46 protein-coding genes and 1 pseudogene are annotated in these 56,882 nt (G+C 45.2%); 30 read left to right on the forward strand and 17 right to left on the reverse strand.

The annotated features are described in order from the left end of the window. The 4 genes and pseudogenes from QUA24_RS11485 to QUA24_RS11500 form a co-directional block, all read right to left on the reverse strand. Positions 1–3,839: choice-of-anchor Y domain-containing protein (locus QUA24_RS11485; RefSeq protein ID WP_333229705.1), on the reverse strand; the 3,839-nt coding region annotated here is incomplete at its 3' end. A gap of 336 nt (positions 3,840–4,175) precedes the next feature. Then, positions 4,176–7,451, reverse strand: coding sequence for a tetratricopeptide repeat protein (locus tag QUA24_RS11490; protein ID WP_333229708.1), 3,276 nt, complete (start codon positions 7,449–7,451; stop codon positions 4,176–4,178). Between the two features lie 42 nt (positions 7,452–7,493). Further along, a complete protein-coding gene (locus QUA24_RS11495; RefSeq protein WP_333229710.1) occupies positions 7,494–7,763 on the reverse strand; it encodes a hypothetical protein in 270 nt (89 codons plus the stop codon). An 18-nt stretch (positions 7,764–7,781) separates the two neighbouring features. Further along, positions 7,782–7,865: pseudogene (locus QUA24_RS11500) on the reverse strand (hypothetical protein); the annotation flags it as partial. Positions 7,866–7,983: 118 nt separating this feature from the next. On the opposite strand from QUA24_RS11500, the gene QUA24_RS11505 reads away from it, so the two are divergent. Continuing rightward, a complete protein-coding gene (locus QUA24_RS11505) occupies positions 7,984–8,328 on the forward strand; it encodes a hypothetical protein (RefSeq protein ID WP_333229712.1) in 345 nt (114 codons plus the stop codon). A gap of 87 nt (positions 8,329–8,415) precedes the next feature. Here QUA24_RS11505 and QUA24_RS11510 read toward each other — a convergent pair whose 3' ends face one another. Continuing rightward, positions 8,416–8,631, reverse strand: coding sequence for a hypothetical protein (locus tag QUA24_RS11510; RefSeq protein WP_333229714.1), 216 nt, complete (start codon positions 8,629–8,631; stop codon positions 8,416–8,418). A 39-nt stretch (positions 8,632–8,670) separates the two neighbouring features. Here QUA24_RS11510 and rpiA point away from each other — a divergent pair, with 39 nt between their 5' ends. The 3 genes from rpiA (at position 8,671) to QUA24_RS11525 (ending at position 11,887) form a co-directional block, all read left to right on the forward strand. Beyond that, positions 8,671–9,387, forward strand: a complete 717-nt coding sequence (gene rpiA / locus QUA24_RS11515; protein WP_333229716.1) for a ribose-5-phosphate isomerase RpiA — start codon at positions 8,671–8,673, stop codon at positions 9,385–9,387. Between the two features lie 346 nt (positions 9,388–9,733). Then, on the forward strand, positions 9,734–10,918 hold the full coding sequence (locus QUA24_RS11520) for an aldo/keto reductase (RefSeq protein ID WP_445242607.1): 1,185 nt from the start codon (positions 9,734–9,736) through the stop codon (positions 10,916–10,918). Positions 10,919–11,131: 213 nt separating this feature from the next. After that, positions 11,132–11,887 (forward strand): Fe-Mn family superoxide dismutase, encoded by a 756-nt coding sequence (locus QUA24_RS11525; protein ID WP_333229718.1) that lies wholly within the window; start codon positions 11,132–11,134, stop codon positions 11,885–11,887. Between the two features lie 66 nt (positions 11,888–11,953). Here QUA24_RS11525 and rsmG read toward each other — a convergent pair whose 3' ends face one another. Further along, positions 11,954–12,697: a 16S rRNA (guanine(527)-N(7))-methyltransferase RsmG gene (gene rsmG, locus QUA24_RS11530; RefSeq protein WP_333229721.1), complete on the reverse strand. Its 744-nt coding sequence runs from the start codon at positions 12,695–12,697 to the stop codon at positions 11,954–11,956. A 125-nt stretch (positions 12,698–12,822) separates the two neighbouring features. Further along, positions 12,823–13,494, reverse strand: coding sequence for an energy-coupling factor ABC transporter ATP-binding protein (locus QUA24_RS11535; RefSeq protein ID WP_333159808.1), 672 nt, complete (start codon positions 13,492–13,494; stop codon positions 12,823–12,825). A gap of 429 nt (positions 13,495–13,923) precedes the next feature. Here QUA24_RS11535 and QUA24_RS11540 point away from each other — a divergent pair, with 429 nt between their 5' ends. The 3 genes from QUA24_RS11540 to QUA24_RS11550 all read left to right on the forward strand — a co-directional run bounded on the left by QUA24_RS11540 (position 13,924) and on the right by QUA24_RS11550 (position 16,131). Then, positions 13,924–14,958, forward strand: a complete 1,035-nt coding sequence (locus tag QUA24_RS11540; RefSeq protein WP_333229723.1) for a Sll0314/Alr1548 family TPR repeat-containing protein — start codon at positions 13,924–13,926, stop codon at positions 14,956–14,958. Positions 14,959–14,973: 15 nt separating this feature from the next. Further along, entirely contained in the window at positions 14,974–15,426 is a 453-nt protein-coding gene (locus QUA24_RS11545; RefSeq protein ID WP_333038358.1) for a DUF3531 family protein, read from the forward strand. 273 nt (positions 15,427–15,699) lie between these two features. Further along, entirely contained in the window at positions 15,700–16,131 is a 432-nt protein-coding gene (locus tag QUA24_RS11550; RefSeq protein ID WP_333229725.1) for an NUDIX domain-containing protein, read from the forward strand. Positions 16,132–16,286: 155 nt separating this feature from the next. On the opposite strand, the gene QUA24_RS11555 is transcribed toward QUA24_RS11550, so the two are convergent. Further along, the gene (locus QUA24_RS11555) at positions 16,287–16,652 is read right to left on the reverse strand and encodes a phage holin family protein (RefSeq protein WP_333030414.1); all 366 of its coding nucleotides are present in this window, start codon (positions 16,650–16,652) and stop codon (positions 16,287–16,289) included. A gap of 21 nt (positions 16,653–16,673) precedes the next feature. Continuing rightward, on the reverse strand, positions 16,674–17,765 hold the full coding sequence (gene ychF, locus QUA24_RS11560; protein ID WP_333159815.1) for a redox-regulated ATPase YchF: 1,092 nt from the start codon (positions 17,763–17,765) through the stop codon (positions 16,674–16,676). 121 nt (positions 17,766–17,886) lie between these two features. Here ychF and QUA24_RS11565 point away from each other — a divergent pair, with 121 nt between their 5' ends. Continuing rightward, positions 17,887–18,243 carry a hypothetical protein gene (locus QUA24_RS11565; protein ID WP_333229728.1) on the forward strand — a complete coding sequence of 119 codons (357 nt, stop codon included), beginning with the start codon at positions 17,887–17,889 and terminating at the stop codon, positions 18,241–18,243. Positions 18,244–18,375: 132 nt separating this feature from the next. Here the strand turns inward: QUA24_RS11565 and QUA24_RS11570 are convergent, their stop codons facing one another. Further along, positions 18,376–18,624, reverse strand: coding sequence for a gamma-aminobutyric acid A receptor, epsilon-like protein (locus tag QUA24_RS11570; RefSeq protein ID WP_333229730.1), 249 nt, complete (start codon positions 18,622–18,624; stop codon positions 18,376–18,378). A 504-nt stretch (positions 18,625–19,128) separates the two neighbouring features. Between QUA24_RS11570 and QUA24_RS11575 the strand changes: the two genes are divergently transcribed. The 10 genes from QUA24_RS11575 to QUA24_RS11620 all read left to right on the forward strand — a co-directional run bounded on the left by QUA24_RS11575 (position 19,129) and on the right by QUA24_RS11620 (position 35,093). Beyond that, a complete protein-coding gene (locus tag QUA24_RS11575) occupies positions 19,129–20,022 on the forward strand; it encodes a C39 family peptidase (protein ID WP_333229732.1) in 894 nt (297 codons plus the stop codon). Positions 20,023–20,112: 90 nt separating this feature from the next. Next, complete coding sequence (locus tag QUA24_RS11580; RefSeq protein WP_333229734.1) at positions 20,113–23,727, forward strand: caspase family protein; 3,615 nt, start codon at positions 20,113–20,115, stop codon at positions 23,725–23,727. A gap of 65 nt (positions 23,728–23,792) precedes the next feature. Beyond that, positions 23,793–24,578 carry a hypothetical protein gene (locus QUA24_RS11585; protein WP_333229736.1) on the forward strand — a complete coding sequence of 262 codons (786 nt, stop codon included), beginning with the start codon at positions 23,793–23,795 and terminating at the stop codon, positions 24,576–24,578. A gap of 28 nt (positions 24,579–24,606) precedes the next feature. Then, complete coding sequence (locus tag QUA24_RS11590; RefSeq protein ID WP_333229738.1) at positions 24,607–29,004, forward strand: nSTAND1 domain-containing NTPase; 4,398 nt, start codon at positions 24,607–24,609, stop codon at positions 29,002–29,004. A gap of 260 nt (positions 29,005–29,264) precedes the next feature. Next, positions 29,265–30,005 (forward strand): basic secretory protein-like protein, encoded by a 741-nt coding sequence (locus QUA24_RS11595; protein WP_333229740.1) that lies wholly within the window; start codon positions 29,265–29,267, stop codon positions 30,003–30,005. Positions 30,006–30,857: 852 nt separating this feature from the next. Continuing rightward, a complete protein-coding gene (locus tag QUA24_RS11600) occupies positions 30,858–31,061 on the forward strand; it encodes a hypothetical protein (protein WP_333229742.1) in 204 nt (67 codons plus the stop codon). Next, the gene (locus QUA24_RS11605) at positions 31,058–31,360 is read left to right on the forward strand and encodes a hypothetical protein (RefSeq protein ID WP_333229744.1); all 303 of its coding nucleotides are present in this window, start codon (positions 31,058–31,060) and stop codon (positions 31,358–31,360) included. The genes QUA24_RS11600 and QUA24_RS11605 overlap by 4 nt, the downstream gene beginning before the upstream one ends. A gap of 292 nt (positions 31,361–31,652) precedes the next feature. Next, positions 31,653–33,212, forward strand: a complete 1,560-nt coding sequence (locus QUA24_RS11610) for an aminotransferase class I/II-fold pyridoxal phosphate-dependent enzyme (protein ID WP_333229746.1) — start codon at positions 31,653–31,655, stop codon at positions 33,210–33,212. Between the two features lie 99 nt (positions 33,213–33,311). Then, on the forward strand, positions 33,312–33,905 hold the full coding sequence (gene cbiT / locus QUA24_RS11615; protein WP_333211772.1) for a precorrin-6Y C5,15-methyltransferase subunit CbiT: 594 nt from the start codon (positions 33,312–33,314) through the stop codon (positions 33,903–33,905). Positions 33,906–34,175: 270 nt separating this feature from the next. Next, positions 34,176–35,093 carry a phosphatidate cytidylyltransferase gene (locus tag QUA24_RS11620; RefSeq protein ID WP_333229748.1) on the forward strand — a complete coding sequence of 306 codons (918 nt, stop codon included), beginning with the start codon at positions 34,176–34,178 and terminating at the stop codon, positions 35,091–35,093. Between the two features lie 141 nt (positions 35,094–35,234). On the opposite strand, the gene QUA24_RS11625 is transcribed toward QUA24_RS11620, so the two are convergent. Further along, positions 35,235–36,026 (reverse strand): DUF2993 domain-containing protein, encoded by a 792-nt coding sequence (locus QUA24_RS11625; protein WP_333229750.1) that lies wholly within the window; start codon positions 36,024–36,026, stop codon positions 35,235–35,237. Positions 36,027–36,644: 618 nt separating this feature from the next. Here QUA24_RS11625 and QUA24_RS11630 point away from each other — a divergent pair. Beyond that, positions 36,645–37,439: a pseudouridine synthase gene (locus QUA24_RS11630; protein WP_333229753.1), complete on the forward strand. Its 795-nt coding sequence runs from the start codon at positions 36,645–36,647 to the stop codon at positions 37,437–37,439. Next, positions 37,436–38,317 carry a RodZ domain-containing protein gene (locus tag QUA24_RS11635; RefSeq protein WP_333229755.1) on the forward strand — a complete coding sequence of 294 codons (882 nt, stop codon included), beginning with the start codon at positions 37,436–37,438 and terminating at the stop codon, positions 38,315–38,317. Before QUA24_RS11630 ends, QUA24_RS11635 begins: the two co-directional genes overlap by 4 nt. Before the next feature lie 134 nt (positions 38,318–38,451). Here the strand turns inward: QUA24_RS11635 and malQ are convergent, their stop codons facing one another. The 4 genes from malQ to QUA24_RS11655 all read right to left on the reverse strand — a co-directional run bounded on the left by malQ (position 38,452) and on the right by QUA24_RS11655 (position 43,344). Continuing rightward, positions 38,452–39,960: a 4-alpha-glucanotransferase gene (gene malQ, locus QUA24_RS11640; RefSeq protein ID WP_333229757.1), complete on the reverse strand. Its 1,509-nt coding sequence runs from the start codon at positions 39,958–39,960 to the stop codon at positions 38,452–38,454. Between the two features lie 462 nt (positions 39,961–40,422). Next, positions 40,423–40,548 (reverse strand): photosystem II protein Y, encoded by a 126-nt coding sequence (locus QUA24_RS11645; protein WP_333105443.1) that lies wholly within the window; start codon positions 40,546–40,548, stop codon positions 40,423–40,425. Between the two features lie 175 nt (positions 40,549–40,723). Further along, a complete protein-coding gene (locus QUA24_RS11650; protein ID WP_333229759.1) occupies positions 40,724–41,482 on the reverse strand; it encodes a MinD/ParA family protein in 759 nt (252 codons plus the stop codon). A gap of 71 nt (positions 41,483–41,553) precedes the next feature. Next, the gene (locus QUA24_RS11655; RefSeq protein ID WP_333229761.1) at positions 41,554–43,344 is read right to left on the reverse strand and encodes a CHASE2 domain-containing protein; all 1,791 of its coding nucleotides are present in this window, start codon (positions 43,342–43,344) and stop codon (positions 41,554–41,556) included. 336 nt (positions 43,345–43,680) lie between these two features. Between QUA24_RS11655 and QUA24_RS11660 the strand changes: the two genes are divergently transcribed. The 5 genes from QUA24_RS11660 (at position 43,681) to QUA24_RS11680 (ending at position 48,306) form a co-directional block, all read left to right on the forward strand. After that, positions 43,681–44,421, forward strand: a complete 741-nt coding sequence (locus QUA24_RS11660; protein WP_333229763.1) for a DUF928 domain-containing protein — start codon at positions 43,681–43,683, stop codon at positions 44,419–44,421. Between the two features lie 142 nt (positions 44,422–44,563). Continuing rightward, complete coding sequence (locus QUA24_RS11665; RefSeq protein WP_333229765.1) at positions 44,564–45,298, forward strand: DUF928 domain-containing protein; 735 nt, start codon at positions 44,564–44,566, stop codon at positions 45,296–45,298. Between the two features lie 230 nt (positions 45,299–45,528). Beyond that, the gene (locus QUA24_RS11670) at positions 45,529–46,323 is read left to right on the forward strand and encodes an HAD family hydrolase (RefSeq protein WP_333229768.1); all 795 of its coding nucleotides are present in this window, start codon (positions 45,529–45,531) and stop codon (positions 46,321–46,323) included. Between the two features lie 410 nt (positions 46,324–46,733). After that, on the forward strand, positions 46,734–47,951 hold the full coding sequence (locus tag QUA24_RS11675) for a DNA double-strand break repair nuclease NurA (protein ID WP_333229770.1): 1,218 nt from the start codon (positions 46,734–46,736) through the stop codon (positions 47,949–47,951). 136 nt (positions 47,952–48,087) lie between these two features. After that, positions 48,088–48,306, forward strand: coding sequence for a hypothetical protein (locus QUA24_RS11680; protein WP_172184703.1), 219 nt, complete (start codon positions 48,088–48,090; stop codon positions 48,304–48,306). A gap of 175 nt (positions 48,307–48,481) precedes the next feature. Here the strand turns inward: QUA24_RS11680 and QUA24_RS11685 are convergent, their stop codons facing one another. After that, positions 48,482–50,533 carry an ABC transporter ATP-binding protein gene (locus tag QUA24_RS11685; protein ID WP_333229772.1) on the reverse strand — a complete coding sequence of 684 codons (2,052 nt, stop codon included), beginning with the start codon at positions 50,531–50,533 and terminating at the stop codon, positions 48,482–48,484. A 210-nt stretch (positions 50,534–50,743) separates the two neighbouring features. Between QUA24_RS11685 and QUA24_RS11690 the strand changes: the two genes are divergently transcribed. After that, positions 50,744–51,181, forward strand: a complete 438-nt coding sequence (locus QUA24_RS11690; protein WP_333229775.1) for a GNAT family N-acetyltransferase — start codon at positions 50,744–50,746, stop codon at positions 51,179–51,181. A 154-nt stretch (positions 51,182–51,335) separates the two neighbouring features. Here the strand turns inward: QUA24_RS11690 and QUA24_RS11695 are convergent, their stop codons facing one another. Next, complete coding sequence (locus QUA24_RS11695; RefSeq protein ID WP_333229777.1) at positions 51,336–52,658, reverse strand: tetratricopeptide repeat protein; 1,323 nt, start codon at positions 52,656–52,658, stop codon at positions 51,336–51,338. A 33-nt stretch (positions 52,659–52,691) separates the two neighbouring features. Here QUA24_RS11695 and QUA24_RS11700 point away from each other — a divergent pair, with 33 nt between their 5' ends. The 4 genes from QUA24_RS11700 (at position 52,692) to hisC (ending at position 56,762) form a co-directional block, all read left to right on the forward strand. After that, on the forward strand, positions 52,692–53,972 hold the full coding sequence (locus tag QUA24_RS11700) for an esterase-like activity of phytase family protein (protein WP_333229779.1): 1,281 nt from the start codon (positions 52,692–52,694) through the stop codon (positions 53,970–53,972). Positions 53,973–54,077: 105 nt separating this feature from the next. Continuing rightward, positions 54,078–54,932: an alpha/beta hydrolase gene (locus QUA24_RS11705; RefSeq protein ID WP_333229781.1), complete on the forward strand. Its 855-nt coding sequence runs from the start codon at positions 54,078–54,080 to the stop codon at positions 54,930–54,932. Then, complete coding sequence (locus tag QUA24_RS11710; RefSeq protein WP_333229783.1) at positions 54,929–55,642, forward strand: glycerophosphodiester phosphodiesterase family protein; 714 nt, start codon at positions 54,929–54,931, stop codon at positions 55,640–55,642. The genes QUA24_RS11705 and QUA24_RS11710 overlap by 4 nt, the downstream gene beginning before the upstream one ends. A gap of 73 nt (positions 55,643–55,715) precedes the next feature. After that, positions 55,716–56,762: a histidinol-phosphate transaminase gene (hisC, locus tag QUA24_RS11715; RefSeq protein WP_333229785.1), complete on the forward strand. Its 1,047-nt coding sequence runs from the start codon at positions 55,716–55,718 to the stop codon at positions 56,760–56,762. The last annotated feature ends 120 nt before the right edge of the window (positions 56,763–56,882 follow it).

Below are 56,882 nucleotides of genomic sequence, written 5' to 3' on the forward strand. Positions count from 1 at the left end.
GTTGGAGTCGGAGTTTCCGTCGGAGTGGGCGTCGGAGTTTCCGTTGGAGTCGGGGTTTCAGTTGGAGTTGGAGTCGGGGTTTCAGTTGGAGTTGGAGTCGGGGTTTCAGTTGGAGTTGGAGTCGGAGTTTCCGTCGGAGTGGGCGTCGGAGTTTCCGTTGGAGTCGGGGTTTCAGTTGGAGTTGGAGTCGGAGTTTCCGTCGGAGTTGGTGTTCCCGTTGGAGTCGGAGTCGGAGTTGGTGTTCCCGTTGGAGTCGGAGTCGGAGTTGGTGTTCCCGTTGGAGTCGGAGTCGGCATTTCCGTTGGAGTCGGAGTCGGCGTTTCCGTTGGAGTCGGAGTTCCCGTCGGAGTTGGAGTCGGAGTCGGAGTTCCCGTTGGAGTCGGAGTCGGAGTTCCCGTCGGAGTCGGAGTCGGGGTTCCCGTCGGAGTCGGAGTCGGGGTTCCCGTCGGAGTGGGCGTCGGAGTTTCCGTTAGAGTCGGAGTCGGAGTTCCCGTCGGGGTGGGCGTCGGGGTTCCCGTTGGAGTGGGCGTTGGAGTGGGCGTTGGAGTGGGCGTCGGGGTTGGAGTTGGCGTTGGAGTTGGCGTCGGAGTTGGCGTTGGAGTTGGCGTTGGAGTTGGCGCGGTAATATTAACGCTGAAAGTTCCTAAACTCGTAGCAGCTACAGGATTCCCAGCAGTATCTTTAACTTGATTACCTTGCAGATTAATACTGTAAGTTGGATTATTATCTGCAATATCCCAACTTCCCCCAGGCGGAGTAAATGAATAAGTAGCTGTCCGCGTCAAGCCATTAGTATTAGTATCAACACTGACAAAGTTAACAGGAATACCACCGCCCGACCAATTGATTAAAAAGTCAGAACTGTCTAGAGTTGTAATATCGATCGCACTATTATCGTTAAAAGTAACAGTAAAAGCTTGAGTGGTTCCCCCCGCCACCGTAATATCGGCAATAGTCGTCGGGCTGACAGTGGGCGCAATGCCATCAATTACTATTGCCTTATTTTGGCCCAACGAATTAGTTGCACCCGGATTCGGCAAAGTCAAGACAGCATCAGCATTAGTCAAATTCTTAATAGTACCGCCGTTGAGAGATAAGGCAGTTGTCGAGGTATAGTCTAAGTCGATACTGCTATTGCCGGCTGTTACTGTGTAATTAAATGTCAGAGTATTGCTGCCGCTGCCGCTGGCATAATTAATGACAGTACCTGTACCGCCTGTGGCTAAGGTAAGCTGTGGCGTACCTGCAACAGTAACTGGTTGACTGAATGTGACGGTAATGGGAATTGTTGCACCGATCGCGTAGGTTCCATCTGCCTGAGTTGATGTGATATTAGTAATAACAGGTAATGGACTAACTGTAATGCTGGCTGTTTCGCTGGCTGTACTAAAAGGACTAGAAACCCCATTAGTTTCTAAGTCCCCTGTCACATCTGCCGTGTCGCCGTTAGTGCCAGTGATTCTATCCCAAGCATTGAAAGTAATGCCGTTAGTAACTGTTCCGGTGTAGTTGCTATTGGGAACAAAACGGAGGCGAGTTGTCGCGTCTGCTGCTAACAAACGGGCAGTTGTAGCCGTAGGAACAGTAGTAATATTGTTCCAATTTGTGCCGTCTATCGTATACTGCCAACTGCCGTTTGTAGTATCTAAATTGGTGAGGGCGATGCCTCTCGGACGCAGGGAAATGGAGTCGTTGGGGTCGGTGATGCTGCTGCCGATAATAGCAGAAATTAATGTACCGCTATTGTTGGTTTCGTTGACGTTAATCGCTGTTAAATTAGGCGTGCCCGAGTTGTCTAAAACAGGGGAATTGTTGACTAGGACGCTGACTTGTGCTGCTGAGGTACTGTAACCGTCGGTAGTTGTGTAGGAGAATGTGTCGAGGCCGTTGAAAGTGGGGTTAGGAGTGTAGACAATGCTGCGTTTGGGGTCGATCGCGATCGCATTGACTGTATCATTCGCATTCGGGTTGAAAGTAGCATCTGCTGTACCGTCGCTGCTGTTCAACCGGGCAATATAATTGCGCGGCTGCCCGCCGATATTGGTGAATAAGCCCCCTACTACTGGGTTGTTATTAGCATCGATCGCGATCGCCCTGACATTACTATTGGCAGCGGGGTTAAAATTAGCATCGGCTGTACCGTTGTTATTCAACCGGGCAATATAATTGCGGGGCTGCCCGCCGATATTGGTGAAATCGCCGCCTACTACTGTGCTGTTAGTTCCAAGAGCGATCGCCCAGACATTACTATTGGCAGTGGAGTTAAAAGTAGCATCTGCGGTGCCGTCGCTGTTATTCAACCGGGCAATATAATTGCGGGGCTGCCCGCCGATATTGGTGAAATTGCCACCTACTACTGTGCTGTTGGCATCAAGCGCGATCGCCCAGACATTACTATTGGCAGCGGGGTTAAAAGTACCATCTACAGTGCCGTCGCTGCTGTTCAACCGGGCAATATAGTTGCGCGGCTGCACGCCGATATTGGTGAATAGTCCCCCTAATACTGTGCTGTTAGCATCAAGCGCGATCGCATAGACACTATTATCAACAGCGGGGTTAAAAGTAGGATCTGCTGTACCGTTGCTGCTGTTCAACCGGGCAATATAGTTGCGCGGCTGTCCGCCGATATTGGTGAAATCGCCCCCTACTATCGGGTTGTTGTTAGCATCGATCGCGATCGCCCTTACAGCAGCATCCGCGTTGGCGTCGAAAGTGGCATCTGCCGTGCCGTCGCTGCTGTTCAACCGGGCAATATAGTTGCGCGGCTGCCCGCCGATATTGTTAAAAAATCCTCCTACTACTGGGTTGCCGTTGGCATCGATCGCGATCGCCCTGACAACATTATTCGCATTAGGGTTGAAAGTAGGATCTGCCGTACCGTCGCTGCCGTACAACCGGGCAAGATAATTGCGCTGCTGCCCGCCGATATTCGTGAAATTTCCTCCTGCATAAATCCAGTCGTCAACAGTAACAGTGCCGCCTGTTGGTTGAGTAACACTCTGCACTCTCAGTGCCTTTGTGCCGCCCGTATCGTTGTTCAGGACTTGAATTTTAATATTAGGAGTACCGACGGTTGTTACCGCATTGTCTGGAGTAGCAACAGGCAAGTCATTAACAGCTATCCTGCCCAAACGAAATGTAGCGCTTCCCTGATCGGTATTGTCGCCCAAAAATAGGAAACTCGGCAATCTGTAGGGATTGAAAGGTAAAGTAGGTGAACTTTGATTGGGGTCAAACAGGATTTCACGCAGCAGCCCTGTTAGGATTGGAGTGGCAGAATTATTTGCAAAAAGTTGGTAAGTAGTGCCTTGTACTTTCAGGACATAATTGTTATTAGCAGCGGTATTAAAATTAACTGTTTCAGACTCTTGAAAATTTGCTGACTGACCGAATATTCTGCCATTTTTAAAACCCAATTCTAAACCGTTCAAGCCGTCGCTGCTAATAGCTGTGACACTAAAACCCGCGCGGTTTGGGTTGCTAGTTTCTGTGGGAATTGCTGCATTAAAAGATATCGTATAACCAGCCGTGCGGTCTAGAGTGGCGGTGGTGAAAGGCGACAATATCGCTGGAGTCTGATTCGGAAGCAGCGAGGTTGGATTGTAATTGGTGTAACCCGCGTAGCCAGCAGGGCTATTGGGAGGGTAGATGGTGGCAGTATTGATGCCCGTTCTGTTTGGCGTAAACGCACCCGCAGCCAGAGAAGGAACAAAAGGTAGAGTTGTCGAAGGTAAGGGTATCTGTCCGTAAGCAAGGGAAGTGCCGCTGGACGTGCCTATACCGCGGGGCGTTCCGGCTGGAAGGTTGGTAATCGCGTCGTAGAGGGTAATGTTGGGCATGATGTATCTAAAGGTAGATGACTTGGCTGAGTTTTAGAAGCCAAGCCTAACAAATTTACTGATCCGTGTCAGCGTTTTTGTACCTGCTGTCAAAATAATTACGCAATCTTTAACTTTGGCGGAATTCTCACACCACTAAAAAAACGATCGCCCTAACTGGCATAAAGTTAGTGCGATCGCGGTACTATGAATCAGCTATTTATCTATCAGACTCGGCGCGGAATTTTTACGCATTTCCACCAAGATTGTTACAAGACTTCACAGAAAGAGGGGAAGAGTAAGAGATGCGGAAATTTTTGCTTCTAATAACAACTGACTAATGACAACTGATAACAGTCAACAGTCAACTGACAAAAGTTTTTGAAACACCTCATACATATCCTCAGCCAACTTTTTAGGATTCCACAAAGGTGCGAGATGTTCTGGCTGTTTAGATTTTATTAAATGCTCTTTCACCGCATTTCTGAAACCAGCATCGCGGCCAAACTTAACTCCCCACTGCGTATATTCCTCCCAACTCCACGCTGCACCAACATCAATATTTGCACTTTTGAGAAAAGCGTAACCCATGCGCGAAAGATATTGGTCGCCGGAGCGAGTTACCACGGGCAAATTCGCCCACAAAGCCTCTAAATTGTGAGTCCCGCCGTTGTAAGGATAGGAATCTAAAAGCACGTCGGCTACATAATAAATAGCGCGGTGTTCTTCTTCACTTCTAGTTTGCCCTATAAACTTAATCCGACCAAAATCTACTCCCTGAATTTCGCATTCTTGGCGGTAAGTGCTGTGAATAACATCGGGGTCGCCTTGACCTTTGCGGATTAACACACTCTCTGGTACTTCCTTAAGGATTGTAACTTGAGCTCGTACCATTTCTGGATTGGTTTTTCTCCCTGGCGCAACGCACAGATAAGTCATTTGATCTAAGCCAATTCCGAGAGCATTTCTAATCGCCTCTCGATTCACAGGAATGCTTTGCAGTGCGCCGATTGCTACCGAACCTGCAGGCAGTCTTACTAACTTTTCTAAGTAATTTTTTTCAACACCAGGGGGGTGAGTGTGTTCGTCGCACAGAAAGTAGTGATTATCTGAAATGTAGGGTGCGTCGAATCCCAGCCAAGAAACGCAAATCCCCGCAGGATATTGATACAGCACTTCCACATTTGTGGGCACTGTCATCGAGTCTAAGTCTATCAAAACATCCAAGTTGTCTTGCGCTACTTCAGCGAAGATTTCACCGCCATCAGCAAAGCCGTTTGGATATTTTTTAGGCCAGTAAAACTTGCCCGCCATGTCTTCAAACCGCTGCGTAACTTCATCTCGGTGGAGTTTCCCGGTGACGTAAAGGTGAACGTGGGGGGTGATGTGGCTTAATTCGCGTATTAAAGCTTCGCTGCACCAGCCTACTGAGTGGCGGCGGAAGTGTTTGGAAAGGAAGCCTATTTTTAAAGGACGCTGTTCTTTTGTTTGGTAATTTGCTAGGTTGATTCTGTTAATCTCCTGGCGCTTAGGGACGGCTTTTTGGTAGTATTCTTTGGCAATTAGTCTGTAGAAGCTGGCATTCTTTTCGCGGTTGTCTCGCAGGTGAGAAACTGCAAACAGGAAGATTTCGTAGAGTAGTTTTAGTTCGATCACGCTAAAGGTTTCGACCTTTTCGTAGCATAGTTTCTCGATTTCTTCGAGTTTCTGAATTGCCTGTTTGCTGACACCTGATTGCAGGTAGGAAAAGACGTAGGCTGTAGCTGACATGACTGGGGCATTTTCGCCGCAGTTTTCGCAGTATTTGTCGGCTACGCTACGGGCTCCAGCGAGGTTGGTGGAATGGCTTAGCAAGTCGCACAGTTGTTGGTAGGCTTCGCTAAATTTGGGGTTGCATTGGATCGCTTTTTCAAAATTGGCGATCGCCTCCAATGGCTTATCTTGTTTCTGAATGTGTCCCATCCGGCAGTAAACCTCTGCCCAACTCGGTTTTAATGCCAAAGCTTGCTGATAGCTGGCTAGAGCTTCTTCGAGCCGCCCCTGCATGGAAAAACAACTGCCGAGGTTAGCGTGAACTTCCGGCCAGTCGGGCTTAATTTTCAGAGTATTTCGGTAATTAGTAATTGCTTCGTCGTACTTGTTTTGCTGTAAAAAAGAATTGGCTATATTGAAGTGCAAAACTTCTAAATGTGGCTTTAAAGCTACAGCTTTCTGATAATAAGCGATGGCGGCGTCGAGATTGCCTTGTTGCGATCGCGCGCTGCCGATGTTACCGTAAGCTTCTGCCCAATCCGGTTTAATGGCGATCGCTTTTTCGTAGCATTCGATGGCTTCATCGCGCTTTCCTTGGCCCAAAAGTCGATTACCTAAGTTAAAGTGGAAGTCTGCACCGACTAGCTGCGGGTTGAGTTCGGAGGTTCTTTTAAAACAGGCGATCGCTGCTTCGATGTTGCCGTGTTGGTGATATACTTTCCCTAAATTCCAGTGAGCTCCCGCTAAATCGGGACTCAGGGCGATGGCTTGCTGGTAATGGGCGATCGCTTCTTCCAAACGCCCCATTTTGAAATACATACTGCCGATATTGGCGCGCACTTCCGCAAAATTTGGCTGCAATTCTAGGGCTTGAGAATACGATCGAATTGCAGCTTCAGTTTTGCCTCCTGCTTGCAAAGCATTGCCTAAAGTGACGTAAGCGTAGATGAAATCCGGTCGAATTTTTAGCGCTTGCTGACAAGCTGCGATCGCCTCTTTAATTTTACCTTGAACTAAAAAGTCTTCGGCGAGTTTATTGTACGGTTCTACTTCTTGAAAATTGGCAACTTGTCCGCTATCTGGAACATTAATCGAGGTAACTTGTTCGGAAAGTTCGGCGGGGTTTGTAAACGGAGTATTTAAAGTCTCAGTGGTGGGCGCTGCCGGCAAATTGATACTCGAAGGCTGCAAGCCGTAGCCTTCATCTTTGTTGACAGATACTGGTGGCGATTCCCCTGATTCTGTTTCTAATTCGATAAAGTTGCTGTCAGTAGCGACCAGCTCTTTTTGTGCGATTAAACTCGATAATTTGTCAGCAGCGCTGGCATCTCCCGGTTGCTGTTGCAGCACTTTTTGATAGCAAGTAATGGCTGCCTCTAACTTTCCTTGCTGCTGCCAAACACTGCCCAGCATCATATTGACAGAACACAATTGAGGATTAATTACCAGAGCTTTTTGGTAATAATTGGCTGCCTGTTCCAATTGCCCTAACTTGTAATACATACTACCGAGATTCGCGCTGGCTTCAGCAAATTCTGGCTGAATTTCTAAAGCTTGCAAGTAAGCTTCTATTGCCATCTCCAGCTTTCCTTGACTGTGCAAGGCATTGCCCATTGTCAAGTAAGCGGCAGCAAAATTAGGTTGGAATTTAAGAGCGAGATTGCAAGATGCGATCGCCTTTTCAAATTCTCCTTGCAAAACATAAACTTCCGCCAACTTTTTATGAACTTCTGCATCTCCTGGATTAAACTCTAAAGCTTTCTGATAGTTCTCGATTGCGCCACCGAGATCACCTCGCTCTTTCAGCCAATTTCCCTTTTGAAAATAATCTCTCACTGCCTCTAAACCTACTAAAGAATTCCCGATCATTTGCTCTGCCACTCTTACAGGTTTTACACTAATACTATTCAGCCATTCTACCCACTATCGGGATCGCACAGACCAAGTACACCCTCGATTTATATATTCTACCTGCTGTCTCAGATGATTTTCAGCAGTTGCGCCACCCGCACCGCTGGCCTCATTTAAAACTCCGACTATCGCCTCTAAAAACCGCCTTGTATATCCCTCCCAATCTGCGTTGCCCGCCCGCTTCCAATTAGTTATCGATGCAAAATTTTTCACCCCTGACATTGAAACTAGACGGGCAAATCCAGCAGTTGTTTCCGGCAAAGCTGCCAATTCACTCGTCACAATCCGGCAACCGCAGGCCATCGCCTCCATCACGGCAATAGATGAGGTTTCTAAATAGGTATTCGGGTAAGCTAAAACCGCGACTGAACGCAGTTGCCGGACGAGTTCGGGTTGCGGTAAGGAACCGACGTACTCGACGCCTTCTGTTTCCTGACACTGGTGGTAAAGTTGACCGAAAAAAAGCTGTTATCATTGTCGTCTATTTGGTGTAATTTAATGCTTGAAGATACTTTTAATCTGGTTCCGGGGACAGCTTGACGAATTTCGGGAAAGACTTTTAACAAAATATCAAGTCCGCGAAATGGAGTGCGGGTGTAAGCTAGAATGGGTGGTCGAATTTATGATCAAGGATAGAAATATTATCAGCGAAAATGTTAGCAAAACAATGTGCGATCGCATTTTTCAAAACAAAACTGCGATGGAATCAACTCCCAAAGCGCTGGCAAAATTGCTCGCGCTGCCAGTCGCTGACAAATACAAAGACATCGCAAGCATTGATTTATCGCTCATTCTTAAAATTTTCGAGAAATACAAAGCCGGGTTCGTTATTGATCCACAAAATTAATTTAGTTTGTCCCCCCAAAAGCCGCTTAACTTCTAGCGCTTTGCCGGCTATATTAACTATAACTAAAAAATCAAGTGATCGCAGCAATTATAAATTTGATTTGTCTCCCACCCTGCGCCTGCAATCAACACCGTGCGACATCCCCGACTCCGAAGTACTGTTGAGCAAAAATACCTTGTTTCCCTGTGCAGCCAACGCCTCAGCTAAGTAACAAATAGCCGACTGAGTGCCGCCCAAAGGTTTGCAGTAAGGAGTTTCAATATTGTAATCCCAGGTGTAGGTATCGAGAAAGCCGATTTTCATTCAATGGTATAATCTTAAAACTATTAAGGAGTACCGAACATGACCACAGAACAAGATCCCGTAAAATTGATGAAACAGCAAGTCGGCTTTGCTGCTGCCGATCGCGTAAAATCTGGTATGATTGTCGGACTCGGCACCGGGTCAACTACAGCTTATACTATTCAAGCATTGGGCGATCGCATAAAATCAGGTGAACTCAAAGATATCAAGGGAGTGCCGACATCTTTTCAATCAGAAGTGTTAGCCAAACAGTACGGAGTACCGCTGACAACATTAGATGAAATTGACAGAATTGATGTGGCTATTGACGGCGCTGACGAAGTCGATCCCCACCTCAACTTAATTAAAGGTGGCGGCGCAGCCCACACCCGCGAAAAAGTAGTCGATTACCTAGCCACTCAATTTATCGTAGTAGTTGACAGTTCTAAAATCGTAGATAAACTGGGTTCGACTTTTCGCGTCCCCATAGAAGTTATACCGATGGCATTAACACCCGTGATGCGCGCCATTGAAAAATTGGGTGGCAAACCAGAACTCCGCATGGGCGTGAAAAAAGCAGGCCCCGTAATTACCGATCAAGGTAATATGGTAATTGATGTCAAATTTGATGACATTGCCAACCCCGGAGAAATGGAAAAAAGCTTGAATAACATTCCCGGTGTCTTAGAAAATGGTTTGTTTGTAGACTGTACAGATTTGGTTTTAGTCGGCGAAATCCAAGACGGAAAACCCGTAATCCGGGAGATTTCTAAATAGTCAAAACTGCCACACGGGCGTTCAAAAACTCTTGGTGGAACAGGCATTTTGCCTGTTCAGGAGAATTCTGCAATATGCGAGTTAAGCTGTTGGGCATCTAAATTGTATTTTTAGGGCGGGCTTTCGGGCCCAACCCCTACTCCCCACAAGACTTTTCTTAAATTTGACTATACAATTTAAATGCACTTGGGCTTACCTTGACTTTGATTGTCAAAATTCCGGGGTTTAAACTCCTGTATGGCGGAGAATATTTTTAGGGTGGTTTATAAATCTCCATCCTAAAAACCAGGCGATTCATCTGTCAACTGTCAACTGTCAACTGTCAACTGTCAACTGTCAACTGTTTATGATGCAATATCGCAGATTCGGTCGCACAGAATTATCCATGCCCGTCTTTTCCTGCGGTGGCATGAGATATCAGTACAAATGGCAAGACGTGCCAGCCAATGAAATTCCACCAGCCAACCAACAAAATCTAGAAGCGACGATTAGCTACTCGATTGAATGCGGCATAAATCACATAGAAACTGCTCGCGGTTACGGCACTTCCGAAATGCAGTTGGGGCGAATTTTGCCGAACTTTCCCCGTGAAAAATTGATAGTGCAAACGAAAGTTAATCCCAAACCAAACTCCCAAGAGTTTCGCGAAGAATTTGATAAATCCTTAGCTTATTTGCAACTAGAATACGTCGATTTACTGTCGCTACACGGCATTAATACATGGGAATTGCTAGAGGATTCTATGCGTCCGGGCGGCTGCATGGATGTGGCGAGAAAGTTGCAAGCAGAAGGCAAAGTTAGGTTTATTGGTTTTTCCACTCACGGCCCGACGGATGTGATTGTCAAAACAATTGAAACTAATCAATTTGATTATCTTAACTTGCACTGGTACTACATAAATCAAAGTAATTGGCAGGCTATAGAAGCTGCTAAACGTCACGATATGGGGGTTTTTATTATCAGTCCTTCCGACAAAGGCGGTCAACTTTATAGCCCGTCGCAAAAATTGGTAGATTTGTGCTATCCGCTGAGTCCGATGGTGTTTAATGATTTGTTTTGTTTGTCGCATCCGCAAGTACATACTTTAAGTTTGGGCGCCGCCAAACCTGAAGATTTTAACGAGCATATTAAAGCTGTAGAATTGTTAGATAGAGCCGATGAAATTTTGCCACCATTGTTAGAAAAGTTAGAAAAAGCAGCCATTGATAAATTAGGAAAAGATTGGTTTAAGACTTGGCACGTCGGTTTACCAACTATCGAAAATACTCCCGGAGGTATTAATATTTATGTGATTTTGTGGCTGTGGAATTTGGCGCAGGCTTACGATACGATCGACTATTGCAAGATGCGCTACAACCTCTTAGGTAATGCCAGTCACTGGTTCCCCGGCCAAAAAGCCGATCGCCTCGATGAATTAGACTTGCGCCGCTGTCTAGCCCACAGTCCCCACGCTGCTAAAATTCCCGGTATTCTTCAAGCAGCCGATCGGCTTTTTGGGGGCGAAGCCATCCAGCGCTTGTCCCAAGAATAATCAAAAAAAACCCGGTCTCGAGACAGAAACCGGATTAGTGAACCGGAGCACGTGAGTTAGTTACGCGCACACAATTAGCCTATACTTGAGAAACTATCACAACCATCGCCCATCCGTCTCATCCATTCGGGCGATACCACTTTTTTTCTCAACTCACTCCCATTTTGCTTTGATCTGAGATAAAACAGTTAATAATTCACTTAGGTACTTTTTATGACTCTCAAACGCCGAGATTTCTTGTATTTAGTGACAGCCACCGTCGGAGCTATTACCGCAGGTGCTTGCCAAGCGTCAGGAAATAATGTACCGCAAGCAAGTCCAATTGCAGAAAGTCCCAAAATAGCCCAAACCCCCGGGCCTTTTACACTGCCACCTCTGCCCTACGAATACAATGCTTTAGAACCGCACATCGATGCGCGGACAATGCAATTTCACCACGACAAACACCACGCCGCTTACGTTAAAAACCTCAACGATGCTGTCAGTAAATACCCGCAACTCAAAAATATCTCTGCGGAAGATATGCTGCGAGATTTGAGCCAAGTGCCGGAAGATATTCGCACAACCGTGCGTAACAATGGCGGCGGGCACCTAAATCACAGTATGTTTTGGGAAATCATGGGTCCCAACGGCGGCGGCGAACCCACAGGGGCACTTGCAACAGCAATTCAGCAAAATTTCGGCAGTGTTGACGATTTTAAAACAAAATTTAACGATGCCGGCGCCAAGCGTTTTGGCAGCGGTTGGGTTTGGCTAGTCCGCAATAAAGCTGGCAAACTTGAGATTACAACTACGGCAAATCAAGACACTCCTTTCATGGAGGGCAACTATCCAATTATGGGTAACGATGTTTGGGAACACGCTTATTATCTCAAATACCAAAATTTGCGTGCCGACTACTTAAAAGCTTGGTGGAATGTTGTTAATTGGGCGGCAATTAACAAGCGCTACGAAAAGGCTATCGGGTAGTTTTCAATTAGATGAAATACAGGACACCGCCGATGAAATACAGGACACGGCAGTGCCGTGTCCCTACTAGCGCACGGGACGCTCGAACTGCTGTACAACTTTCCGCAAATAAACGCAGTGCCGCGCCCCCTGACTCGTCGGCGTTGTGAATGCTTCGACTGACTCAACTGTGCCGCCCAAATGCTCGATCGCCCTTTGCAACTCGGTTTCTTCCTCCACCGTCCAATTCCCTCGGTAAAGTACAGCTAAACCGCCATTTTTCAGTAGAGGCAGCGCGGATTTAGCGCAGAGGGGAGCGGCTCCCACTGCTCGGAGAACTGCTAAATCGTAAGCTTGTTTGTGCTGTGGCTGTCGGGCAATTTCATCGGATCTGCCCAACAAAGTCGCCGCATTTTCTATCCCTAAAGACGGCACAACTGTTTCCAAAAAAGTAATTTTTTTGCGAGTAGAATCCAGCAAAGTAACTGATAAATGCGGCAGGGCGATCGCGATCGGCAACCCCGGAAAACCCCCACCAGTGCCAATATCAATAACTTTATGCACCGAATCTAGGGGCAATTCGCTATTTTTTTCTGCACTGTTATTAGCTGGCAGCAGTCTCGTAATTCCCCGCAGAGAATCCCACAAATGTTTTTCCCAAAACTCCATCGGCTCAGTAATTCGAGTTAAATTCAAGGAGCGATTTCCCTCGACAATTAACTCATAAAGCAGCTGAAATTTTTGTTGCTGCGACTCATCCGGCTGCCAATTCAGCGTTTTTTGCCACAAGTCGTTCATCTGGGGCAACATAGGCATTGTAATCTGATTCATCTTCTATTCCCACTCTTTTGTAAGCTCTGCAAATTCTCTGTACTTAAAAATGCTTCATAATGCGGTAGACCCACCCGCACTAACTAATGACTAATGACTACTGACTAATGACTAATGACTAATGACTAATGACTAACAAAACTCGTTTCCTTAGCTTCTAATTTAGCCCGATCGACCTCCTGCAAATCCCCGTGGTCTAAAGTCCAAAATTTATCGGCTACACCCAACAAATCGCTAGCATCGTGAGTAACAATCAACAAAGTCCAGTGACTTTTCAACTTACTCAACAAGCTTACCAACTGCCGTCGCATCGACCAATCCAAACCCGCCGTCGGTTCGTCCAAAAGTAGCAAATGCGGCTGCCGAATTAGCTGCACCGCCAGGGCTACCCTGCGCTGTTGTCCGCCGCTCAAAGCGTGGGGGGAAGCGCGCAGAGGCAAATGTCCTAGTCCCACTTCTGCCATTGCTGAGTTAATTTGTTCTTGTCCCAATTCAGGATGACCCAACCGCAATTCTTCTAAAATTGTGCCTCCGCAAAAATGCCTTTCTGGAAACTGGAACACTAAACCTCCTAACTGTTGCAAGTGTTCTGGTGTTAATTCTTGTTCCCGCCAACGGATGTCGCCGCTAGTTTTTTCCGCTAAACCTGCTAATATTTCTAATAGCGTACTTTTGCCAGAACCGCTGCGACCCACAATCAGCCCCATTTGCTGCGAGGGCAGTTCTAAGTTAATATTTTTCAGAATAGGATTCGGACAGGCGGTAGGATGATATACTAAGTTTTTTAGATAAAGCATTAACGGCAGTTGTTAGTTGGCAGTTGGCAGTTGTTAGTTGGCAGTTGGCAGTTGGCAGTTGTTAACAGTCAACAGTCAACAATCATAAAAATAGTTATTGTTGGAGCGGGGAACTTCTGGTTGTGCTATTGATAGTTAAGGCTGTTTTTGGCTGGGGCCGATCGCACACAATTATTTTACATAAATCTTTACAAAATTTTCCTTTTTTTTCAGGATTGGCGTTTGATTTTTTTGTTGTTTCATGGTATACTTTAACAATGGAAATCTGTCGTTTAATATATTAGAAGTCACACTTCCATTATTAAAATATACCTCAAAAACCACAAAAAGTCAAGCAAATTTCGCTCTTTTTTTGGTCGCGGCCCGAAAGCCTGAAAATTTAACTCTCTTGTTTCTAGTTTACAGTATATTACATTGAGAGAATTGACGATGACGAAAACCCCTTTAGCATCGCTGGGCAAGCAAATGTTAAGTTCTAAACAGACAGTGCGGGCGATCGCCTGTGCAGGAGCGATCGCCTGTGCAGGAGCGATCGCCCTCAGCATCTGCATTAACTCCGCAGTAGCGGGCGATCCCTTTCGCAGCAGCAACCCGCAGGCGATCGGGCCCAACACCGAAACCGCTTTCAAAACAATGTTTCAGCAAGGAAACTACAAACAAGCAAAAACTCAAATTCAAGAAGCACTATCAACCGAACCCAACGAGCCGCTAGCCTATGCAATGGCCGCCTCCCTCTCCTACATCGAGCAGGACTTACACTCGATGAATTCCTACGCACAAAAAACCCGCGAAGTCGGCGAAAAATTGGCTAAAACTAATCCATTGCGCGGCAATATTTACACAGCAGCAGGTCACTTTCTAGAAGGGGCGAACATTATAGCCAAAGAAGGAACAGCCAAAGGCGCGCCCCAAGCGTTGAGTAAATTGCGAGTAGTATTTCAATACCTAGATGCCGCCGATAAAATAGCGCCCAACGACCCCGAACTCAACCTGGTCAAAGGCTACATGGACTTAATTTTAGCCACAAATCTGCCATTTTCTAACCCCAACGAAGCCATTCAAAGACTCGAACAAAAAGCCTCTCCTCGCTACTTAGCTTATCGCGGCATGGCAGTAGGATATCGAGACTTAAAAAAGTACGATCGTGCTTTAGAATTTGCCAACAAATCGCTAGCTGAAACGCCAAATAATCCCGAAGTTCTCTATTTAAAAGCACAAATCTTGTTTTCCCAATCCCAGGGAAAAGACAGCAACAAAACCTTACTTGAGGAAGCTCGAAAACACTTCGACGCAGCCTTAGAAAAACCCAACCAACTGCCGCGCAGTTTAGTAGCCGAAATCTTCTTTCAGCAGTGCAGAACCCGCAACCGTCTCGACAGCCAATCTCGCGCCTGCGACCCGATGCGCGATAAAATCAGAGATGCAGATGGAGTCTGGGGGCCGGCGGCCTTACCACCACTATAAAAACACCAAAAAACTATGCAAGTAGAGTTTCGCGAGTTTAACCCCTTTGACCTCTGGATTTGGCTGAAGTTCAGCAACGTGCCTTCAAACGGTGAAAAACAGTATGTTGAAGAAGTTTTTGACTCTTGGTTTTTCTTGGGAAAACTGGGAGGATTTAATGCAGAAAATTTGCAAGTTCAAGATGAAGGCTTAGATATCAGTCAGATGAATTACGATGTTAATCTAGCCGACCAAAGCATGATGGCTTTGATGCACAATATGGGAGAAATGGAGTATCAAGGTTCTTGGGCTCGCTGCTGGTTTGATTTGGGTACTAGCGATGCAATTGGCCTCGATGTCTTGATTAATGTTTTCCAGCAACTCAGCAAAGAATTCGTAACCATTGAAAAACTCATTATTGGCGGGGAAAATAGAAACTGGCCCGTTGACACCAGTCGCCGTCGAGAGACTTTTGCCGCCGATAATTAGTCATTAGTGATTACTCATTAGGGGCGGATTCTACTCGTTACTACGCTCTGCCTGCTAACACATATCCAAAGGATCTGCCTCCTATTTTGCTGCTCCGAAAGCGAGGCAGAGCCTCTGGACATTGATTTCTAGGCAGAGCCTAGGAACCAGTTAATGATTGATGACTAATGACTGATGACTAATCCGAAAGCGAGGCAGAGCCTCTGGACATTGATTCCTAGACATAGCCTAGGAACCAGTTAAGGATTGATCACTAATGACTGATGACTAATTATGGAAAAAGGTAAAGTTCGCGTAATTGTTTTAGGATTAATTCAATCGGGCGATCGCATTTTCGTGTCAGAATGCGAAGATCCGGTCAAAAAAGACACATTTTACCGCGCTTTGGGCGGCGGCGTAGAATTCGGAGAACACAGCATCGACGCTTTGCAAAGAGAGTTTCAAGAAGAAATTCAAGGCGAGTTGACAAACATCAAATATTTGACTTGTTTGGAAAACTTCTTTGTTTATAATGGCCAAGCCGGACATGAATTAATACAACTATACCAGTGCGATTTTGTCGATGGCAAATTTTATGAATTGGAGAGTCTGGATTTTGCAGACGGAGATGGGGAGCATACTGCATTTTGGATGCCGATCGAGCGCTTTCGATCGGGCGAATTGCGCTTAGTTCCCGACAAATTTATCGACTACTGCGAAGGCTAATAACTCAACCAGTACCAAAAAATAAATACCTAATATGGGGGAATTAAACCTAAAATATTTGCCGTCGGGGCGGGTTTCACCTGAAATATTGGCGATAAATAACTAACAGGAGGAATAAACCCGCCCCTTCCTTCCGCCCCCCGCATTACCCGGATCTACCTTACACTAGGCAGAGTCCGCAACAGCTCATAGAGCAAAGAGTTGATAAAACCGAGGGCTATAGCACCCAGCAAAGCACTCCAAATTCCCCAGCGCAAGCGAAATCCATCCACTAGCCAAGCCGCCAATCCAAAGATAATCGCGTTAATAACAATTATCCACAAACCAAAAGTTACCAACACCAAAGGAAAACCCAAAACCACAAAAAGCGGCCGCACCAAAGCATTCAGCAATCCAAAAACCGCAGCCGAAATCATCGCTTTTCCAAAAGTGTCAATATCTACCCCGATGGGCAACTTGGAAATGATAAAAAAGCTCACCGAAGTAACTAGCCAAGCAATTGCCAGCGAAACGATATCCATGTGTTCATCTCCTTAAAAAAGCTAAACATTAAATCGGAACAACAGCACATCCCCCTCTTGTACAACATACTCTTTTCCTTCACTGCGAACTAAGCCTTTTTCCTTAGCTGCATTCATCGCGCCCGTAGCAACCAAATCTTCATATGCTACAGTTTCGGCCCGGATGAAACCCCGTTCAAAATCAGAGTGAATAACCCCCGCAGCTTGCGGTGCTAGCATTCCGGCGATAATCGTCCAAGCGCGAGTTTCCTTCGGGCCGCTAGTAAAATAAGTCCGCAAACCCAATAATTCGTAAGTAGCTCGAATCAGAGATTTCAAGCCACCTTCTTTTACCCCCAGAGATTCTAGGAAATCCGTTCGTTCTTCCTCAGATAACTCCACTAATTCTGACTCAACTTGTGCCGAAACTATGACAACCTTAGCATTTTCTTTAGCTGCTACTTCCCGCACTTGTTCGACATAGCTATTTCCCGTTGCTAAATCGTCATCAGATACGTTAGCAGCATAGATAATTGGTTTGTTGGTCAGTAATTCCAAACCTTTAACTAATTCAGCTTCTTCATCTGTGAAATTGTACTGCCGCGCCGGTTTCCCCGCATTCAAAACCACGACTAATTTTTCGAGTACATCAACTTCGGCCTGAGCTTCCTTGTTGTTGCGGGCCAGTTTGCGAGTGCGATCGAGCCTGCGTTCAATTTGAGCTAAGTCTGCTAAAATTAATTCGAGATTGATAATGTCAATATCTCGCTGGGGATCGACAGAACCCGCAACGTGAATAATATCATCATTGTCAAAACAGCGGACAACGTGGACGATCGCATCTACGGCCCGAATGTGAGACAAAAACTGATTTCCCAGTCCTTCCCCCTGACTCGCCCCCTTCACCAAACCCGCAATATCCACAAATTCCATCCGCGTCGGCACAGTTTGCACGGAATTGGAAATATTGCTCAGCACCTTCAACCGTTCGTCTGGCACTGCCACGATACCCGTATTTGGCTCGATCGTACAGAAAGGAAAATTAGCAGCAGTCGCCTTGGCATTAGCAACCAGAGCATTAAACAAAGTAGATTTGCCAACATTAGGCAGTCCGACAATTCCGGCAGTAAGCATAGCTATTTAGAAACATATCACTGTTTCAAAATATCATAAGGAATAGCAATATATCTGACTTGTCCCTTCTGACTTCTACAGCTAAGCTTGAATAAATATCTAACTTGAGGTAGATGGCTCAATGGTTAACAAGTGGTTAAGCAAAGTAACGATCGCTGCGGGGCTGTCGCTGCCCCTGTTAGCGCTGACAGCAGCTAGCGTTTTCGCTGAGGTGGTCAAAATTTCGGTGATTAACAACAGCGGCAAGACGATGACAGCCGTTTATATGTCTCCTCCCGATAAGGATACTTGGGGAGAAAACGAGCTAGAGGCCCCCATTGCCGATCGGGAAAAGGCAGATTTTGAGTGGGATCAAGCTGACTACGGTGGGTCGGATGCGGGCTGTATTTTCGATGTCAGGGCCGAATACGATGACGGCAAATGGACTGCTTTGGGTGCTGTTGACCTTTGTAAAGAGACTGCGCTCAACTTCAAGTAATCGATAATCTACGCAAAAACCGAGTTTTTTCAAGTCTGATATTCCACAAAAAGATTGGGGACTTGGGAGAAACCGGTTTTTGCGATCGACCTCACAAACAATCTTAAATTTGGCGATCAACTAAAACATAATTTAAACAGGTTCAGGGATTGTCTGAGGAATTGGCCCCGGCACTGTCTGAGGAATTGGAGATGGTACAGTTTCCGGCACCGGTTCTGGAATTGGCTGGGGAATTGGCGCAGGTACCGGTTCCGGTACAATGCCGGGAATCGGTTCGGGTACGGGGCCCGGCACTGGTGGCGATGCCGGTATAGTCGGCAGCCCCGGTTCGGTACTGGGAATCTGCGGGCCGGGAAATGGACTAGGGTTGGGAAAAATCACGGTAATTATATTAATAACTCGATAGAATCAGCGTAGATAAAAAACTAAAAATACGACATCTATCTAAATAGTGAAAATTTATTAAAGTTGATATTTTGCACCATTTTAAATCAGCTTTTGGAGTAGACGAAAGCAACCGGGTTTATCTGTATTTGATTTTTTATGCTGACGGAAAGCAATTTGGTCACAGCCCCCCGGTACAGGCGGTGAACCCTTGAAAAAAGCGTAACGTACTCATCACGTGCGATCGCTGCAGCCCGTGGGAGCAATTCTCAAATCTCAAATCTCAAATCTCAAATCGCGCAATCCATCGTCCTCCGAAAAGCCTTGCCAGCCTGTGGTTTTGCACGACACCTAGCCAAAAGTACAGGTTATGTCCTGTACTTACGGCCAGTTGGGAGCTGGCCTTTTGGCTAATTTAAGACTCAACTAAAAGCTAGGAAATTTTTGGGGATTATTCTCTTACGATTGAACCTAACATCTTACCAGTCCACGAGGTAAAGAATGAACACCCTAGAATATACATTGCGTTTTAAAGACAATTCGGTGCTGAAAGCTCGCCCACTCGACACATCACTATTATCTCCCGATCAAATCCTCAATTACAAAGCCGGAGAGGAAATTTTTATCAGTGCGTACACCCCTAATTTGCAAGGTAAGTATATTCGGGTTTATCTCGATGAATTTGACAGTTCCTCAGTAGAAACAGCCCCGAAGCAATATTACTGCATTGGCGATGATGTTGAAATTTCCTTAACTGCTGTTTCGCGAGGCGAGTCAGTAGCTCAACATTACCCGCCGGTATTGCCTCCCAAAGTCAATTTAAAAGTCACTTACCATTCTCAACTTAATAATTTAGAAAATCCTTATGGGGCTTGCAATGTAACTTCCCTAGCAATGGTACTCAAGTTTTACGGGGTAGATTATCGCACGAAAGAAGATATTAACAACGACGTACAGCTTGAAGACATACTTTACCAAATAACTTTAGATTGGGATGCCGAATATGGGTTCGGCGGTGCTAATTGTAGTCGCCATCAGCCACAATTATTGATGCGACTGCTCCGAGAATCTGGTCAAAAATATGGTGACGGCAAGCTTCAAAATTCTTACTTTAAGAACGTGACCTCAGAGCAGGAAATCAAACAGCATTTAGCGAAAGAAAACCCAGTCATCGTTCACGGTTATTTCACGAATTCCGGTCATATCATTGTCATCAAAGGTTATGACGATGCAGAGGGGGTTTGGATCTGCAACGATCCCTATGGCAAATGGCTAGGTTATCAGGGTGGATATGACAATAACGCTAGCGGTGGAGATGTTCGCTACACTTATTCCGACCTTCGAGCTGTTTGGGATGTGGGTGGCGAGAGTTGGTGTCATTTTCCTGTTCCTTAATATTGTTAATAGCTAATTCTATTGTGCCGATCAACCACTGGCATTTAGCTATTAATACAAATCAAAGTACGCTAATAAAGCAAGACAGTTATGGCAAAAAAAATTTACTCCCTGTTAGTCGGTATTGACAACTACCATCCCGCATCTTTGCAACCAATTTCTTCATTAAAAGGCTGCGTTAATGACATTAACGCAGTAGAAGCATATCTCCGAGACCGAATTAATTCATATAGCGATTGGCAACTAATAGAACCCAAAGATCGACCCTGGAAACTCTTAAATCAGGATGCCACTCGTCAGGCAATTATCGAAGGCTTTCAGAAGCATTTGTGCAATGCCGACAGCGATGACATTGTGCTGTTATACTATTCAGGTCACGGTGCCCAAGAAAAAGCACCAGAAGAATTTTGGGAATTAGAACCCGACCATCTCAATGAAACATTAGTTTGCTACGACAGTCGTACAGAAGATATCCGCGATTTAGCAGATAAAGAATTACGTTACCTTATCTCTAAAGTCGGAGAAAAAAAACCGCAAGTTCTGGTTATTTTAGACTGCTGTCATTCCGGTGCGGGAACCAGAGATTTATCAGCAGAAACAGGAGTGCGGCGATCACCTGTAGACGAGCGCGATCGCCCCTTAAGCAGTTTTATTTTTGCTGATGACCAAACAGCATTAAAGGAAATGTTAACTTCTCCTGTCAATCTGGAAAAGAAGACGACAGGCGTAGTATTGCCAAAGGGAAAACACATCATGTTTTCTGCCTGTAGAGACTACGAACTGGCAAAAGAGTATCAAGTAGAAGACGGTCAACACAGAGGAGCTTTTTCTTACTTCCTCATGCAAGCATTGCAGCGGACAAATGGCAATATAACCTATCGAGATTTAGCGAGAAATATTAACGCACTGGTGTGTGGAAAAGTCAAAGAACAGTCGCCGCAAGTGGAAGCAACGAATCCAAAAGAGTTAAACAAACCTTTTTTGGGCGGAGCAATTAAAGAACGTCCTTTTTACTTCACTTTAACTCACAGCCAAAATCAGAATAGTTGGGTAATTGATGGAGGTGCTCTCGACGCTATTCCTAAACCCTCGGATGGCGGAGATACATTATTAGCCTTCTTTCCTGCAGGCAGCACAGCCGAACAATTGGGCCAACTTTCAGCCGCATTAGGTGAAGCGAAAATAACTCAAGTACAGCAGCAACGCAGCAAGGTAAAAATTATTACTGGCAATGATCAACTATCAAAAACAGAAAGCTATTGGGCAGTAATCACCAGCTTACCTTTGCCACATTTAAAAATTTATATCAAAGGCGATGAAGGTGAAATCGCAGGTGTAGAATTAGCGCAGCAAGCACTGTTAACCGCAGCAGCCGGCAACCAGCCTTCACTGTACATTTGTCAAGTAGAGGAATCCAAATCAGCCGATTATCATCTATTAGCTAAAAACGGTCAATATTGGATTCTCCAGTCTGAAGACGATCGCCCTTTAGTAGCCCCAATCCCCGAAGAGATTGAAGAGGCAGGTTACACCGATCGAAATGCTTTTGAAGCGATCGTTCGTTTAGAACATATAGCCCGCTGGCGTAACATTCTGAATCTTTCCAGTCCCGCTACCAGTAGCATTAACAGCGATGATGTGGAAATGGAAATTATCCTCCTCTCTGGACAGCAAGAGTCTTCACCGGAGGAAGGAGATGGAGATATACCATCATCAGAGATGCGCGTTGAGTACACTTATGAAAATGGCGAATGGCAAGCGCCAACTCTGCAAATTAAACTGACAAATCACAGCAAGAAAAAGCTTTACTGCAATGTCCTCGACCTTTCAGAAAGTTTTAATATCGAAGTACCATTTTTTGAGTATACAAGCAGCCTTATCCTGCAACCAAAAGGAAGCGAAGGCTGCACAGAAATCGTCAGCAATCCAATGAATTTTCAAGTACCAGACAGATTTTTTGAGCGAGGTACTACTGAGTACAAAGATATCTTGAAATTAATTGTCAGTACCGCCGAATTTGATGCAAGTTCTCTAGAACAAGATGGATTAAATCCTCCTCCTGCCAATCGTGCGATCGCGGGAAGTCAAGGAACTCTCGATCGTTTAATGCAGGGAGCCCATACCCGCGAAGCAGTCAAGGCTACAGGCACTTACGATAATTGGATGACGAAGGAAGTCGCGATTACAATTGTGCGACCCCTGGATGCTAAATCAATTACACCTAATCGCAGCACTTTCTTGCAAAATGGTGCTGTTGAAGTGCAACCTCATCCGCAGTTAAAAGCAAAAGTAAATCTGACAACTGTACCGCAAGCTAGCAGAGATTTAGGGAATTTGATTTTACCTTCAATTTTGCGACAACAGCCTCGCATTACTCAGTCGTTTTATTTTACTACTAGCCGAGGTACTGACCCTGGTTTAAGTGCTTTTGAGTTAAGCGATGTCGAAGATTATACGGTTGTAACGCCAGAATCTCCTCTCAAATTATTAGTTAATACCGAATTAGACGATAACGAACATCTTTTGCCTTTTGCTTACGACGGTGAATTTTTCTTGCCATTAGGACGCGGGAAAAAGGTTAGCGACAATAAGGTAGAGATTACACTAGAACGTTTGGCAAAACCAACATCAACAGTTAACAGTCGCAGCTTGCAAGGTTCAATTCGGATTTTTATGGAAAAAGTAGCCCATCAAAAACTAGGCAGACCTTTTGAGTATCCGATTTTGGCTGTAGCCGATGTTGACGATACTGGTAAAGTTACTTACGACAAAAATCTGGAGATAGTTAAATCAAAAGTAACAGAAGCTCGGCGAATTATCCTTTACATTCACGGAATTATTGGCGACACTGAAAGTCTGGTTCCCAGCGTTAAAAAAGCTGTAGTTGAAGTTGACGGTCAGCAGCGTTCAATCAGAGAACTATATGACCTAGTTTTGACATTTGACTACGAAAATATCCACACGACAATTGAAGAGAATGGGCAGCTTTTAGGAAAGCGACTGCAAGAGGTAGGTTTGGGAGAAAATCATGGCAAAGAGTTGCATATTGTCGCTCACTCTATGGGAGGTTTGGTTTCGCGGTGGTTTATCGAACGTAAAGGGGGAAATCAAGTCGTACAGCATTTAATTATGTTAGGTACGCCTAATGCTGGTTCTCCTTGGCCAACCGTACAGGATTTAGTTTTCACACTTCTAGGTATCGGATTAAATCAACTTTCAGAAATCTTTTTGCCTACGAAAGTAGTAGCTCAATTGCTGGAATATCTAGAAGAAAATGATCGCGCACTAGACCAAATGCAGCCAGATTCCCAGTTTCTCAAAGAACTTGCAGAAAATCCAGATCCCGGAGTTCCTTATACAATTATTGCAGGCGATCGCTCGATTGTTGCCAAAGCTAAAGAAGTCGATCCAGACAAGAAATCTAGTTCGATACAGCGACTGGTACAAAAGCTGTTTGGTAACAGTGTAGATCGAGTTGTAGATTGGACATTTTTCAGTCAACCTAACGATATTGCCGTTACTATTGCCAGTATCAAAAGCGTCAAAGGCGATCGGACTCCTCAACCCAAAATATTACTGCCAGATGCCGCGTGCAATCACTTGAGCTATTTTACAGATAAAGCTGGGTTAGATGCTCTAGCAATGGCACTTTTTTCAAGCTCAAATAGCAAGCTCCAGCCTCCAACAGAATCTAGTCTTTCCTAAATAGCTGAAGAGTAAATACACGGTTTAAAATAAATCGACGTTAATCAAATGTAACAGGGGTTAATATGAATCACGAACGCGAACCAAATTTATTTACTGATGAAGAAGCTTCTCCTTTTAAACAATTTTTTGACTTCAAAAAATTTCGGAAAACACGAAAAGCGATCTTGTCTGGAGATAAATTATACGAATGGAACATTAAAGAACTACGCGATCGAGGTTACTTAGCTCCTTTATACTTCAATATTCAGGAAAGCGTCTTTGTCGCTTTACCCAGTGTGGTTATCATAAAAATTATTGACTGGCGCTACCCTAAGCCACCAGATGCCTCTGATGATTGGGAGTTGTTTCAAGGAACATTTGGCGCTCTTTGTGCTTTTGTCGCTCCTTTTGTACTCACTCTACTTGCTTCTATTCTGGCAAAAGCATCGCTCAAGAAAAACGATTTGTCACCTTCTAAGATAGACAGAGCCAGGAAAGCCTATCTTTATTTTGATGGAGCTTATGGATTATACTTGCAAGGTTTACTTTCTCTAGTAACTTCATTATTAGGTTGGGCAATTTGGATGAGCGGTCAGGAAAATTCTCAAGAACCAATATCCTCAGAAATTGGTCTGATACTCCTGTTGTTTTTCCTGGTTTTATTAGCGCTTCAATCAAAGATAACCTTGTGGAATATACCAAGACAACTCTTTAAAATTAATGGTTATTCAGGGCAGAGTTCACCTTGGTTCAAATATTCATATAATCTTCTGCTTGCTGTACCAGCAATTACTGTTGTTAACTTAGCTTTTCTTGCATTTTTATCTGGGATATTAACAGTATTTATGATGGCTATAAAACAAAGCTAGGAATTTTAGTCGTCGAGGAAGTTCATTTATGCCTGAGTTGAAACGTTCTCTAGCGGTAATTGTCGGCATCGACAAATATATTAATGGCATTCCACCCCTCAAAAATGCCGTTAATGATGCGAAACAACTGGCTAAGCTACTGATAGAAAAATATCAATACGAAGTTCTGCTGTTGTTGGATTCAGATGCAACTCTCTCTGGTTACGATGATTTGTTGACTGGTTTTGCACAGAAAACACTGCCTTTTCCTGATGGAAAAAATGTGAAAGTTGAAGAAGACGATCGCCTGTTATTCTATTTTGCTGGACACGGCGAGGCCCCGGACGATTTAGACACATCAGAGGGGCCAGGGGGTTACTTAATACCCCAAGATGGACAGCAGGGCGATCACAAAACTTGGCTACGAATGCAGCGACTCCACGATGCCCTGATTCAACTGCCTTGCCGCCATCTGTTGATTATCCTCGACTGCTGCAAAGCAGGGACTTTTCGCTTCGCGACAGGCAAGCGAGAGGCAGTAAAATCTGAAAAACTATACCGAGAAAGGTACGATCGCTACACCTCCGGTTTTGCCCTGCAAGCAATTACATCAGCCGCCCACGATGAACAAGCGGCCGATTCTGCCCATAATTTTAGACAATTCGATCGCGAAATAGCAGGTCATTCTCCCTTTGCAGAACTTTTATTTAAGGGGCTAAACGGAGAAGCCGATCTTATCAAAGATGGTGCGATCACTGCCACAGAACTCTATCTTTATGTAGAAGGCGAATTATCGAAAAAAAATGCCAAACAAACTCCTGGGATTTTTGACTTCGGGCATCCCAACAAAGGACAGTATATTTTCCCCCTTCCCAATTTCGATCGCGATAAATTAGAAAAATCTCCAGCACTAGATAAAAATACTAATCCCTACAAAGGTTTAAATTCCTTTGACGAAGCAGATAGCGATAAATTTTTCGGCAGAACAGCTTTGACCGCAGAGTTAGTTAAATTTGTCGAAACACATCAGTTAACCGTCGTTTTAGGAGCTTCCGGTTTGGGAAAATCTAGTTTAGTCAAAGCTGGATTGATGCCCGAATTAAAGAAGAGTCCACATTGGCGGCTTTTGCCTCCTATGCGGACTGAAACATCTCCCTTCTCTGCTTTAAATGATGCCCTGAAAAAAGCAAATTTTCCGACTTTAGAGATGGTATGCCAGATTAATTCTGCAAGTTCAAAAATTACGAGTCAAGAAAGCCACACTACTTTATGGTACAAACAAGTTGTGGAAAAACTATCGATTAACTTGACGGCATGGGTAAAAAAATATCCTGACTCCAAACTGCTACTGGTAATTGACCAGTTTGAAGAATTAGTGACTGGCAAGTTGGACGAACTAGAACGAGAAATGTTTTTGGATGGATTAGCAAAAATGCTTCACAATTTTGCTAATAGCTTGCGAATTGTGGTGACGCTGCGAGATGATTTTGAATATCGATTCAGTAATAGCGCTTTAGAAAAATATTGGGAAGCTGCGAAATTCGAGCGACTGTCGAAAACAACGATAACGCGGGAGGAATTGCGGGCAATTATTGTGGAACCTGCAACAGCTAAGGTAATAGATTTTGAACCAAGTTTAGTAGAGAACCTAATTGATGAAGTGACAAATATGCCAGGATATCTACCTTTGCTTTCTTTCACCCTCAGCGAACTTTATCTTAAATATATAGAAGGTGTCGCATCCGGAAAAACTAATAATCGAGTCATTACTAAAGAAGATTATGATGAGTTGGGAGGAGTAGCAAAAAGTTTGACGAATAGAGCAAATGATGAATATCAGAAATTAGTCGAAAAGAATAATGCCTACACTCAAACAATTCGCAATGTCATGCTGCGGATGGTGGCGATCGGCGGGAGTGAGTTGGCTCGCAGACAAGTGCTAGATGCTGAATTAGACTATCCAGAACCCGAAGAAACTGCGCGAGTTCAAGAGGTGATTGAGCATTTTTGTGAGGCACGGCTGCTGGTGAGAGGAACAGATATTAATGGCAATAGATATACTGAACCCGCTCACGATATTCTAGTGCGACAGTGGCCGAAGCTTCAGGAGTGGAAACATGAAAAAGAGGGAAAGTTAAGGCTGCTGCGGAAATTGACAGATGCTGCTAAAGAATGGAACGATCGCGAAGAAGCTAAGCTAAGCGGTTTTCAAGCAAATGTGGAAATTCTGCTCGCTCGGTGCGCTCGCGCTTTAGAATTTTCGGAAAATTTGAGCAACAGAGTTATTGGTAAATTAGTTAGACTGTGGCAGCAAACATCGGATAAACGAAAGGATGTTCAAGATAAACGAGAAGACTTTCTTTGGCATACAAATCCTCGGCTCGATTTATTAGAAGAGCAACTCAATTCAGATGAAATTTGGTTTAACAAGCTAGAAGCTGAGTTTGTACACCACAGCGTCGAGCGAAAACACCGCAATCGTCGTGTGTGGTGGAGTGGTGCGATCGTCCTATTGGCAATATTCAGCGCGTTGAGTTTTGGGGCTGCGATCTATTATAAAAAAGCACAAAACGCCGATCGAGATGCACAGAAAGCCGATCGAGATGCACAGAAGGCCAATCGAGAAGCACAAAAGGCTAAAATCGATGTCGATACACAATCCTCAGAAGTCAACTTGAGAGCGAACGAAGATATCAATGCCTTAATCGATAGCTTGCGAGCAGTAAAGTCTTTACAAAACCCATCTTTTCAATTATTAAATTTAGAAACCCAACTTCAAAAGGAAGTAAAGTTAACACTGCAAAAGGTAGTTTATACAGCGAAAGAACGCAACCGCTTTAAAGGACATTCTGACGAAGTTGCTAACATTATCGCAAGCTTTAGCCCGAAGGGCGATATTTTAGTTTCTGCTGGAAGTGACGGTACGATATGCTTGCGGAATTTGCAGGGTAAATTGTTGAAAACATGGAAAGAAGAGCAAAGTCAAATTTTGAGCATCAGTTTTCGGTTCGACGGTCAGCAATTTGCTACTGCGGGACAAGAAGGTACTGTCCGCCTTTGGGATTTGCAGGGTAAATTGTTAAAAGAATGGAATCCAGGTCTAGGTTGGATCAGGAGTATTAATTTTAGTCCGAAAAGTCAGGTATTGGCGATCGGAGGAGAACAAGGTACTCTCTTGTGGAACTTGCAAGATGGAAAGTCGAAAAAATTGCCAGAACCAAACGAAAATTGGATATGGAACGTTAGTTTTAGCCCGGATGGACAGCGATTGGCTAGCGCCGGAAGAGACGGTATAGCACGCTTGTGGGATTTGCAGGGTAAGTTGTTGAAAGAATTCCCAAAGCAAGGAGATAACCTGAGGAGTGTCAGTTTTAGCCCGGACGGAAAGATCCTCGCGATCGCAGGAGATAACCATAATGTTCGCTTGTGGAACTTGCAGAACAAGCAGTTAGTAGAACTGCAATACTTTTTAGCCTTGAAAGTCAGTTTTAGCCCAGACAGTCAGCGACTGGCTATAGCAGACGACGACGGCACTGTTAGTTTGCGGAACTTGCAGGGCGAGTTATTGCTAAAGTTGACAAAAAAACAATGGTCTGTCAGTACCATCAGTTTTCATCCAAAGAATCAGCTATTAGCGATCGCTGGAGAGAACGATACTGTTAGCTTGTGGGACTTAGAGGAGCGACCCCTGGCAGAATTTAAAGGGCATCAAAGTCAGGTCAAAAGTATCAGTTTTAGCGCCGACGGTCAGCGAGTGGTTGCTGAAGAAGATAAAGGCGCTGTACGCTGGTGGAACTTGCAGGGTCAACTTTTGAAACCGAGCAAAGAAAAGCAACCCCCCACCGGGGACACTTGCAGGCTTTACGGTAAGCTAGTCGTTAACATAGAAGGAGACAAAGCCTACTTGCGCGACTTAAAAGGCAAGTATTTGGCAGAAACAGCATCCGGTTCTCTAAGCGGGATCGAGAGCTTCAGTTGCAGCCCAGATGGTAAACTATTTGCGATCGCAACAGAAGACAGCACTGTCCGCCTGTGGGACTTGGGTAACAAGTTTAAAAGACAAAATCGCCTAGTTCTCAAGCAGGTAACGCAATGGTCTGGGGAACAAGGCGCGATTGCATTTGTTCAATTTAGTCAGAACAGTAAGCAAGTGGTAACAGGCGGAAATGACGGGACTGTCCGCTTGTGGAACTTGCAGGGCGAGTCTTTGGCAACCTGGAAAACAGATCTAGGCAAAAACTCGACCGCCAGTGTTAGCTCTGACGGCAAGCTGCTAGTTACTGCTGGATCTTATGGCAATCCTAAGTTATGGCAAATTGAAGAATCATTGGATGAACTGAGAAAGCACGGTTGCTATCTGGTAAAGGATTATTTAAACAATCCTAATGCCAATCTCAGCGAAGAAGACCGCAAGTTGTGCGATGGTATTGGCAATTCTCAGCGGTAGATATGAGTTGTTAAAAGCGGATCAGTAGTTCTTTTCATCCGCTTTTCAGCGAAGCATTTGCCAGCTTGTAGTTTAGGGCGACACCTAGCCAAAAGTATAGGTTTTTCCCCCGACTGAGGGTCTGGTGTGACCTGACCATTTAGCTAACTTAAGACTGAACTAAAAGCTAGGAGTTTTAGGGATATGATTCTCTTAAGATTGAACCTGGGTAAGGAAGACAAGCCTAAGACCAGATGTCAATTATAATTTTGGAGTGAATCATGAACAAATATATCGCTTTAGTCTTAGCGGCCATGACAGTATCTCTGAACACTACATCCTATGCTAAAGTGTTCGACACCACATCAAAATCCTCTCTCGCCAATACCAAGAATTCTAATCTGGTCTCTACAAACGATGTTCATTGTGAAATAGATAGGACGGAAGTAGATAAAAATGCTGAGCCAAAGCTAGTAAATTTCGCTAACAATCTGCCTGATTTATGTAAGAAAAAATATCCAGAGATTAAACGTTTGCTCGTTAAAGGTGCTTACCAGCCTCCAAGTAATATACAGATTATCTTCAAGAATGGCAAGGGTGCTGCTCATACCGTAGGGAATGAGATAACTCTCTTTATCCCCTACTTTAAACAGCAGTCAAATGATTATGGGGCTGTAGTTCACGAGATGGTTCATGTAGCGCAGAATTATCAAAAATCTGTACCAGGATGGCTTGTTGAAGGTATAGCAGATTACATTCGATTTGAGATGGGTTACAGCGATTCGTCGAAACTCAGTTGTCACAATAATCAACACTATAGTTCAAGCGTCTATTCGTGCGCTCCTGCATTTGTAACCTACATAGAGAAGACAAATAATGGAGTAATTGCCAAGCTGAATGCGGCTCTAAGACAAGAAGGGTATAACAATGGTCTACTTTCCAAATACACTGGCAAGACCGTAGAACAGCTATGGCAGGAATGTAGAAAGAATGATTGTCAAGGCGGAGCAGCTCATCAGTAGTTTGGGGCGACACCTAGCCAAAAGTTTAGGTTGCTTCCCCCCTTTACGGTCAGTTTATGCCCGATCTTTTGTATAGGCTGAACACTCAACTATGAGTTAGACCCTTTCTTGGGTTTATCGCCGTACAGTAGTTTTACAGAGGAACCACAAGCAGAAATAGTCAAAAAACTTGTTGGTGACTTTCATAAGGTAATGATGTTACCCAAAAATCCGGAGCTACTATGTTTAAACTTTTGAAACTATATCCTAACAAGACTAGCTTTTTTGTCGGAAACGCTATAGGTTTATGTACTTTTGTCTTGAGTACATCTCTTTGTGCTTTTTTCACTGTATGCACCGACACTAACCTACAGAATAACCCAAACCCTTACAATCCCGCCGCTCCTTTTGCAACATTTGTAGGTTCACTTGTCGTTGGTATATATTGCAGTTGGCTCGTCAAAGGCAAACTCAAACTTTTAGTCGGTTGTTTGGTTACATTGTTAACTTTATTCGCTGTATTGAAGAGTGGTATTAGAGGAGTTTTTGATACACTTGTAGGAGGGGAAAGCTTTCTGAGTCATTCGCTACTTTATGGTGTTATTACCCTTGTACTGGTTTCTGGTATAAGCCTTTTGAAGAAGCCAGTAGATCAAAATTAATTGGCAAACTATCTCTACCTTCTTCTGTCACGTTACTAGGAATTTATAATAAGAACGAATGGCACACTAACCTATTGGTTGATGTAGCTGGGCGATCGCAATTATCCGTCTGTTGGGAAATTCGCTGGTTTTTCGCCGATAGCCCCAAAAAACCTCCCCTATCGCCGATTCCATGCTAAAACAAGTTTAAACTCATGCGGAGCCTTTTGAAATGACTCACTTCGGCATCCTCTGTCCCACAGCCAACGGCAACCTCAACCCGATGACAACATTAGGTAGCGAATTGCTTCACCGAGGCTATCGAGTCACCTTATTTGGTTTCCCCGATGCTGCATCCACCACCTTAGCAAGCGGCTTGGAATTCCAGTCATTAGCTGAAAATGAATTTCCCCTACAAGTACTCATGCGGGCATGAATACAACCTTAGAATCCTTGAGCAATGGAGTACCAATGGTAGCAATTCCTGTGGCGAATTACCAGCCGGGAGTGGCAGCGCAGATTGCTTGGACCGGTGTTGGCGAAGTGGTTTCTTTGAAGGAATTGATCCTTCCTAAAGTACGATCGACAATTGAGACAGTCCTAACCCAAGAGTCGTACAAACAAAGGCCGATCGCCCTCCAAGACGCGATCGGGCGATCGGGCGGAGTCAAGAAAGCAGCCGATATTATCGAACACGTTGTATTGACTCGAAAGCAGATCTTGGCTGAAAAATAGCCGCAGACTGTGGTAAGATTTTGTGCTTTAACTGAAACCACAGCCCCTAGACAAACCATAAGTAAAGCAGTAGCCAGGATTTTTAACTGTTTGGGTATCACACTTAAGCAGTCGATGTTAAGTCATTTTAGAGAAGTTTGAAATTGAGACAGTGTTGCTTGTGGGCGATTGCAAGGAAAAAGGCAGTCGTCGATGCGATCGCAAAATTTCCAGCAATGGTTTCAGCAATTAATAACGTCCAGTGAAACCTCGGCGGTTGCTATAATTCCAAATAATCAAATCAGGATTAAGCGTGTCACCAGCAAACTCTCAAGAACAAACGCCTCTATTAAATGCCTTGCGCGATCGCACAAATCACCCGCACGCCCCATTCTACGCCCCCGGACACAAAGGCGGACAAGGAATCTCTCAACCCCTAATTGACTTATTCGGTGCGGCAGTATTTAGATCGGATTTGCCCGAATTGCCGGAGTTAGACAATCTCTTTAACCCAGAAGGTGCAATTGCCGAAGCTCAATACTTGGCCGCCGAAGTATTTGGAGCCCAATCAACTCGGTTTTTGGCTAACGGTTCGACTTGCGGAATAATCGCTGCCATTTTAGCGACTTGCGGCCCAGGAGATAAAATTATCCTACCTCGAAATATCCACTCCTCGGCGATTTCTGGTTTAATTTTATCGGGTGCAATTCCAATCTTTGTCAATCCAGAGTACAACCCGGATTGGGATATTGCCAACAGCATCACCCCAGAAGCCACAGCCGCAGCATTAGAACAATATCCCGACGCGAAAGCAGTAATGATAGTTTACCCAACCTATCACGGCGTCTGCGGGGATTTGCAGGCGATCGCCCAAATTATCCATCAATACAACATACCGTTATTAGTAGACGAAGCCCACGGCGCGCACTTTAACTTTCATCCAAACTTGCCAGAATCGGCACTATCAGCCGGCGCCGATTTAACAGTACAATCGATCCACAAAACCCTCGGTGCAATGACACAAGCATCGATGCTGCACGTCAAGGGCAATCGCATAGATATCCAAAAATTAAACAAAGCATTGCAGCTAGTACAATCTACCAGTCCCAGCTACTTATTATTAGCATCCCTAGACGCAGCCCGCCAACAAATCGCAATCCACGGCAAAGAGTTAATGGCGCAAACTTTACAGCTAGCAGAAAAAGCGCGATCGCGCATCAGTCAAATTCCCGGCTTATCTGTTTTAGAACCATTAAATACTCCCGGTTTTGCAGCATTAGACCGCACCAGGCTAACAGTAAAAGTATCAGATTTAGGAATCACAGGATTTGCCGCCGATGAAATTCTGCACTCTCAACTCGGTGTGACGGCAGAATTACCAATGTCGCAACATCTAACATTTATTATCAGCTTGGGAAATACAGAATCCGATATTGACAATCTAGTTAAAGCTTTTACGATTTTAGAAGGAAGAAGGAAGAAGGAAGAAGGAAGTTCGGCAACGGATGTAACAGATGTAACGGATGTCAGGAAGAGGGAAGAAGTCCGAAAGAAGAAGTCCGAGAGAAGAAGTCCGATGTCCGATGGAAGATTTGCCCAATCTCCCACTCTCCCAATCTCTCCCTCTCCCCCTCTCCTTTCCCCCCGCGAGGCCTTCTTTTTCCCAGCGGAAACAGTACCCGCAGACAAAGCAGTCGATCGCCTGTGCGCCGAACTCATCTGTCCCTATCCCCCAGGAATACCAGTCCTGATGCCCGGTGAAATCATTACCCCAGCAGCCGTTGACTACCTGCAACAAATCCTGGCCGCCGGCGGAAGAATCACAGGTTGTAGCGATAGAAACCTCCAAACTCTCAAGGTTGTGCGACAGTAAATATTAAGGCTTGGGGGAAATTGGGAGAATTTCTACTTCTTCCGCGAGTTCCAACTTCGGTCTTGCTTCACTCAAAAATCAAAAATCAAAAATATAACTATGCTTTGGCCCTACGTCACTCCAGGCATCCCGGATGACTTATTTGAACGTTTACCGGGAATTCCCATGAGTAAGCGAGAAGTCCGACTGCTGTTAATCTCCCACCTGCGGCTGCAAGCAGATTCAGTGGTGTGGGACATCGGTGCAGGTACTGGTACGATCGCAGTAGAAACAGGTTTGCTGTGTCCCAAAGGTCGCATTATCGCCGTCGAAAGGGACGAAGAAGTAGCAAGCTTGATTCGCAGAAATTGCGATCGATTCGAGCTCGACAACGTAGAAGTCATAGAAGGCAGTGCCCCGGAATGCCTGGAAAACCTGCCCCAACCCCCCCACCGAGTCTGCATCGAAGGAGGTCGCCCCATTAAAGCGATTCTCCAAGAAGTGTGGCGCTACTTGCCACCCCACGGTAGAGTTGTCGCCACAGCATCCAATTTAGAAAATCTTTACGCCCTTTCCGAAGGGTTCGCCGAGTTACAAGTCCGCAACATCGAGGTAGTCCAGTCCGCCGTCAACCGCTTGGAGACTCGCGGCCTCAGTCAAACCTTCGCCGCCGTCAATCCCATATTTATTCTCAGCGGCGAAAAGCTCGATTAGAAGGAAGAAGAAGGCACGACACGAATTGTGACACGGATACACGAATTAATTCTGTAATTCTTAATCTTTTTTAAGTTCACTTAACCTTCATACTTAAGAATAGGGGCCACCATAGCTGGATTGACCGCCTAACTTGAGATATTGGATAACGGATGGGGGATAAGGGTTATTTGTGCAAGGGATCAACTCGTGATCTAGAAAAATCCAAAATCCAAAATCCAAAATCCAAAATCGAATGATCCACCGCCGTCTGCAAGAGAAATTCATTTTATGCCTTGGTCTCGTATCCTGAGTGGAATAGTTGCGATCGCCCTTGCTTTGGGAATGATTATTATGGGCGGATGGTACTTCACCGTCGGCTTTGGAGTCATCGTCTACCTAGGCCAATTGGAATATTTTCAATTAGCCAGGGCTAAAGGTATTGCACCCGCTGCCAAAACTACCTTAGCCGTCAGTCAAGGGCTATTAATTACTGCCGCCCTAGCACCGGAACTCGTAGATGCCATGTTCCCCTTAGCGGGAACCTTAATTTGTTTCTACCTGTTATTCCAGCCTAAATTATCGACGATCGCCGATATTGCCTCCTCAGTTTTAGGATTGTTCTACGGCGGTTATTTGCCCAGCTATTGGGTACGGCTGCGAGTCGGCCTCGACCCAGGGAATCTTGCTACAACCCAACTTTCGCAAGCAGTAGCAAGCAATTTGCCGGTTAACATTTACCCGTCCCCGTCTTGGACAAATTCCAGCCACATATCTTTAGGATTGACTTCGCTGCTGCTGGCTTTCTTCTGCATCTGGGCCGCTGACATTGGGGCTTATTTTGTCGGCAAATTCTTCGGGCGCACTAGCCTATCCCACATCAGCCCCAAAAAAACCGTTGAAGGTGCCGTATTTGGAGTTTGCGGCAGCATCGCCGTGGCAGCCGCTGGGTCTTGGTATTTACACTGGCCGGGGTGGCCGTATACTGGGGCTGCTTTTGGTCTGTTGATTGGGGTTGCTAGCCTGTTGGGAGATTTAACTGAGTCGATGATGAAGCGAGACGCCGGCGTTAAGGATTCGGGACAGTTGATCCCCGGTCACGGTGGCATTCTCGATCGCACCGACAGTTATGTTTTTACCGCGCCCTTAGTCTACTATTTTGTGACTTTATTTTTGCCCGCAATCGACTCTTTTTTAATTAATTGGTAATTGGGAATTGGGGATTGGGAATTGTAATTGGGAATTGGTAATTGGGAATTGGGCATGGGGAATTGGGCATGGGGTATGTATTCCCAGCCTCTACCGAGGAACCAGGTTAAAGTCAACTGTAAACTGTTAACTGTTAACGAACTAAGGCAAAACTGTAATTCCTCCCCGACAAACAATCTCCCCCTGACTCAAAATCAATTCTTCAATCTCAACTTCCGGCCCAAAATCAATTTTAAAACCATTGAAATCACTGCTCTTTAATTCTCCATCCATTTCGATTTCTGGTGATTCAAACATCAATTCGCGACCGCTGGCTATCCGCAAACCCGTCCGCAATACCAAAGGAATTTGCCTACCGCCAGCGCGCAAAATTGCAGCCGAAAGCGTCAACAAACCCGCCTCAATTGCAATCTGCGAATTTTGCAACTTCAGCGACTGTTCCCTATCTGTCAGTGGCAGCATTGGCAGCAAAAATTCGCTTAAAGCATCAGCCAGCAAAGGCGCTTTCAGCGACGCATTCAAATCCGCTTGGCTAAGCCTCAAAACGCCTGCCACGGGAACAGATTCCAGAAGGCGTAGGGGTTGGCCTTTGAGAGCTTGACCGAGGTTGATGCGAATGCCACAGCCCTCTATGGCAACTTCAGTTAGGTGTAGTCCTTTATACACAGCACCGCGAGCGGCAGCCGTGACTTTGGGGATCGCACCGCTGAAGATTTGTCGATCGCTCCCCTCAATTTTCACCTTCAACTCGTCCACCTGCTGAACTTGCGATCGCAGCCACAACTGCACAGCCGGAGACAGCACTGCGCTCGCGATCCGGCTGCCTGGACTCGCCGAAGGTCTCCCGGGTTCCTCGCCGAGATTAACAGTCCCACCACAGCCACCAGCGGTATCTGTATTGTCAAATTGAAGAGAGTTTCGATCGACAGTCATAAACAATTTCAGAATATAAACCTTAATATTCAAGCACATAAATTTAACTAGAACTTGCACATCCAGCCTCAAAAACCCGGTTTCTACACAAATATACGGCTATCAACCTCTGATTTTCGTGAGAAACCGGGTTGATGAACACAAGTCCGATTAACTCCAAAATCAAGCATCAATCTGGCATCAGCAACGCCAGAAGCAGAAAAATTCTCAGCTTTCTCCCCTTGGGAGATTGGGGTAATTCACGAGTTGTGCGATCCCGATGAAAAATTTGCGATCGAGCGTATAAATTTAACCAGGAGTACGGGATTTATGGTAGTGTTGGTTTATGGTCGGGTCAGACCCACACCTTTCAAACCAGCCGCAAACCAACGGTGCAAACCTGTGCCTGCCGCGAGTCTTTTCGTCGTAGTTTTTGCACAGCATTCAGGGTAATGCCATCAGGACAATCTGCACCGGGCACAAGGACAATCTGCACTCTTGCCGGGCGTCCTGTAATAATTGGTCAGCATTATAATTTATTCCCAACCAGGAATTGAGCATTGCTAGTACGGTTAATCAATTAACCGTGTCGTGTTTCCTCCCCACCGTTCGCTCGTTGGGGATTTCCACACTCCCGTCATGTCTGATGAAAGGCTGCAAAAAATCCTCGCCCAGTGGGGCATTGCCTCTCGCCGTCTTGCAGAACAGATGATTGTAGCTGGACGAGTCCGAGTTAATGGCAATATTGTTCGCTTAGGAGAAAAAGCGAATCCCGATCGCGATCTCATCCAAGTCGATGGAGTCCCGGTGAAACCATCGGATCGACCCGCAAAGGTCTATCTGTTGCTCAACAAACCGGCAGGCGTAGTTTCTACTTGCAGCGATCCAAGGGCCCGATCGAAAGTTCTCGACTTGCTGCCACCCCAACTGCGCTCCGGTCAAGGCATCCACCCCGTAGGACGCTTAGATGCAGATTCCACCGGCGCCCTCTTGCTCACCAATGATGGTAAGCTGACATTTTGTTTGACCCATCCGCGTCACTCGATCGCCAAAACTTATCAGGTTTGGGTGAGCGGCGATCCCCCGGAACCCATACTACAAACGTGGCGTCAGGGCATCATCTTGTCCGGCAGAAAAACTTTGCCCGCGAAAGTTAAAGTTCTCGATCGCGCGCGAGACCAAACTCTGTTAGAAGTCATTCTATCAGAAGGCAGAAACCGACAGATTCGGCGAACGGCCGAACAGTTGGGATATCCCGTGGTGCGCCTGCACCGCACAGCCATCGGCCCGATTCAATTGCAGCGGCCCGGTTCGCCAATATTGCCACCCGGCTGCTGCCGACCCCTAGAAGATGCGGAAATTATTTATTTATGGAATCTAGTCAACCTAACATCAATAAGCGTGCCAGTAAATTCCCAGGAGCACAGCATATGACAAAGAATTTATTGTTTTTATTCTTCAAAACCACTAAGCAGAAACTGCACTCCCAAGAGCCAGAAACAGCTCAGAAGAAGCTAGCGGAAATAGGAACTCAACTCCGCCAGTACCGCGAACAGCAGTCGATTTGTTTGGACAAAGTAGCCGTGGTAACAATGATTCGGCGGAATCTGCTGCAAGCCATCGAGGACGGTCAACTCGACCAACTTCCCGAACCCGTCTACACTCAGGGTTTGATCAAGCGCTACGCTGAAGCAATGGGTTTGGACGGAACTCAGTTTGCCGACTTTTTCCCGATCGAACCGCCACCCCGATCGAGAACCAAGCTATCCTGGCAAGATGGGCCTCAGTTGCGGCCGATGCACCTCTACCTCTTTTACACATTTCTAATTATCTGTTCGGTCAATGTCTTATCTCAGTTGATGAGTGGTTCTGTTACTGCAAAAAACGGTGCGGGAGCCGAAGAACTAGCGCTTGGGCAGCAAGAACAAGCCCGTTTAGCTGGTGGGGCATCGACTTCCTCACAAAATCAGAAACCGGATAGTTACGAGGCTGTCGAAGCAGTAAGAACCGGTCAAAATTTAAATAAATCTGGCAATAAACCAGTGATGGTTAACGTCACTTTTAAAGCAGAATCATGGATGCAGGTTGAAGTCGATGGTAAAACAGAGTTTGAGGGAACTTTGCCGACCGGGACTGTTCGCACCTGGGGGGCTCAAAAGCAATTGGTAGTGGTAGCAGGTAACGCCGGTGGGGTAATGGTTGCCGTTAATAACGGACAAGCCGAACCACTCGGAGATCCTGGAGTCGCCAAAGAAGTTGTTTTTAAAGCAAACGAACTCAAGCCTTCAGCACCGCCCAAGAATGAAGGTTGAGTGTTAATTGGTAATTGTTAATGGGTAATAAATAGGTAATAGCGGGCAGTCCACAGATTTTAATGAGAATGTCGGTCTTTATTGACTTCTTACCCATTACCAACTACCCATTACCAACTACCCCTTCTACATTTTCAATGTTTATTAGGAGCGCGCCCGGAGATGTAAGTCATAGTTTTGAGCCGATCGCGCACTTCCCAATTCAAAGCTTCGGGTCGATACCGCCAGCCCCAATTTCCCTCTGGTTTCCCCGGAAAATTCATCCGCGCGTCAGTATCTAAACCCAACAAATCTTGAAACGGCACAATTGCCATATTAGCAATAGAAATCCAGCCCATGCGGATTAAAGACCAGTGAATTCCTTGGGGATCGATGCAGCCCAAATAACGCAAAACCTCATCTCTTTCGTAGTTTTGCAGTTGATTGAACCAGCCGACAGTCGTGTCGTTGTCGTGGGTACCGGTGTAAACTACGCAGTTGCGATCGTAGTTGAAAGGCAAAAAAGGATCGCCAGGGCCCGCGCCAAAAGCAAACTGCAAAATCTTCATTCCTGGAAACTCGTATCGATCGCGCAAAGCTTCCACTTCTGGAGTAATTACCCCTAAATCTTCAGCGATAATCGGCAAGTTGCCAAACTTCTCGTTAATTAGATCCAACAAAGCTGTTCCCGGCGCTTTAATCCACTCTCCCTCGATCGCAGTTTCTTGTCCGCGCTTCACCGCCCAGTAAGCCTCAAATCCTCGAAAGTGGTCGATCCGAGTCACGTCTACATAAGAGAAAATCGCTTCAAAACGCTGCACCCACCAGTCGAAATTAGTTGCTTGCAACTTCTCCCAATTGTATACGGGGTTGCCCCACAATTGACCTGTATTACTGAAGTAATCTGGGGGAACTCCTGCCATTAAAGCTGGTTCTCCGCTGGCTTCATCCAAGCAAAATATTTCTGGATGAGACCATACATCGGCGCTATCGTGAGCTACATAAATCGGAATATCGCCAATAATTTTAATGTCCCGCATATTAGCATAGCGTTTCAACTCCGTCCACTGGCGAAAAAACTCAAACTGAACGTATTGGTAGTAATAAATCTCAGCATTTAGCTGCTGACGCCACTTCTCTACTGACTCTGGTTTTCGACGGGCAATTTCTGGTTCCCAATTGTTCCAGCTAACACCGCCAAAGTGATCTTTTAGTGCCATAAATAAGGCGTAATCTTCCAGCCAATTCTCTTTGCTTTGGCAAAAACCTGAGAATTCTTTTTGCTGGATCGGGGATGCTTTAGCTTTGAAGTTTTCGCAAGCTTTTTTGAGCAAAGGCACTTTCAGCGCGATCGCTCGATCGAAGTCTACATAATCCAGCGGAAATTCTGGCAAATTAGCGAAGTCTTCATCTCCGAGCAATTGCTGGTCCCGCAGCAGTTCTGGGTTGATCAGCAGCGGATTTCCCGCCATTGCTGAATAGCACGAATAAGGAGAATTGCCGTATCCTGTCGGCCCCAGCGGCAATACCTGCCAGTATTGCTGGTCGCTCTCTACTAAAAAGTCAATAAAGCGATATGCTTCTATTCCCATGTCTCCAATGCCAAATCGACTGGGAAAGGACGTGGGGTGGAGTAAAAGGCCACTCGATCGGGGAAAAAGCATAATCTATCTAAAGATATAGGAATTTAACATTGACAATTTGACCTATCTTCCCTACTAATTAAACTTGGTAGTTTTGAGGGAGATTCTCAGGGCAAATTCTTTTGTGATTGTCTCATATTTTCTGCGATAACGTGCTTACCAAATATTTTTATAACACTCTACTCACAAGTCCTGAGTAGAAAGGAAAACATCACAATCTTAAGTTATGCGATCGCCCTGCTTTCACAGCTAGGTTTTTTTACCCAGACTCGTTTGCTGCAACAAAGTATTTTGCTTGAGCGTACCCGGTTTCTGCTTAATCTTTAAATATACTTTTCTTTTGTTTTCGCCCCCTCTCTCTGCAGTCGTAAATTGTCCGCCAACAATCAGCCATCACTTAAGCAGAGCCAATGCACAAATTAGCCGGCTGTTTTGTATCTCAAAAAACAGCCGGCTGCGAAATTACTGGTGATAATGCTTAGTTCACGCTTGCTTGTTCAACATTTTCTGCACTTGTTTGAGAGCTATAGCGCCGACGTTGTAAGCAGCCCAGCCGCCCGCCAACAATACGGGCATCAATACTATTAGTATGCGGAAGTCAAAATCCATGAGTTCTCCTCCTAAAGTTTTTTAACAAATTCTCATAATCTATTTGTATCTCATTTTGTCGCCATTCTCCTGACTCTTTAACCAAATATTCGGGAGACACAGGAGGACATCGCTCCGCAAGAATTGAGAGCGAAAGCGAAACTCCTAGGCGGGCGATCGGCATTCGCTGCACTAATTATCCCACAATCTGTTTGGCAATCCCTTCCACCACCTTAGTTAGAGGGTCGTTAGGGAAGTGCAGCGCAAACACCCCCTTGCTGGCGAGCAGCATCATCTTGTCGCTGTGGGGCAGTACCCCTGCCACTGGGATTTTGTAAATACTCTCTACTTGCTGCTTCAAATCCTCGAAATCCAGCGATTCTGGGGCTTTATTAATCGTCATCAAAATCTTGGGAACTTCTAATTTGCGGGCCACATCTACCGTGACAGCCGTTCCCTGAAAATCTTGCTGATCCGGACGCAGAATCAGCAGGAGGATGTCGGAAATGGTGATGCTGAGGAGGGTTTCTTCGTTGAGCCCCGGGTGCGTGTCTATAAATAGGTAGTCTAAGTTCAAAACCTCGATCAGTTCTTGAAAGCCGTCGGTAAGCAGTCCCACATCGTAGCCTTCCCGCAAAACTCGCGCTATCTCCCCTGCTTTAATGCTCGAAGGAATCAGGTAGAGGCTGCCGTTACTGGCTAATTTTGGCAGTAGCGAACTCACATTGTAGGCCGTATCGGCGATCGGACACCGGCCCCACAGGTAATCGTTCAGGCAACGATCCATGTTGCTCTCGCTGAAACCGAACAGCACGTGAATCCCTGGTGATTGAATGTCTGTGTCCACAATGGCGACCCGATTTCCGCCGCGAGCGATAATAGATGCCAGGTTTGCTGTCGTGTTCGATTTGCCAGTTCCGCCCCGGTAAGAGTGGACAGAGATGATTTTGGACATGATCTGCGTAGGAGGGTAAGAAACCAGGAGAACTCATTATGATGCAATTTTCGATGCATTCTAGTCCTCTGTCATTCTTCCTTGCCCCCCAAATCCTCCTTATCTGTTAAACTATCAATTTTTTCATCTTTTATCATCTTTTGGGCGCCCCTGCGCTGCCGCATCTGTTTAGCTTTGGTTTGCAAATCGCTGAACTCGTCATCATGTTTAGTTTCGGCTGAACTAGCACCACAACGGGTATCGTTCGGGACACCCGTTGGAGAACCGCTTTCCGATTCAGTCACGGCGGCGCGCTGCTTCTGCTGTTTGGCTTTTTCCTGCAACTGAGCTAGGTATTCGTCGGTTTGACTTTCGACCTTTGGAAGCTCTGGGGTAATGGCAATTATTTCTTGGGGTTCGGAAGGTGCTTTTTCAGAGGTTTCTTGTTTGCTAATCCTCAGTTTATCTTTCTTTTGCTGCAATTCTTTAAAGAAATCAGATTCTGTGATTTCTGCGACTTGCTGTTCTTTTTTGGCTTGGTCTATTTCGATTTTGAAGACTTGTTTAACTCGATCGCTAATTGCTTTCCCGTATCCGGCTTTATTAAATCTTTCTGCTGATACAATGCTACCGCCAGTTAAGATTAATGCTAAGGCTGGCGCTGCTACAGGCACCCACCCTCCTAAGAGAAAAATCCCAAAGCCGAACGCGCAGCACCCGGACAGCAGTGCTGCGAATGTCACTGTCAACTTCGCTGGGTGAGCCATCCGCGATGCCAACGTTCCTCCGACAATTGACCATGCCGAAATCCACAGGATTTCTGCCCATTCCGGCCAAAACCACAACATCGGTCTGTTGTCTAAAACGGCACTCAAAATTTGGCTGACTACTTGTGCGTGTGCCACGATACCAGGCATGAATTGGTTGCTTTGCTGTCGCCCACTGTAAGGAGTATAAAAGAAATCTTTAACGGTTTCTGTGGTGTAACCGATGAGCACTATTTTATCTTTAACTAAATTCGGGTCAACTTTCCCTTCTAAAACATCGGTGATTCTGACTTGGTTTGCGACTTGCTGCTTGGAACGATAGTTAATTAATATTTGATATCCCCTGACATCGGCATTTTTGTATCCTCCGTCATTGCTTGCTAGTTGTTTTAATTGGGTTTTTCCCAGCCATAAAGATTGATCCGGGGCGAGTTTGGGAGAGATTTTTTGCCCTTGCAGGTAGCGGAGTGCTAGCTGGAGGTTGAAGGAATATAAAACTTGAGAATCGTCATTGCAAAGATGTTTTTGGGCCGAGGAGTTGCCCTCAATGGTCGGCGGTTTCATAAATAATAAAGCCCTGCGGAGTATGCCACCCGGATCGACTCCGAAATCTGCAAATCCCACCCGGTTTTCTGGCAGCCCCGGCGCAGGTGGAGAACCTGGATTGTCGGGGTTCCCGTCGGTGACTAAACATACCCCGATAATACGATCGCTTTTTTGTAAAATTTTAGTTAATTCCTGGCGCCCGTCTCCTAATGGTACGTCTCGCAGTACATCTAAACCGATGACTGCCGGCTGCATTTTGTCGAGTTTTTGTAAGATTTCAGCTATTTTGCGATCGGATATTGGCCACTCTTTCAGTTTCTGAATGTCTGCTTCGGTAATCCCCACAACTAGCAAACGCGAGTCTGGCTGTTCATCGGGACGCCACCTCACCATTTGGTCGTAAGCGCTTAATTCTACTGGTTCGAGTATTCCTAGCTGTCTGGCACCCATCAAGGATAATGTTACTGCCGCGCTGGCAAGTAATACAGACTTAGCCAATGCTAGTGATGGTTTATACATTTGACTCAATTGAGCCACTGTCGATCGAATGTTGTTAGATATTTTACTCATTATCCCAGCATAAAAGTTTGACTCGTTTCTGGAACAGCAGTTGTTTCACATTTTCCGCCTGCTGGAGGCTTCCTCCATCTTAGAACACTCGGAAACTGCGACCACTTTGTTACAAAAATTTACAGTACATCGCAAGCAACTGTATCCAATGATACTTGTGGCATAGGCAACCTGATTTTTCCGACAGAGAATCCCCTTGCCGCTCGAATTAATAAATGTTATTGATGATATGTCAAGGTATAAATTGTGTATCTGCGCCCTCGACTAGCAGCTCAAAAATATTTGTCGCCATCAGCCAATGCCTGTGTTTGAAATTATAGTGAAAGGTACAACAAAATGAAACGTTTTCTACATCGGGCTACACTTGCGGTCGGCGTAGCTGCGATCGCAGCTACCATACCCAGTTCACTTACACCGATGCGCGCACAATCTCAGCCGCTTTTACTGAGTCAAAATGTTAATTTCAAGCCTCCCGACGTAACAGCCCCGGCCGGCCGACAGGGAGGGACACATCGTGGCAACAAGCTTTGTCCAGCGGGTTTATCTATTACTCCTTTAGTGCCTCCAACTAATATCGGTTTAACCCTAACAGATTCTCCCACAATTTTTGTCTATATTCCTAACACCTCGCCCGAAATAGAGTTTACTTTGCTCAACGAAAAGGAGGACAAAGTGGTCTATGAAAAAACCTTTAAACTAGACAAATCCGGGATTGTTGGAGTTAGTATTCCGGCTACCGTGGACAACAACAAATCCCTTGAAGTTGGCAAGCGATACGTATGGTCGTTTTCGCTAGTTTGCGACCCCGAAGACCGAGCTGCAGATTTAGTTGTTAAAGGGTTCGTGCAGCGAATTGAACCGCAGGCAACTCTCAAGAGCGAGTTGGCAAATCCCGACCCGATGACTAGGCTCAACGTTTATGCTCAAAATGGGATTTGGTACGAAACTATCGCTACTTTAGCCCAAATGCGGCGTCAAACACCGGGGGATGTGAAGCTGACAGACAAGTGGATGCAATTATTGCAGTCCCAAGGACTGGAATCAGTTGCAGCTCAACCACTGGTTGCGCCTCTTTAAATCTCGCTATTTCGGGAAATTTTGTCGGTCAGCCGATGGCGATGTGAAAATTGACCCATTTACTCGATCGCGCCCGGAGCTAAAACTCCGGGTTAACATTTAGAGATACGCTCTATAAATATTTCTACAAGTTGGTGGAAAAATGAAACGTTTTATAAATTTTACTGCACTGGCGATGACTGTATTGGCTATCGCCGTTACTCTCCCCAGTTTGCTGACACCGATGCAGGCTGTGCCTTCACCCATTCTGCTGAGTCAGAATGTTAATTTCAAACCTCCCGATGTAACAGCCCCCGACAACCGGCAAGGGGGGACACATCGAGGCTGCCAGTTACAAGATGGTTTATTCATTACTCCCTTAGTACCTGAAAGCAATATTGGCTTAACGCTAACAGAGTCGCCAACATTTTTTGTATATGTTTCTCAACCTTCGGCTCAAGTAGAGTTTATTTTGCTAAACGAAGATGAATCTGAAGTAGTCTACGAAACTACTTTAAAAATAGACAAGCCCGGAATTGTGGGAGTTAGGCTTTCTGAGAAAGGCAACACAAAAAATATTGAGGTTGGTAAGCGATATGTGTGGTCGTTTGCACTAGCTTGCGATCCTCTGGAGCGTTCCGGAGATTATATTGTTAAAGGAATCGTGCAGCGAATTGAACCGCAGGAAACTCTCAAGAGCGATTTGGCAAATCCCGACCCTATGGCTAAGGCGATCGCTTATGCTAAAAATGGGGTTTGGTACGACACTCTTGCGACTCTCGCCGAAATGCGGCGCCTCGCACCCGATGATTCGCGGCTGACGACCGAGTGGACGCAATTGTTGCAGTCCCAAGGACTAGAATCGATTGCCGCTCAACCGCTAGTTCAGTCTTTTTAATAACGACTGTTCACCAATCATTGCTGAGTGTTTGCATAGTCAATTCTTCAATTATTCAATCCAGTAACCGAAAGCAGCTAGGGTACAAGCCCCCGTCTTTATCCTGGCACAACCAAAAAATAGTATCCGATAACCAGTCCCCGGATTCATCAGTGATATCCCTTTGTTCAATTCTCAAATTCTTCAATTCTTCAATCCAAAATCTAAAATCTAAAATCTAAAATCGATTGATGGCTAATAACTTTCCGACAATTCTAGCTCTTGATTTTGACGGTGTGATTTGTGACGGACTAATCGAATATTTCCAAACTGCTTGGCGTACCTACTGTCAAATTTGGAAACCAGTCGAAACAGTACCAGATCCAGATTTAGCTTTGAGTTTTTACCGAGTGCGGCCCGCCATCGAAACTGGTTGGGAAATGCCGCTGCTAATCCGCGCACTGCTGACAGGAATTTCCCCAGAGCAAATTTTGCTGGAGTGGCCAGATATTGTACCACATTTGTTGACCGAAAATAATTTGAAAGCGCAGTCTGTCGGCGCTAGGTTAGACGGATTGCGCGATAATTGGATTGCTGAGGATTTAGCTGGCTGGCTGTCTTTGCACCGCTTTTATCCAGGGGTTGCGGATCGCTTGCACTCGTTGCAGGAGAGTTCGGTGAAAGTGGCGATCGTCACTACAAAGGAAGGTCGTTTTGTGCGGGAACTTTTGCAGCTAGCAGGCGTACAAATGCCGTCAGAGTTGATTTTTGGTAAGGAATACAACAAGCCGAAACACCAAATTTTGCGGGAATTTTTGGCCGCGTCTGGCAAAGATTCGACTATTTGGTTTGTGGAAGATCGGTTAAAAACTTTGCTGTCGGTGAAGCAGCAGCCGGATTTATCTCAGGTGAGGTTATTTTTGGCTGATTGGGGTTACAATACTTTGCCAGAACGGGAATCTGTGGCTCAAAATCCACCAGTTCAATTGCTTTCTCTGTCCCAGTTTGCCGGAGATTTTGCAGATTGGCTGCCGATCGACTGTTGATGTTAGATTTGTTGACAGGTGTGATTTTTTTCGCTATTCAGAGTCAAAAAAAATCACAAAATTTTACATCTTTTTTGTTGACTTTTGCGGCGTATACATGGTATTTTAATATAATGGGATGCTGGCAAAAATATTATTTTTGTTACCATCCCATTATAAGATAAATATAACAGAAATTCCTCAAAAAAGCAAGAATCTAGTCTAAAAAAAATGTGTTTTTTTTAGACTATTGCAGGTACTTCTGACCTCAAAAACCAGGTTTTTTTACTACTATTTATTCTGGCTGGTATGAAATATTTTAGTTTATTAAACCGCGTGTATGACAAAAAACAACCTTCGGCACAAAAAAATGAAAAGTGTTTTGATAATTTCTCAGCTTGAAAGCTTTCTAATATTGAGACTTAAAAACAATGCTCGATTTAACTAAAGCAGCCAAGGCAATGCAGGGAATGAGCCAACATTTGAATGTGGAAGCTCACGCCGCTCGCCAACGTTTGGAAGTGGCTCAGAATTTGCTGGTAAAGGCTGCAGCGGAACAGGAAAAATTGGTGGAATTGCAAGAGAATTGGCGCGATCGCACTTTATTCAATGCTGCCACGCCGATCGAGCCCTTAGACGATCGCACCTACATCACCGCACCCCCCGCCTCTCACACAGTCTTTGCCACAGACGGATCGCAAATTTCCCCCAACCATCACGAAATAGCTTACTGCTACCTGCTAAACGTCGGCACAGTCATGCTGCACTACGGGCAAAGCCGTCACCCAGTTTTAGACAGCGTGCCGGAGGTTTTCTACAAACCAGAAGACTTGTACGGTTCGCGACAGTGGGGAATTAGAACCGAAGAATGGATGGGATATCGGCGCGCAGTTTCCGAAGCAATTGCCTTGGCAGAAATGGGCTGCAATTGGGCAAAAGTTAACGACAATAAATTGCCCGCGCCAGCTTTAGCAATGGTAGACGGTTCCCTGATTTATTGGTTTTTGGAACAGTTACCCACCGATGCGCGCGATCAAATTTTGCTGCCAATTTTAGAAGCTTGGGACAAGTTGCGTTTAGCAGGAATTCCGCTGTTAGGATACTTAAGCGCTTCTCGCAGCAGCGAAAGCTTATCTTTTTTGCGGTTTGAAGCTTGCACCCACGAAGTACCAGACTGCATGACAAATTGCCCGAACGTCGGATTTGCCGCCACAATTTCTTTCGCCGAAAAAGCACCTTGTCAAGAATTTGAACCTTTGCGGGATGCCATCTTGTGGGCAACAATCCTCTCACCGGGACAAAGAAGCCCTTTGTGGAAATCCCAAGCTCGAATTTTAGATTTGTACGGCGTTAATTCCGTCTATTTCTGTTACGTTCACGTCGGCACAGAAATTGCTAGAATAGAAGTGCCGGAATGGGTAGCACAAGATACAGCACAGCTAGATTTAGCATTAGGAATGATGCTGGCTCAAGTACACAAAGGCGGCGGGTATCCGGTGACGCTAGCAGAAGCTCACAATCAAGCGGTAGTCACGGGGGGCGATCGAAGTCGCTTTTTCGCTTTGTTAGAGCAGCAAATGATTAAAGCCGGCTTAAAAAATGTCGGAATTTCTTATAAGGAAACACGGAAGCGCGGCAGTATTGCTTAAAGTAATAAGTAGAGTAATCTTGGACGCAGAAACCAGGTTTTTACGGAAATATTGCATTTAACACAGATAAAAAACCCGGTTTCTGTGGTATTGATGCGTAAGCTATGTAGAGTTAAAATAAAGTTAAAAATGTTATATGCCAATAGAACTAATTATCTTAATTGCCTCGTTACTTGTATCTTGGCTGGTGTTTAATTGGGCTTTTAAAGTGTTGAAAGCCAGCATCGGGACAGCGATTGCTTTAGCAGCAATTGTGTTGGCGATGCAGTTATTGTTTGGCATCGGCCCAAATCAGCTTTTCCAACATATAATTCACTTGCCGGAAACCCTGGGAAAAATGATTTCGGGCAAGTGATCCGATTTAAAATTTGAGATTTGAGATTCTTTTAGATACCCGACTTCTTCCAGAAGCCGGGTATCTGAGGATTCCGAGAATTTTCCCTCTTCCGACTTCCATCGGACTGACATCCGTTACATCCGTTACATCCGTGGAGCGAATCCGTTGCCGAACTTCCTCCTTCCTTCAGATATTAACTTCCCAGCATTTGCAACTTGTACAAACTGGCATACAACCCTTCTTGCTGCAACAACTCTTCGTGGCTGCCAGATTCTACTAACTGCCCGCGTTTGAGCACTAAAATGCGATCGACATTTCGGATAGTAGAGAGCCTGTGGGCAATAATAATAGCCGTTCTGTCCGCCATCAAACGCTCTAGAGCTTCTTGAATTAAAGCTTCCGTCCCCACATCCAAACTAGCAGTTGCCTCGTCTAGAACTAAAATACTGGGATTGCGAATAGCGGCGCGAGCAAACGCTAATAATTGCTTTTGTCCTCCCGAAAGATTGGTTCCCCGTTCCCGCAATTGCGTATCATAACCTTGAGGCAACTGTTCGATTAAACGGGCAACATTTGTCTTTTCTGCTGCTGCTTGAATTTCCTCAATCGAGTAACTTTCTCCCAAGCTGATATTGCTCTTCACGTCACCAGCAAATAGAAAGCCATCTTGGATAATCACGCCTATGTGCCTGCGTAACTCTGCTTGAGGCAAATCCCGAATATCCACATGATTCACCAGAATCCGTCCTCGGCTAGGTTCGTAAAGGCGGCACAGGAGACGGATAATCGAACTTTTGCCTGCACCGGTGGGGCCAACTAATGCTACTTTTTCGCCGGATTTGATGGTGAAATTGAGGTTTTGCAGGACATATTCGTCTTTTTTGTAAGCAAACCACACGTTGTCAAATTGGATTTCTCCCGATTCATAATTCTGCGATTTGGCATTTTCTCCCCCCCTTAGCAAGATGGGGTTGGCGGGGGGTGATGGGGGATGGTTGGGCAATAAACGATATTCTGAACTTGGTGGATTTTGAGAATTATCTGCCAATTCTCGATCGAACGGAGACAAGTTGTAAGCCGTTGCCTCTGGATGTCCAGTTATCAACAACGGTGAATAACCTGCCCTTCTTCCTTCTTCCCTCTTCCCTCTTCCTTCTTCCCTCTTCCCTCTTCCTTCTTCCTTCTTCCCGCTAGTTGGATCTTTAATTTCGATCGGTTCGTTGAGAATATCGCTAATGCGTTCGACAGCGGTAAATCCTGCTTGAATTGCAGTGAATTTCTCAGCAAATTGCCGCAGCGGATCGAAGAGACGCTGAGCAAATAAAATGAATGCCGAGAGAGTACCGAAGTTAAGATTACCAGCTAAAACCCTTTGACCGCCCATCCACAAAACTGCTGCAATCGCCACTAAAGCAATCCATTCTAATGTCGCAGATACGGCTGAGTCGTAAAATATAGTTTTGTCAACTGCTTTAATGTAGCGTTTATTGGTGACGCGAAACAATTGGGAGTTGAATCTTTCGCGGCGGAATAGCTGCACTACGCCAATACCAGTCAAGTTTTCTTGCAGTTGGGCGTTGAGTTCGGAAAGTTCTTCTCTGGTATTGTAATTTGCTATGCGATATTGGTACTGGAAATAAATGATGACTGCGGTAATTGGTATCATCATCAGGACCAACATTAAAGCTAGTTGCCACTGCATGGTAAACATGAAAATGGCAATTACTAAAATTGAGAATAAATCGCTGACAATGCCGATCGCCCCTGAAGAGAAAACCTCTCCCAAAGCTTCTACATCGCTGGTGAGGCGAGTCATCAGTTTACCGACAGGAGTGCGATCGAAAAATCTCACTGCTAGCGATGTGACGTGGGCGAACAAATCATTTCTAATATCAGTAGTAATTATTTGCCCTACTTTCGTGACTAAATAGCCTTGAAGTGATTGCAGTGCTAATCTAAGTGTTATAGTTAGCATGAGCAAAATAGCCAAAATATTCAATGCAGCAGAGAGAGGCACTCCCTGCAAGAATTTGTAGGTAGGTTCCGAGCGAATTACCGAAATTGCCTGTCCGATGAGAATGGGTTGAATTGCTCCTGAGACTGCTAGCGGTACTAATAGTGCGATCGAAATAATCAGCAAGCGTTTGCTGCGGGTTGCGTAAGATGCCAACCTCATGAATAACCGCCAGTCTGTTTCCTGGCCGGATTTGTTTTTGGTATCTGCTACTGGTGAGGAAAGGGTCATTGATGGCAAAAACTGTACAATATATCTAAGTAATAATTGTAACAAAGAGAATCAATATTTGGCACTAATATCAGTAACAAGCAAGATGCCTGTTTCACAAAGAGTGTTTTCTTGTAACAGTAGGTTGGGTTGAGGAACGAAACCCAACTAAAATGTTTGTAGCCCGCCCAAGTGGTAGTATAATCTAATGTTAAAGGTTATACTGTCATCATGCAAGAGATAGAGACATCCCGATTGTATCTGAGACAATTTACGCCAGACGACTTAGATGAGCTGTACCGTATTTACAGTGATGCAGAAATAATGAAATACTTGAGAGGAGTTAAAACTAGAGAAGAAACAGAAATCGCCCTTCATACCATGCTCAAACATTGGGAAGAAAACAACTTCGGACTGTGGGCTTTAGTACATAAAATAGACGGTAAAATGATTGGTCGCTGCGGACTGAATTTTCTGGAGAAGACACCGGAAGTTCAGCTAGGCTATACCCTCGACAAAGTTTATTGGAATCAAGGGTTGGCGACTGAAGCATCTTTGGCTAGTCTAAACTATGGATTTCAAATATTAAATTTGAAGAGAATAGTTGCGATCGCCCTCCCAGAAAATATAACCTCCCAGCGGCTGATGCAGAAAGTTGGCATGAAATAGGAAAAAAATGCTCTTTACTACGAAACTGATGTAGTATATTATTCTATCTCGCGAGAAAGTTACCAGTCAAAAGTAGTTTTGTAGGGTGCGCTAGGCGCACCTTACTGCATTTAAATTACTCGCATCGCAAATTGTCATTATTGTCGGCTGACAACTACGAAGTTCTTTGCAATTGCTTGTTAACTTTTTGAATTTTCTTAGCAAAATACTCTTGTCTGTGTCCCAATTTTTTAGCCACGTCCAACCCTTTTTGATAGGATTCCAAAGCTTTATCGTAAGCCTTCATCTCTTGATAAACTTGACCGATATTGTCATAAGTGTTCATCAATCCGTAGAAATTGTAAGCCCGCTCTTCTAACAGCAACTGCATTTGATAAATCCGCAAACTCGGCTCCCACTGCTTTTGCGCTCGATAAAGTAAGGCTAATTTATCTAAAGCTTCGCTAGCTTGGGCATACTGTTGAATGGGGACGGCTAAATTGTAGGCTTCCTGATAGTATTGAGCGGCTAAATTGATTTGACCTATGGTTTCGTAATCGCTGGCGATCGCAATTTTGAGTGGTGGTATAGCGCTGGGATTTTGTAAGTTAAGATACACTGAGGCTAGTTTTTCCCTAGCTGCGATCGCCTTTAGGGGTTGTTTCGACTGCTGGTAAACGTAGGCCAACTGTCTTAGAGCATCTACCTCAGTTGGAGGAGTTACAGGCTGCGGCGGCGCGCCGTTTCCCGCAACAACAGCAGAATTTTGCACAGCAGAATTAGCAGCAAATAAATCGCGGTTTTCCTGAATTAAAGTTGCCAATTCCTCATACACGGAAGCCGCTTTATCGTAACTCAACCAATTGATATGAATAAGCCCGATCGCCTTCAAAATCTGACCTTGAGCCAATATATCTTGGTTTTGGCGCGCATTTTCGAGAATTTCTTGGTAAACTTCTACGGTCGGCCCTTTAGCGCGCACCTGCTGAAAAGCCGCAGCGAAGGCGGGGAGCAACTCAGTATTAAGTGGTACTTGGGATTTGACTTGTTTTTGAATTGCTTGCAACCGTTTGGTAATAAGCTGTAGTTCGAGGTTTTTACCGTTACTCCAAGCAACACTTCCCACCCGACTCAAAGCAGCAATTTCCGCCGCCGGACCCAGATACCTCCGCAGCCGCAATTCTCGGAACCAAATTTCAAAAGCACCCGCGCCGTCTCCAGCTTGCAGTTTAGTCGCTGCTTCTAAGTTTAACTCTTCCAAAGCCGCTGTCAGTTCCTCCCGCTGAGTGCTGCTCAAAGATTCGTTAGCGGGAGCTAGGGGATCGGGTGTGGTAATTTCTAGAGGATTAGGGGAAAATTGATCGAGACCTGGTGGATTAGTTTGGGCGCTAGCAATAGAACCAGCACACAGCCACAAGAAAAGCAAGCACCCAATTGGCACAGAACTTCTCATTCTCAAAATTTGGTTGCCGCGATTCGGCATCTTTTCTGGAAACATCAAGTTTTGCATATCTACAAAACGGTATAAATTATGTCACAAAGATGGCACAAAAGCAAACTGTTGAACAAGAGCAACAAAATAAATGTCACCGCACTGAGCAATTATTGGGATTTAAAGACGCTGGGCGATCCTCTTCGAGGGCTTCGCCAACGTATTTTACGCTTATTTAGTCTAGCCCTAATTCTCTTAACTATTTGCACAGCTTGCGCCCCCCCTCCCGCAGTTGCAAAAGACCGCTCTTTTCCAGAAATGTCCCTAGAATTTTTGGGTGAGTACGAATTGCCAAAAATGAATTTTGAAGGAGTACCAGTCGGCGGTTTATCAGGAATTACCTACGACCCCAAAGGTATTAGCGCAGTCAATTCCAAAGCTTATCGCTTTTACGCTCTTTCCGACGACCCCAGCGAAAACGGAGAAGCCAGATTTTACAGTCTCCGACTCGACCTCACATCAAGTGACCCCGCCAATATTCACCTGAAAAAAGTTACCGTTGACGGCGTTACCTCCCTCAAAAAAGCAGACGGTGAAACCTTCTCTTGGGGTTCCATCAATCCCGAAGGCATCGCCCTTTCTCCCCGCAACTCAGTATTTGTCGCCAGCGAAGGCGTTACTCATGTGGGCATCCCTCCTTTTCTAGGAGAATTTGACCTCAAAACAGGGCAAATGCGGGGAAATTTGCCAATACCAAAGCGCTATATTCCCGATGCCAGCGATGAAAAACAGCAGCAAGGAGTGGTGGACAATTTAGGTTTTGAATCTTTAACCATCGACCCAGAAACCTTTAGCCCGGGCGGTCTCGATCCGTTTCGTTTGTTCGCAGCTACGGAAGCGCCGTTAATGCAAGATTTAGACCCAGAACAGGCAAGCAAACTCCGTCTTTTACATTATATTATCGTCGATAAAACACCGCAATTAGTCTCCGAAAATCTTTACACTCTCGACCAAGTTCCCATGACTATTTTGAACGGTTTAACAGAATTAGTAACTGTCGGTGGCGGTCAGATTCTGAGTTTAGAACGTTCTTTTGGACTGTCGGGGTACAGCGCTAGAATTTATCAAATAGCAGTTGGGGCGGCTACAGATACTTCGAGAATCCAGAGTTTCAAAGGACGAGTGGCGGTCGAACCTGTTAAGAAAAAGTTGCTGCTAGACTTAAGCCAACTCGGAATTCCGCTTTACAATTTAGAGGGGATGACCCTCGGCCCGCGCTTGCCAGATGGCAGCCAGAGTCTAGTTTTGGTCAGCGATGACAATTTTGATGAAGCGCAGAAAACTCAGTTTATCTTGTTGAGTTTGAAAACCCAAAATTAGTATGAGGATGCCTTATTTTTTAGTCAGCGAAGGCGGACTTCGTTTGTAGATGATCAGCGGTTTCAACCGCCGAGTGTTCAACAAAGTAATTAACTACCGCCAGTCATGCCAACACGCAACACTTTGCACTTACCAGAAATCGAACTTTCATACCTAGAATGGCAGCCAGAAACAGGGAAAGACAAAGTTCCGCGTTTGCTGCTGTTACACGGTTTAGCAGATAGTGCGTCTGTCTGGACTAGCTTCGGCAATTACTTGTCCAACCGCTATCATATTGTAGCGCCAGATATGCGCGGTCACGGAGAAAGTGGCAAACCAAAAACAGGCTATACTTTTGAAAGTGCGATCGCAGATTTAGAAGCTTTGATGGCACATCTCAACTGGTCAGACGCCCACATTTTAGGACATTCTTGGACGGGCAAACTAGCAGCGATTTGGGCGAGGCAAAATCCCGATCGCTTTTGCAGTATGATTTTAGTAGACCCCATCTTCATCACCAAACTGCCCGCCGCGATGAAACTCACCCTGCCAATTGTTTACCGAAAATTAGACTGTCTCAAATGTGTGGGGCCGTTTGCGACTTTGTCCCAAGCAGAAGCAGCAGCAAAACAATCGGGAGAATACGCAGATTGGAGTGACGTGCAGCAAATGGTATTCCAACACCAAATCGAACAAAAATCTGACGGAACTTGGGGCAGTAAATTTACGATTGCAGCCAGAAATCAGATATTTGCAGAAGTGATGAAAGTTGCCGGCTTAACTGAAAATATTGAGATACCGACTTTATTTGTACAGCCGGAAAAAGGCGTAAATCGCATGGCTTGGCAAATGCAGCCATACAAGAGATACTTGAAAAATCTTACCGTTGCAAAAGTACCGGGGAACCACTGGTCTTTTTTGACTCAACCGGAAACTTTTAATCAAACTGTGGCAGAGTTTTTAGAGGGCACAAGACAGTGAATTTAGAAATTATTGCACATCGGGGATTTTCGGCGATCGCCCCGGAGAATACTTTAGCAGCTTTTGAAATGGCGATCGCCCGTGGAGCTCATTCGATCGAATTTGACATCCAGCTATCCGCCGACAACGTACCAGTGATTTTTCATGACGCAACACTGGAGAGAATCACGGGAGTTTCTGGCAAAGTTAGGGAAACAACCCTGTCTCAATTGCAAACACTTAATGCGGGAAAATGGTTTAGCGATGAATTTTCACAAGAAAAAATTCCTACCTTAAAAGAATCATTAGCTATCCTCAAAAATGTTGACAAATTTCTTTACTTTGATGTCAAGCCACACTGCGAGTGGTCTAATTCAGATGTCGCTGATTTTGTCAATACTCTGAAGGGCGAAAACATCCAACATAAATGCGTTATTACTTCCTTTAACGATAAATTTCTGGAACAAGTGCGGCGGCTATCTGGCGATTTGGCGATCGGACACATTGTTGCTAATCTAGAAGCGTACAAAACTCAATTTGCTCAAGCTGTGGCGCATGGGGATAATTTGATTAGCAGTCAGTATCGCGTGTTGCTGGAAAACCCCGCACTAATTCCAGAAAGCCGGAGTCAGGGAGTTGACATTGTGGCCTGGACGGTGGACGATCGAGCGGATATGCAAAAGTTAATTGATTTGGGTATAACTCGGATAGTCACTAATTGTTTAATATAATTTGTTTAACTTGATATCTTGCACCATTATCAAGAACGGGCAAGAGGCCCCTTCCACAAAACTCAATTAATAGATGAATTACTTTCGCAAAAGCATCCACGAAATGTCTGGCTATGTGCCGGGGGAACAGCCACCGCTAGGCACAAAAATTATTAAACTAAATTCTAATGAAAATCCCTATCCGCCTTCTCCCAAAGCCTTAAAAGTTCTTCAGGAAATAGACGGAGAAATGCTGCGGCGCTATCCAGATCCAACTGGCAAAAGTTTCCGCATTGCTGCTAGTCAAGTTTTGGGAGTTGCTGACGATTGGATTGTTGTAGGTAACGGCAGCGACGATTTATTAAACTTGATAGTTCGCGCTGTGGGCGAATCAGGGAAACAGATTGTTTGTCCCGCGCCAACCTATGTATTGTACCGCACTTTGGCAGAAATTCAAGATGCAGAATTTGTTGAAGTTCCTTATCCCGAGGACTACAAGTTACCAGTCGATTTGCTAATAGCAGCCCAGGGTGCAGTGACATTTGTAGCTTCGCCAAACAGTCCATCGGGAACAGCCATATCTGTTGCTGATTTGGAGAAACTGGCTAAAGAGTTATCGGGCATTCTTGTGATCGACGAAGCTTATGTAGATTTCGCAGAAGAAAATGCTTTGAATTTGACAAAAAAGTACAGTAATGTTATAATTTTGAGGACGCTTTCAAAAGGTTATTCCCTGGCAGGATTGAGGCTAGGTTTTGGCATAGCAAATCCGGCGCTGCTGGCAGAATTAAATAAAATCAAAGACAGCTATAATGTGGATGCTTTAGCCTATGCAGTGGGGGCGGCTGCGATCGCCGATCGAGACCACAAAACAGCCAACGCCGAAAAGATTAAGGCTTCGCGAGCAAAACTAGCCGTTAGCTTCAAGGAATTAGGCTTTGACGTTTGGCCCTCGCAAACCAACTTTTTGTTAGTTAGGCCACCAAACGGCGATGCAGAAAGAATTTATCAAACACTGAAAGTACGGGGAATATTGATTCGATACTTCAATCAGCCGCGATTAGAAGACAAATTGCGGATTAGTGTAGGTACGGAGGAACAAAATCACATATTAGTTAAAAGTTTGAAAGAAATCCTATAAATAACGATCGCACTAAAATTAGTTGCTAGTGAGGACTTTAGTCCAATGGCACTGAAAAAGTCTCAATCACGCCCTCCGTTGAGATTTCAAGACAGAGCGAGGTTCCTGCATTCGAGGATA

The sequence above is a fragment of the Microcoleus sp. Pol12B5 genome, assembly GCF_036701335.1.
Lineage (GTDB): Bacteria > Cyanobacteriota > Cyanobacteriia > Cyanobacteriales > Microcoleaceae > Microcoleus.

What these genes read in the sequence shown, in the direction of transcription:
- QUA24_RS11510 (WP_333229714.1), bottom strand. Translation starts at nt 8,631, where the DNA reads ATGAAAATCGGCTTTCTCGATACCTACACCTGGGATTACAATATTGAA.
- rpiA (WP_333229716.1), top strand. Translation starts at nt 8,671, where the DNA reads ATGACCACAGAACAAGATCCCGTAAAATTGATGAAACAGCAAGTCGGC.
- QUA24_RS11520 (WP_445242607.1), top strand. Translation starts at nt 9,734, where the DNA reads ATGATGCAATATCGCAGATTCGGTCGCACAGAATTATCCATGCCCGTC.
- QUA24_RS11525 (WP_333229718.1), top strand. Translation starts at nt 11,132, where the DNA reads ATGACTCTCAAACGCCGAGATTTCTTGTATTTAGTGACAGCCACCGTC.
- rsmG (WP_333229721.1), bottom strand. Translation starts at nt 12,697, where the DNA reads ATGAATCAGATTACAATGCCTATGTTGCCCCAGATGAACGACTTGTGG.
- QUA24_RS11535 (WP_333159808.1), bottom strand. Translation starts at nt 13,494, where the DNA reads ATGCTTTATCTAAAAAACTTAGTATATCATCCTACCGCCTGTCCGAAT.
- QUA24_RS11540 (WP_333229723.1), top strand. Translation starts at nt 13,924, where the DNA reads ATGACGAAAACCCCTTTAGCATCGCTGGGCAAGCAAATGTTAAGTTCT.
- QUA24_RS11545 (WP_333038358.1), top strand. Translation starts at nt 14,974, where the DNA reads ATGCAAGTAGAGTTTCGCGAGTTTAACCCCTTTGACCTCTGGATTTGG.
- QUA24_RS11550 (WP_333229725.1), top strand. Translation starts at nt 15,700, where the DNA reads ATGGAAAAAGGTAAAGTTCGCGTAATTGTTTTAGGATTAATTCAATCG.
- QUA24_RS11555 (WP_333030414.1), bottom strand. Translation starts at nt 16,652, where the DNA reads ATGGATATCGTTTCGCTGGCAATTGCTTGGCTAGTTACTTCGGTGAGC.
- ychF (WP_333159815.1), bottom strand. Translation starts at nt 17,765, where the DNA reads ATGCTTACTGCCGGAATTGTCGGACTGCCTAATGTTGGCAAATCTACT.
- QUA24_RS11565 (WP_333229728.1), top strand. Translation starts at nt 17,887, where the DNA reads ATGGTTAACAAGTGGTTAAGCAAAGTAACGATCGCTGCGGGGCTGTCG.
- QUA24_RS11575 (WP_333229732.1), top strand. Translation starts at nt 19,129, where the DNA reads ATGAACACCCTAGAATATACATTGCGTTTTAAAGACAATTCGGTGCTG.
- QUA24_RS11580 (WP_333229734.1), top strand. Translation starts at nt 20,113, where the DNA reads ATGGCAAAAAAAATTTACTCCCTGTTAGTCGGTATTGACAACTACCAT.
- QUA24_RS11585 (WP_333229736.1), top strand. Translation starts at nt 23,793, where the DNA reads ATGAATCACGAACGCGAACCAAATTTATTTACTGATGAAGAAGCTTCT.
- QUA24_RS11590 (WP_333229738.1), top strand. Translation starts at nt 24,607, where the DNA reads ATGCCTGAGTTGAAACGTTCTCTAGCGGTAATTGTCGGCATCGACAAA.
- QUA24_RS11595 (WP_333229740.1), top strand. Translation starts at nt 29,265, where the DNA reads ATGAACAAATATATCGCTTTAGTCTTAGCGGCCATGACAGTATCTCTG.
- QUA24_RS11600 (WP_333229742.1), top strand. Translation starts at nt 30,858, where the DNA reads ATGACTCACTTCGGCATCCTCTGTCCCACAGCCAACGGCAACCTCAAC.
- QUA24_RS11605 (WP_333229744.1), top strand. Translation starts at nt 31,058, where the DNA reads ATGAATACAACCTTAGAATCCTTGAGCAATGGAGTACCAATGGTAGCA.
- cbiT (WP_333211772.1), top strand. Translation starts at nt 33,312, where the DNA reads ATGCTTTGGCCCTACGTCACTCCAGGCATCCCGGATGACTTATTTGAA.
- QUA24_RS11620 (WP_333229748.1), top strand. Translation starts at nt 34,176, where the DNA reads ATGCCTTGGTCTCGTATCCTGAGTGGAATAGTTGCGATCGCCCTTGCT.
- QUA24_RS11625 (WP_333229750.1), bottom strand. Translation starts at nt 36,026, where the DNA reads ATGACTGTCGATCGAAACTCTCTTCAATTTGACAATACAGATACCGCT.
- QUA24_RS11630 (WP_333229753.1), top strand. Translation starts at nt 36,645, where the DNA reads ATGTCTGATGAAAGGCTGCAAAAAATCCTCGCCCAGTGGGGCATTGCC.
- QUA24_RS11635 (WP_333229755.1), top strand. Translation starts at nt 37,436, where the DNA reads ATGACAAAGAATTTATTGTTTTTATTCTTCAAAACCACTAAGCAGAAA.
- malQ (WP_333229757.1), bottom strand. Translation starts at nt 39,960, where the DNA reads ATGCTTTTTCCCCGATCGAGTGGCCTTTTACTCCACCCCACGTCCTTT.
- QUA24_RS11645 (WP_333105443.1), bottom strand. Translation starts at nt 40,548, where the DNA reads ATGGATTTTGACTTCCGCATACTAATAGTATTGATGCCCGTATTGTTG.
- QUA24_RS11650 (WP_333229759.1), bottom strand. Translation starts at nt 41,482, where the DNA reads ATGTCCAAAATCATCTCTGTCCACTCTTACCGGGGCGGAACTGGCAAA.
- QUA24_RS11655 (WP_333229761.1), bottom strand. Translation starts at nt 43,344, where the DNA reads ATGAGTAAAATATCTAACAACATTCGATCGACAGTGGCTCAATTGAGT.
- QUA24_RS11660 (WP_333229763.1), top strand. Translation starts at nt 43,681, where the DNA reads ATGAAACGTTTTCTACATCGGGCTACACTTGCGGTCGGCGTAGCTGCG.
- QUA24_RS11665 (WP_333229765.1), top strand. Translation starts at nt 44,564, where the DNA reads ATGAAACGTTTTATAAATTTTACTGCACTGGCGATGACTGTATTGGCT.
- QUA24_RS11670 (WP_333229768.1), top strand. Translation starts at nt 45,529, where the DNA reads ATGGCTAATAACTTTCCGACAATTCTAGCTCTTGATTTTGACGGTGTG.
- QUA24_RS11675 (WP_333229770.1), top strand. Translation starts at nt 46,734, where the DNA reads ATGCTCGATTTAACTAAAGCAGCCAAGGCAATGCAGGGAATGAGCCAA.
- QUA24_RS11680 (WP_172184703.1), top strand. Translation starts at nt 48,088, where the DNA reads ATGCCAATAGAACTAATTATCTTAATTGCCTCGTTACTTGTATCTTGG.
- QUA24_RS11685 (WP_333229772.1), bottom strand. Translation starts at nt 50,533, where the DNA reads ATGACCCTTTCCTCACCAGTAGCAGATACCAAAAACAAATCCGGCCAG.
- QUA24_RS11690 (WP_333229775.1), top strand. Translation starts at nt 50,744, where the DNA reads ATGCAAGAGATAGAGACATCCCGATTGTATCTGAGACAATTTACGCCA.
- QUA24_RS11695 (WP_333229777.1), bottom strand. Translation starts at nt 52,658, where the DNA reads ATGTTTCCAGAAAAGATGCCGAATCGCGGCAACCAAATTTTGAGAATG.
- QUA24_RS11700 (WP_333229779.1), top strand. Translation starts at nt 52,692, where the DNA reads ATGTCACAAAGATGGCACAAAAGCAAACTGTTGAACAAGAGCAACAAA.
- QUA24_RS11705 (WP_333229781.1), top strand. Translation starts at nt 54,078, where the DNA reads ATGCCAACACGCAACACTTTGCACTTACCAGAAATCGAACTTTCATAC.
- hisC (WP_333229785.1), top strand. Translation starts at nt 55,716, where the DNA reads ATGAATTACTTTCGCAAAAGCATCCACGAAATGTCTGGCTATGTGCCG.